The organism is Streptomyces sp. NBC_00440, assembly GCF_036014215.1.
Lineage (GTDB): Bacteria > Actinomycetota > Actinomycetes > Streptomycetales > Streptomycetaceae > Streptomyces.
Genome location: NZ_CP107921.1, coordinates 798,674 through 855,500, shown reverse-complemented (window position 1 = coordinate 855,500; position 56,827 = coordinate 798,674). Strand labels below are relative to the sequence as shown.

Sequence of the window (56,827 nt, the reverse complement as noted above, 5' to 3'; positions counted from 1 at the left end):
TCGACTACAAGAAGCTCGCCATGGGTGACGTCACGGCTACCGCCACGCTGGGCCGCCCGGTGGCCGATGTGGTGGCGGAGCTGGACGCGGGGGAGCGCCCCGAGTTCCCGGTCCACATAGCGATCCGGCGTGCGGACGAGGCGGTCACCGGTGAGATGACGGTGGTCTGGACGCTGCGTCCGAACTCCTGATGCGTGACTGCTGACCGCTGACTCCTGAGTCATGACTTCAGGAGCCGGGCCCTGGTTCCCGGCTCCTGAACCCCGGCTCCTGGTGGACAAGGGCGCCTCCCGCGTGGGGGCGCCTTCTGCTGTCCGCCACCGCCGCCGGGCGAGCGGGTAGGCTTCCCCCAGGCGGCGCGGGGGGCGCGGGGGGCGCGCTTCCCGGCAGAGACGGGTACTTCGAAGGGCAGGGGCCGGCGGTGCACATCCAGGCGTGGCTGGAGACGATTCCGGCGGTAAGCATCTATCTGCTGGTCGCGGTGGTCATCGGGGTGGAGAGCCTCGGGATTCCGCTGCCGGGCGAGATCGTGCTGGTGAGCGCCGCCCTGCTGGCCTCGCAGCAGGGCCATATCGACCCGCTCGTACTGGGCATCTGCGCCTCGGCGGGCGCGATTGTCGGTGACTCGATCGGGTACGCCATCGGGCGCAAGGGCGGACGTCCGCTGATCGCCTGGCTCGGCCGCAGATTCCCCGGACACTTCAGCGGGGCCAACATCGCCATGGCGGAGCGGTCCTTCGAGAAGTGGGGCATGTGGGCGGTGTTCTTCGGCCGTTTCATCGCCCTGCTCCGGATCTTCGCCGGGCCGCTGGCCGGCGTACTGCACATGCCGTACTGGAAGTTCCTCACCGCCAACGCACTCGGCGGCATCCTGTGGGCCGGCGGCACGACCGTCGCCGTGTACTACGTGGGCATCGTCGCCGAGTCGTGGTTCAAGAACTTCTCGTACGCGGGCCTGGCCGTGGCCGCAGTGCTCGGCGTGGCCTCGATGCTCATCATCAAGAACCGGGCGAAGAAGGCGCACGCCAAGGCGCAGGCGGCTGCCGAGACGCCGGAATCCGTACCTGCCGACTGAACCCACCTGCCCGCGCCGCCCGCCCGCACGCCGTCATGTACGGCAGCGGCCCGGCATCCAGCGGCTCAGCGGCCCGATATCTCAGCGGCCCAGCGCCTCAGCGGTCCGGCTGCCGGTCCGGGAAATGGATGACCTCGCAGTCGTCGAGAGCCACCATGCCCTCGGTGATCAGCTCGTCCAGCTGGGGCAGGAACGCCCGGACCTTTTCGGCGGCGTCCACGATCACCACGGCCACCGGCAGATCCTCACTCAGCGACAGCAGCCGCTGGGTGTGGATCAGCGACGAGGCGCCGAAGCCCTCGATGCCGCGGAAGACACTCGCCCCTGCCAGACCGGCTCGGTGGGCCCGGTGCACGATCTCCGAGTACACCGGCTTGTGGTGCCAGAGGTCGGATTCCCCGACGAAGATGGTCGCCCGCAGGGCGGCCGTACCGCTGGGCACGGTCATGTCTGCCTCCACGCCACTGCGCGGCGTGACACCCACACCGCGCTCCACACCGCTGCGAGAGCCGCGAGCAGCGTCAGTCCGAGATATGCCAGGCCGGTACTGGCGTGGCCGCCGTGCACCAACCGCTGGATGTCCACCGCGTAGGTGGAGAACGTGGTGAATCCGCCGAGCACCCCGGTGCCGAAGAACGGGCGCACCAGCCGGTGCGCCGCCCACACATCGGTGATCACCACCATGAACACCCCGATCACGGCGCACCCCACGACGTTCACCAGCAGGGTCGTCCAGGGGAAACCGCCGGCCTCGGTGGGCCAGAGCAGTCCGGCGCCGTAACGGGCCGACGCTCCGGCGACGCCACCGAGGGACACCACGGCCAGAACCGGCCACGGGCCGAACAGCGGACCGTGGCGCCGTGCACGCCGTGCTGCGGGCAGCGGCGGCGTACCGCCCGGGCCCTGCCCGGGCGGCTGATCCACTGTGCGGTCCGCACCCATGGACTCCGTCTCCTGGTCGCAGGGCTCCGTGCACGGCACGGCTGCGCTTTCAGGCTAGCGTCGGGCTGCCCGGCCCCGCCATCCGGAGGCGGCGCGCTCAGCCCACGTCGCGGTGGCCCTTGGCCAGCTCCAGATACATCGCCGCGTTGAGCTTGATGCCCTCGCGCTCCTCGTCGGTCAGCTCGCGCTTGACCTTCGCCGGGACCCCCGCGACCAGTGAGCCCGGCGGGACCCGCATCCCCTGCGGGACGAGCGCCTGAGCGGCGATCAGCGAACCGGTACCGATATGTGCGCCGTTGAGGACCGTGGCGCCCATCCCGACGAGTACGTCGTCCTCGACCGTGCACCCGTGCAGCACCGCGTTGTGCCCCACGGACACCCGCTCGCCGACCGTGACCGGGAACCCCGGATCGACATGCACCGTGCAGTTGTCCTGGATGTTGCTGTCGGCGCCGACCACGATCGGCCCGCAGTCGGCCCGCAGCACCGTGTGGTACCAGACGCTGGAACCGGCGGCCAGCGTCACATCGCCGATGACGACGGACGTGGGCGCCGTGAACGACTGCGGGTCGACCACCGGCTCCCGGCCGCCGACACCGCTGATCAAGGACTGCTCCGCCACTGCTGTCTCCTTGCTTCCCGCATCGCTTCCCGCGTTACCGGGACCCGTATGGTGCGCGCCCGCGCCTTCCGGCACCGTAAGCGACGCTGGGTCGAAGATCACAGCCCGCCCCTCTGATCGCCGCCCGGCCCGCTGAGTACGGTGTGGGGGTGGCCCGGAACAGAAACACGTTCTCATCGCTGACATCCCGTGCGCTGCACGCCGGATGGCAGTGGATGCAGCGGGCGGGCGCGGTGACGGCGGAGCGGCCGGGGAAGCTGCGCTTCCGCCGGATCGGCACCGGAACGCGGCTCGCCTTCCCGCAGGGCGCCGTCTTCGGCGAACCCTGGATCGAGCTGGGCAACCACTGCATCATCGGTGAACAGGTCACGCTCACCGCCGGGATGATGCCCGATCTGGACCTCGGCCCCGATCCCATCCTGACGCTGGGCGACGGTGTCGTGCTCGGGCGCGGCAGCCATGTGATCGCCGATACCAGGGTCACCGTCGGATCGGACACCTACTGCGGCCCGTACGTCTACATCACGTCCACGAACCACAGTTACGACGATCCGCACGAGCCCGTCGGCAAGCAGTGGCCGCGGACCGCGCCTGTCGTGATCGGGCCGGGATGCTGGCTCGGGACCGGCGCGGTCATCCTGCCGGGCGCCCGGCTCGGCCGCAATGTCGTGGTCGCCGCGGGCGCGGTGGTACGCGGCGAGGTGCCCGACCATGCGGTGGTCGCCGGGGCGCCCGCGCGAATCGTACGGAGCTGGGACGCGGAGAACGGGTGGCAGCCCCCGCTGCGTACACCGGCCCCCGTGCCGATCCCGGAGGGCGTCACGCCGGAGCAGCTGCTCGCCCTCGGCAGCCTGGAACCCGACGCTTCCTGACCTGACTGCTCGCACTGCCCGACCGCTCGGGCTCCCGCACGTCGTCCCGCACTGCCCGACCGCCCGGGCTTGCCGCCGGTCTCTCCCGTCAGCCGTGGCCCTCGCCCGTCAGCCGGTCGCGAGCAGTACCGTCCCCACCAGCGCGAGCCCCGCACCCGCGGCCTGTATCGCGCGCAGCCGCTCCTTGAGGAATCCGCGCGCGGCCAGCGCCGTGATCACCGGGTAGAGGGAGGCCAGGACCGCGGCGACGGTGACCGGCCCCGAGTGGGCGGCGAGCGAGTAGGTGCCGTTGGCCGTCACATCGGCGAGGCCGACGAAGGCGAGCGCCGGCAGCGACCGCAGGATCAGCCCCGCCCCGCCGCCCTCGGGCAGTGCCCGCGCCCCGCGTCGCACCGAGACGTACAGGGCCGTCCCGCCGACCGCCACATTGGCGACGCGCTGGACGAACAGCGCGAGGAAGAGACCGGTGACGGTGGTGGAGGCCTCGGAGATCAGGGACATCACCGTGCCGAAGCCCACCGCGGCGATCAGCGTCAGCGCGACCGCCTGCCGCTGTACCGGCGCTCCCCGCAGCTCGGGCCCGCCCGCGAGCACCACGCCTGCGACGGCCACGGCGATTCCGGCGAACTGCGGTACGCCGGGCCGTTCACCGAGTACCAGCCCGACGCCGACCGGGACGACGACACCGAGTGAGCCGAGCGGCGACACCACGCCCATCGGGCCGAGTGCGAGAGCCTTGTAGAAGCTGAGCATCGCCACCGGCCCCACCACACCGGCTGCCACGGCGAACCAGAGCTGCGGCCCGAATTCGCTCCAGCCGCCGGTGGCCACCACGATCGAGCCGAGCACCACCACGGCCACCGCCTGCGAGACGACGACCACCGTCAGCGCGGGTATCCGCCGGGTGAGGAGCCCGCCGCCGAAGTCGGCCAGCCCCCAGAGCAGGCTGGTGGCCAGGGCGAAGAGGGCAGTCATCGGGGCCTCGCAGTACAGTGCGGTGAATCGTTGGGTGCACCACACCGTAGTGCAAGATATTGAACCCTGTCATCCAGAATAATGGACGGAATGTGTCGGACTTCGACCAGCTCACCCAGTCGCTTGCCCGGAACCTCAAGCGCTGGCGCGGCGAGCGGGGCTTCACACTCGACGCGCTGGCGGCCCGGGCGGGTGTCAGCCGAGGCATGATCATCCAGATCGAGCAGGCCCGCACGAACCCCAGTGTCGGCACCACGGTGAAGCTCGCGGACGCCCTTGGCGTCAGCATCACCACGCTCCTCGACTACGAGCAGGGGCCGCAGGTCAGGATCGTCCCGGCCGAGCAGGCGGTCCGTATGTGGGGGACGGACGCGGGCAGCCACACGGTCCTGCTCGTCGGCAACGAGACGCGCGGGCCGCTGGAGATGTGGGCCTGGCGGCTGATGCCCGGCGACAGCAGCACATCGGACGCACACCCGCCGGGGACGGTGGAACTGCTCCATGTCACCGCCGGTGAACTCACGTTGGTCGCCGACGGGGTGGCGCACTCGGTACCGGCCGGGACCTCGGCGACGTTCGAGGCCAATGTGGGGCACGCCTACCGCAACGAGGGCACGGAGACGGTCGAGATGACGATGGCCGTGTCCATCCCGCCGGTCGGCCGGCAGCGCCCGTAATCCGCCCGTCCGTAGTCCGGCCGCCCGCAGTCCCCACCGGTGGCCCGAGCCTGCTGTTCCCGCTCGCCGTACCGGGCGGGACAGGCCTGCGGCAGCACCGAACCGGGGTACGGGCGGCGGCTGTTAGCGTGAGCCGTATGCGCGCTCCCATCGGAACCTTCGACGATGTCCGCCACGCCCAGGACTGCCTGGACCTGCTGACCGCACCGGTCGCCGACGCGGTGCGGCACTGGCAGGGAGACGTCCCCGCCCAGGACCTGATCTACGTGGACAGTGACCCGGAGATCGCCGACACCGCCGCCTTCGTGGCGCACTACGGGCCGGAACTGCTCGATGTCTCGGCGAACTGTGTCGTCGTCGCGGGCAAGCACGGCGGAGAGACCTCGCTCGCCGCCTGTCTGGTGCTGTCCCGTACCCGTCTCGACGTGAACGGCGCCGTCCGCAAGCAACTCGGCGCGCGCAAGGCGTCCTTCGCGCCCATGGACACCGCCACCGGCGAGACCGGCATGGAGTACGGCGGGGTCACCCCGGTCGGACTGCCCGCCGGCTGGCCGCTGCTCGTGGACTCCGCCGTCGTTGACCTGGAGTGGGTGCTCGTCGGCAGCGGCAGTCGCAGGGGCAAGCTGATCGTTCCCGGCAAGGCGTTCGCCGGGCTGCCGGGCGCGATCGTCATCGAGGGGCTTGGCGGCTGAGGCAGCCGGGACCGCTCCCGGTCCCGGCTCGGCCGGGTCAGCCCAGAGCAGGAATCTCTATGGCCGGGCAGCGGTCCATGACCATGTCACGCCCGGCCTCCCGCACCCGCCCGTACGCGGCCTCGTCGATCACGCCGAGCTGGAACCAGACCGCCTTGGCGCCGATGGTCACCGCCTCGTCGGCGACGGCACCCGCCAGGTCGCTGTTGACGAAGACATCGACGACATCGACGGGGAAAGGGATGTCGGAGAGCGATGCGTACCCCTGCTCGCCGTGGACCGTCTCCGCCTTGGGATGGACCGGCACGATGCGCTTGCCATAGCGCTGGAGCACCCCGGCCACGCCGAACGCCGACCGCCCTCTGTTGCTCGACAGTCCCACGATCGCCCAGGTGTCGCCGGTCGTGGTGAGGATCTTGCGGATGGTGTCCGTGTCTGCGTGCATGACTGGACAACGGCGTACCCGCCAGGACTGTTCCCGCAGGGCCGCATAGGCTGGTCCGATGCAGGAGCAGTACCGGACAGTCGCCCGCGAGGGTGTGCACGAGACCGAGGTCAACAGATCGCGCTTCATCTGCGCACTGGCCCCCGCCGCGACCGAGGAGGAGGCACAGGCCTTCCTCGCACGCATCCGCAGGGAGCACCCCGGCGCGTCCCACCACTGCTTCGCGTACGTCATCGGTGCCGACGCCTCCGTACAGAAAGCCGGCGACGACGGTGAGCCCGGCGGGACCGCCGGTGTGCCGATGCTCCAGATGCTGCTGCGACGCGAGGTCCGGTACGCCGTCGCCGTTGTCACCCGCTACTTCGGCGGGGTGAAGCTGGGGGCGGGCGGGCTGATCCGGGCCTACGGCGGAGCTGTCGGAGAGGCCCTCGACGAGCTGGGCACCATCGTCAGGCAGCGCTACCGGCTGGCCACGGTCACCGTCGACCACCAGCGCGCGGGCAAGCTGGAGAACGACCTGCGGGCCACCGGTCGCGTCGTGCGCGAGGTCCGCTACGCGGAGGCGGTGACGATCGACATCGCACTGCCGGACGCGGATGTCGGGAGCTTCCGGGCCTGGCTCGCCGACAGCACGGCCGGGGCCGCGTCGCTGGAACTCGGCAGCGAGGCGTACGGCGACATCTGAAACCCCGGCCACGTCCCGCCGGTGTCGTCCCCGTGTGCCGCCCCGCGACGGTGGCCAGGTCACCGGAGCGCGCCTCAGCAGTGTGTCCTGAATACCTATGAGCTACCAGGCAGTACCCCGCACCGTTGAGGAACGGCGTTCACACACGGTTGTCCCGTGCGGGAGACGAGATGAGGTAGATCAATGTCCGGTGTTGCCCTGTGCGCGCAAGACGTGCAGAGAGAGGCGTACGCATCCATCCACGCCGGAGCCCAGGAGGAAGTGCTCACCGAACTGTGCTCGGTGCTCTTCGCGTCCCTGCCGCGGCGGGACCAGCGCAGGCGGGGTGTGGAGTACGTACGCGGTCTCCTGGCAGCCGAGGGACGCAAATCGATCCGGAACATGGCCGCGCTGACCGGTGGGGCGACCACCGAACAGGGATTGCACCACTTCATCAGCAGTTCCACCTGGGACTGGGCGGAGGTCCGCGGGCAGCTCGCCCGGTATCTGGCGCGCGCCGCGCTCCCCAGTGCGTGGGTGGTACGACCGATGATCATTCCGAAGGCCGGTGAGCACTCCGTCGGTGTCGACCGGCGGTACTTCCCCGCCTTCGGCCAGGTACTCAACGCCCAGCAGGCTTTCGGGGTCTGGGCGGCGTCCGACCGGATGAGCAGTCCGGTCAACTGGCGGCTGCACCTGTCCGGTACGTGGCTCGACGACGGGCAACGCAGGGTCCGGGCTTCGATTCCCGAATCGCTGAGTCCGGAGGAGACGCTGGGCGAGTGCGCGATCGAAGTGTGCCGGGAACTGGTCGTGGAACACGGGCTGCCCCTACTCCCGGTGGTGCTGGACTCGCGCGAGACGGACGCCGCCACCACGGTGCGCCAACTGCGTGCCGCGGGACTGCCGTTCCTGATCAGGGTGAGTGGCACTCAGCTGCTGGCGGCAGCGGAGGCGACGGCGCAGGCCCGGCGCAGCGAGCTCCCCGCGTACCAGATCATGGGCGCGGCGAAGGAGTTGCGGCGTCAGGCCGTCTGGACCGACCACGGCCCGGCGGCGGCGTCCCGGACCAGTCTGGTGGCGGCCCTGCGCGTCGCGCTGCCCGCCCGCGCGTCCCGCTCAGCGGCTCCTGAGCGAGCCGGCGACCGGCGTGGTCTGTTGCTGCTCGGTGAGTGGAGGGACAGCGGGCGCTGGCCCACCGGGCTCTGGCTCACGGACCTGACCCATGTGCAGCCCGGCGCCCTGCTGCGGCTGAGCAAGCTGATCGCCCGGGTCGACCGCGACTGCGCCGAGATCGCCGATCATGTGGGGGTCCGGGACTACGCGGGCCGCTCCTTCGGAGGCTGGCACCGGCACATCACCCTGGCCTCGGCCGCCCACGCGATCACCGCCGTGGCCGGCGCGGCAGAACGGCAGTGCCGGGCTTCGTGACGTCGCGCGGGCGACGCCGCGGGGGGCGCCAGACGTCCGGGCCCGCGGGAACGGTGGCGGCGGACGACAGCCCGCCACCCCGCAGGGCATGGCGGATACGGGAGAGGCGAAGGGCGAGTTGTACCTCGAACGCCCGCTCCGGCTGCTGCCAGCCGGGACCCAGCAACTCGCCTATGCGCTCCAGCCGCCGGGTCACCGTATTGGGGTGCACATGCAGTCGCTCGGCTGCATACGTCGGGCTGGAGCCCGTCTCGAAGTACGCCTCCAGGGTGGGGACGAGCGCGGTGAGGCGCTGCCGGTCGTAGTCGGCGACCGGTCCTATCGTGGCGTCGATGAACGCGCCGACGTCATGACTGCCCGACAGGAGTACGCCGAGGCCGCCCAGTTCGCGTGGGGAGGCGGCACGGCCGACGGCTCCGAGAGAGATCATCGCGTCGAGGCAGCGCTTGGCCTCCTGGTGGGCACCGGTGACCGACAGGGCTTCGGCCACCGGTCCTGCCGCCGCCACCGTCACACGCTGGTCGAGCAGCGGGGACAGCTCGGTATGGACGGCCCGGGCGGTGGCTCCCGCTTCGTTGCCCGCGAGAAGGAGCACGACGGAGTCCTTGCGCATGCTCATGAGCCCGTTCACGCGCTGCGTGTACGAGAGCGCCCAGGCGCTCAACTCGCCCCCGAACGCCTTCTCGGGGCGGGCGATGACCACGATGTGCGGCTTGTCCAGGTCGACACCGCAGCGACGGGCGCGCGCCTCCAGGAGCGGGGGCGGGCCCCCGGCGAGCGCCAGCAGGTCGTCCAGGAGACTGTGCCGGACCCGGCCGTGGGCGCCGGCGCTCCGGCCTGCCTCCAGGAGCAGCGCGATGGCGGTGAACCGCGCGCCAAGCCCCAGTAACCGCTCGTCGAACGCGGTGAGCCGGTGCCCCGGGAACATGAGAAGGGTGCCGAGGTGCTCCTCGCCCGCGACGATCGGTGCGGCCCAGGAACCGTCGGCCATCGCGACGGGTTCACCGGCGGCCCGCGCCTGTGAAGTAGCCGGATCGGAGGCGGCAGGAGGGTCCGTGGTCTCACCGATGTCCGGCGGCTCACCGGCCGTGGCGAGGAAAGTGCCGTCCAGGGCGTGGACCCGCACAGCTCCGTCCAGCCGGCGGGCCAGCTCTGCGAGGAGGGGCTGCGGGCCTCCGCCGTTCAGTACCAGCCCGGTGAACAGGCCCTGCATCTCGCTCAGTTCGCGTTCCTGGCGCAGGGCGGGCCCCTCCAGCGCCGCGACCGTGGCCGCGTCGAGCAGGCGTGCTCGCTCGATGGCCGCGCCCGCGAGCTCTCCCAGGGAGCTCATGAGCGAGATTTCGTCGGCGCTGAAGTGACGCACGTTCCGGTCGGCGGCACAGAGGACGCCGACCGGCCGCGTGCCGTGACTCAGCGGCACCGCCACGATCGCGCGCAGCGCCTCGGCCCCGGCCATCTCGTCGAAGGCGGGGTGGTGGTGGAACCGCTTGTCGGCGGGGTAGTCGGGCGTCCAGAACGGGGCGGAGTTGAAGAGCACCTCCCCGATCGGCCCCGCGTTGGCCGGCAGCCGCAGGCCCACCGTGCCGGTCGATGTGTGACCGTCGGAGCTGCGGACGTGTACGAACCCCTGCTCCTCGGCAGGGAAGCAGACGAAGGCCAGGTCGAGGCCGAGCAGTAGTCGGGCCCGGCGCGTGACGACATTGAGGACGGCGTCCAGTTCCTGTGACATGGCGAGCTCACGTGCGGTGTCGACGAGGGCGGACAGTCCCATCTCCCGCTGCTGACGCCGGCCCGACTGTGCGTGGATCCGCAGAGCCAGCCCCCCGGCCCGCTTCAGCACATCCCGCTCCGCGTCGGCGACACCCCCCTCAAGGGCTTGCGCCACCAGTGCTTCCACCTGCTCCACCGGTGCTTCTTCGGCCAGTAACTCCAGCACGGCGAGCGCGCCGGACCCCACACTGATCTGCGACAAGATGCTCCCTTTGTCATGCTCTCGCAGCTGCGTTCCCCTTTGCGCAGCCCCTCGGAACCTACGCAGCCGACCTGACAGAGTCAACAGTTTGTTGAATGGCGGACGGTGGGGTGAACCGGGTACGGCCCGGCCTGCGCCCGGCCCCCGGTGACCGCGCCGTTCGCGCCGGAAACCTGATGGAGTAGCCGCCACTTGACGGATTGCGCCGACCGGCCTTGGCGGGTGCTCCGTCCACGTCACAGGATCGGGGCAATGCGAAGCGGGCCCGCCCTCCCGGCCGGCCGGGCCCCCGTGCGCCTTGTCCATCCACTGAGGGGGAGCGCCATGTTGAACGTCGCCGTGGTCTATTACTCGTCAACCGGGAACGTGCACCGGCTGGCCGACGCCGCAGCAGTCTCCGCGAGGAAGACGGGCGCCGAAGTGCGCCTGCGCCGGGTGGCGGAAGTGTTTCCGCAGTCGCAGGTGGAGGCCGGGAACGACGCCTGGGCCGCACATCTGGAAGCCACCCGCGATGTACCCCTGGCCGCACTGGACGACCTGGAGTGGGCGGACGCGATCCTGTTCGGCACGCCGACCCGTTTCGGTCTCCCCGCCGCGCAGCTCAAGCAGTTCCTCGACACCACGGTGGGGCTGTCGCTCCAGGGCAGGCTGGTGAACAAGGTCGTCTCCTCGTTCACCTCCACGGCCGCCGCGCACAGCGGGCAGGAGAGCACCATCCTCGCGCTGAACAACACCTACTACCACTGGGGCGCGATCATCGTCCCGACCGGCGCCACGGACCCGGTCCTGACCACACCGGGCAACGGCAACCCGTACGGGGTCAGCAGCGTCTCCGGCAACCAGCCCGGCAACGTCAGCGAGGAGAACCTCGCGGCCATGGAGTTCCAGGCCCGCCGGGTCGCCGGGATCGCAGCCGCCCTCAAGCGGGGCTTCCAGGCCGCCTGACGTCTCCGCCGCCGTACAGACCGCGTCAGCACGCAGCGCAGACCGCGTCGGCACGCAGTGCAGGCCGCGTCAGCGCGCACACCATCACAGGAGGTCCGAGGCATGGAGAGCAGGATCGCCCTCGTCACGGGGGCAGCCGGCGGAATCGGTGAAGCAGTGGTCCGGGCACTGGGGGAGCGCGGTGTGCGGATCGCCGCCGTCGACCAGGACGGCGACCGCCTCCGGCGCACGGTGGGCGGTCTCGTCGCCGAAGGGCATCAGGTCGCCGGATTCGTCTGCGACGTGACGAGCGGCCCGGACGTCGAATCGACGGTCGAGAGCGTCGAGTCGGAGCTGGGGCCCGTGGACTATCTCGTCAATGCGGCCGGTGTGCTGCGCCTGGGGGAGGCCCGGAGCCTCACCGACGAGGACTGGCTGTCGACGTTCGCGGTCAACACCACCGGCGTCTTCCATATGTGCCGGGCGGTCGCCAACCGGATGGTCCCCCGCTCGCGCGGCGGCATCGTCACCGTCGCGTCGAACGCCGCCGGCACCCCCCGCACGGACATGGCCGCATACGCCGCGTCGAAGGCGGCGGCGTCCATGTTCACCAAGAGCCTCGGCCTGGAACTGGCACGGCACGGCATCCGCTGCAACGTGGTCGCACCCGGCTCGACCGAGACTCCGATGCTCACCTCGATGTGGCAGGACGAGAGCGGGCCCAAGGGCACCATCGAAGGCCGGCCCGAAGCTTTCCGGGTGGGCATCCCGCTCGGCAGGTTGGCCCGCCCGTCGAACATCGCCGACGCCGTCGTCTTCCTCCTCTCGGACCAGTCCTCGCACATCACCCTGCACGACCTGACGGTCGACGGGGGTGCCGCACTCGGTGTCTGACCGACCGACTGACCCCAACCAGCGGAGAAGGACCTTGCCCGGCATACCCCGTATTGAGCCGTACCCGATGCCGACGTCGGCCGATCTCCCCGCCAATGTCGCAGGGTGGACCGCCGACCCGGAGCGGGCCGTACTGCTCGTTCACGACATGCAGCGTTACTTCCTGAAGCCCCTGCCCGACGCCCTGCGCGACGAACTCGTCCGCAACGCGGCGGAGTTACGGGACCGCTGTGCGGCGCTCGGCGTCCCCGTGGCGTACACGGCGCAGCCCGGCGGGATGACCGAGCAACAGCGCGGCCTGCTCGCCGACTTCTGGGGACCGGGCATGCGTACCGCCCCCGCCGACCGGGAGGTCGTCGAGCCGCTGGCCCCGGTCCCCGGCGACTGGGTGTTCACCAAGTGGCGCTACAGCGCCTTCTTCCGCTCCGACCTGCTGAAACACATGCGTCAGGCCGGCCGTGACCAACTGATCATCTGTGGCGTGTACGCACACGTCGGAGTGCTCATGAGCGCCGTCGACGCGTTCACCAACGACATCCAGGCATTCCTGGTCGCGGACGCCGTCGCCGACTTCTCCGCGGACCAGCACCGACAGGCCGTCGAGTACGCGGCGAGACGCTGTGCGATGGCGGTCACGACCAAGGAAGTCCTGCTGTGACCGGAACCCGAGAGCGCGCCCCCCTTCCCCCGGGCGGCCCCGACCTGCTCGGACAGGTACTCAGTGACCGGCCGCCGCCGTTCGCGCTGCTCCACCGTCCCGAGGCGTCCGGCCGGGGAACGCTGGACGTCCTGCTCGGCGAGGTCTCGACACCCGCCACGCTCGCCGAGATCCCGCTGCCGGACGCGGCCGGCCGGCCGGGTGCTCCCCGGCACGAGATGCTGGTCCTCGTCCCCTACCGCCAGATCGCCGAGCGCGGCTTCGTCTGCACCGACGACGGCGCACCGCTGATCGCCATGACCGTCGTCGACCAGACGACCACTCCGGTCACCGAAGCGCTGTCCCGGATCCCGGACGCGCCCATCGAGCTGGCGGGCGGGCACTTCGACATCGACGACGACACCTACGCCGACACCGTCCGCCGGGTGATCGCTGACGAGATCGGCCAGGGCGCCGGGGCCAACTTCGTCCTCAAGCGCACGTTCGTGGCCGATATCACCGGTTACACGCCGCACAGTGCGCTCACCCTCTTCCGGAGGTTGCTGGTGGGGGAGTCGGGCGCGTACTGGACGTTCATCGTGCACACCGGGACGCGGACGTTCGTCGGTGCCACACCGGAGTGTCACGTCAGCCTGCGCGACGGAACCGCCGTGATGAACCCCGTCAGCGGCACCTACCGCTACCCGCCTTCGGGGCCCACCCTGCCCGGCGTGATGGAGTTCCTCGCCGACCGCAAGGAGGCCGACGAGCTCTACATGGTCGTCGACGAGGAACTGAAGATGATGGCCCGGATCTGCGAGAAGGGCGGCCGGGTGACCGGGCCCTATCTCAAGGAGATGGCGCGCCTCGCGCACACCGAATACGTCATCGAGGGCCACAGCACCAGGGATCCGCGCGAGATCCTGCGCGAGACGATGTTCGCGCCCACCGTCACCGGCAGCCCGCTGGAGAACGCCTGCCGGGTGATTCACACGTACGAGCCGCAGGGCCGCGGCTACTACAGCGGGGTCGTCGCGCTCATCGGGCAGGACGGGGCCGGTGCCCGCGCCCTCGACTCCGCGATCCTCATCCGTACCGCCGACATCGGCGGGGGCGGACGGCTGAACATCAGCGTCGGCGCGACGCTCGTACGCCACTCCGACCCCGCTTCCGAAGTGGCGGAGACCCGGGCCAAGGCCGCAGGACTGCTCGCGGCGCTGCAGGCCGACGCCCCGGCGACGCTGGCGTCGCACCCCGAGGTCAGGGCTGCGCTGGAACAGCGCAACGACACCATCGCCGGCTTCTGGCTCGCCGGCGGGCAGCCCGGCCGGGCCGGCGGACCTGCCCCGGACGGACAGAACGACGCGCTGTCCGGCAGCGACCGCAAGGTGCTCGTCATCGACGCGGAGGACACCTTCACCGCGATGCTCGCCCACCAACTCCGGTCGGTGGGGCTCTCCGTGACGGTACGTCGCTTCGACGAGCCGTACGGCTTCGACGGCTGGGACCTCGTCATCATGGGGCCGGGCCCCGGTTCCCCGCACGACGGCGGCCATCCCAAGATCGCACACCTGCGGGCAGCGATACGGACCCTGCTCGCCGAGCGGCGGCCCTTCCTCGCCGTCTGCCTCAGCCATCAACTCCTCAGCCGCGAGACCGGCTTCGAGGTGGTCCGCCGGGCCACCCCGAACCAGGGCGTGCAGCGCGAGATCGACTTCTTCGGCCTCCGGGAGCGGGTCGGCTTCTACAACACCTTCGCCGCGGTCTCCTCCCACGACAAGGTCGACTGCGGTGCGGCCGGGATCGTGGAGGTGAGCCGCGACGCCCGTACGGGCGAGGTGTACGGCCTGCGTGGCAGCCACTTCGCCTCGATGCAGTTCCACCCCGAGTCCCTGCTCACCCAGGACGGCGTACGCATCCTGGAACGGCTCATGGCGGAGGTGCTGAGCACATGAGGGATGAGCGCATGACCGCTGAGCCCATGACTGCTGAGCTCATGGGGGCCGTGGATCCGGCCCCGCCCGGGCCGAACACACCACCCGTACCCACCCAGATGACGGACTCCGCACCGGTTTCTGTACCCAGGACCGCGCCGGCGGTGTCATTTTCTCCAGACCTCCACCCACCTGTGCAGCCGCAGTCGAAGCCGAGGAAATCCTGATGTTCCGGATACCTTCCAGCAACAACGGCCTCTATCTCGGATCGGTGCCCGAGTCGGCCGCCGCGAAGAATGGCGGCACACTGATCACGCTCGACCACGACATGGTCACCCTGCCCGGTGTCGGGCGCACCCTGACCGTCGCCGAACTCGCCGAGCACGTGGACGACATGGCGGGCCGCCTGTGGGCCGCCGGGGTCCGGCCGAGCGAGCACGTCGCGGTCCACCTGAGCCCCGGGTTCGACATCTATGTGCTGGCAACCGCGGCGGCCCGTATCGGCGCCGTGCCGGTCATGCTGTCACCGGCTCTGGAGGGGGAGAGTGTCGCCGCACTGCTCGAACGGCTGGACAGGCCGCATCTGCTCACGGACGGAACGAAGCTGGACGGGACGCTGTCCGCCTTCCCGATCGGCGACCTCACCGACCGCGTCATCGTCACCACCGGCTCCCGGCCGGACGCCGTGACCCTGGCCGGACTTGCCGGGTCGCCGCGGCAGCAGCCGGTCATGCTCCACCCCGACCAGCCCGCGCTGATGACGCACACCTCCGGCACCACAGGGCTGCCGAAGCTCGTCGTGCACTCCGCGCGCAGCCTGCGCGGCCGGTACCGCCCGCAGGAACGGCTCGCCTCCCTGGTCCGCCGGCGCGAGACCGTGGCCATCCATGTGTCGTACGTGCATTCGCGGATGTATCTGGCGCTCGCCGTACTGCTGCCACGGGCCATGCCGCTGGTCATCATGAACGAATCGGCGCCCGCCGGAGTCGCGGAGCTCTTCGCCGAGACACGGCCCGGGTTCATCGAGACCCACCCGAACTCCTTCATGGAGTGGGAAGAACTCGTCGACCACCCGCGCAAACCGCTCGCCAGCGTCCGCTACTTCAGCAGCACGTTCGACGCGATCCACCCGAGCACCATGGACCGGCTGCTGGGGGCGTCGGAACGCCGCTCGCCGCTGTTCTTCCAGATCTACGGCCAGAGCGAGTGCGGCCCGCTGGTGGGCCGTGGCTACACCCGGAAGAACGCGCACAAGGCCGACGGCCGGTGCCTGGGGTTCGCCATGCCGGGCGTGACGAACTTCCGGCTGGTGAGCCGCAACGGCGCCCGGCCGTCCCGGGAGACCCCGGGCTACATCGAGGTGAGTACCGGCGGCCGCGCCCTGACCTACTTCGGGGAGAGGGAGCGCTTCGACCAGCAGGTGCACGGCAGTTGGTGGCGCGGCGGCGATGTCGGATACCGCTCCAGGTTCGGCTGCCTCCATCTGCTGGACCGTGAGGTCGACGTCATCCCGACCATCCACAGCACCCTGGAGGTCGAGGACACCCTGCTCGGCCGGCTGGAGGAGCTGACCGAACTCGTCGTGGTGGCGGGCCCGCACCAGGAGCCTGTCCCGGTCGTATGCACCAAGGACGACCGGCCGTTGCAAGCCGAGCGGTGGCGGTCCGCGGTGGCCGATCTCGCGCCGATGGCAGCTCCGGTCCAGATGCCGCTGACCGAGCTGCCCCGTACGGCCACCATGAAGATCAAGCGCATCGAACTGTCCCAGTGGCTGCGGACGCAGGAGGGCCCGGAATCGTGACACGGCAAGTGACCGGGGGCGACGTCCGGCCCCCCGCGGCGGACTTCGACGTACTCGTGGTCGGCGCCGGACCGAGCGGGCTGATGGCGGCCTGCGAGCTGCTGCGGCGCGGGGTCCGGGTGCGCGTCATCGACCGGGCGCCGGAGCCCGTGCGCGCTCCGAAGGCCCTGTCGCTGTGGCCGCGTGCGCTCGACATCCTGGAGGACGTGGGGCTGTACGAGGAGATCCGGCGGAACTCCAACCGGATCGACGCCTTCAGCTACTTCTCCGACCGCAGGCTGCTCGCCTCCTTCGGCTTCTCCGAGGACCTGGCGTCCCGGATCCTCCCGCAGTACGAGACCGAACAGGCGCTCACCGGACAGCTGGAGCGCCTCGGCGGCAAGCCCGAGCGCGGCGTCCGGCTCCTGGCCCTGGACGATGTCGACCACTCCGGGGACATCGAGGCCACCGACGGTGTCACCGCCGTACTGGAGCATTCCGACGGGGGAGTGGAACGCGTCAGGGCGCCGTTCGTCATCGGCGCCGACGGAGCGAGCAGCTCCGTGCGCGGCCAGATCGGCGTCGGCTTCGACGGCAGCACGTACGAGATGGCCTTCGCGCTGGTCGACACCCGGATCGAGGGCCACCTTCCGCCGGACGAGATCAGCTACTACCAGTCCCCGGCGGGGACGCTGGTGATCGTGCCGATGCCGGACGGTGTCTTCCGCTTCCTGTCCGTCATGGCCGGCGGCCGTGAGGTGAGCGTGCCCATGATGCAGGCCGTTCTCGACGAACGGGGGCCACGCGGGGTGCGGATCACGGAACCGGTGTGGCAGACGGTCTTCCGGGTCCATGCCCGGCACGCCACCGACTTCCGGCGCGGACGTGTCTTCCTCATGGGAGACGCGGCACATGTGCACAGCCCGGCGGGCGGACAGGGCATGAACAACGGTCTCCAGGACGCCAACAACCTCGGCTGGAAACTGGCTTCGGTGATCCAGGGCCGGGCGCCGGGCTCGCTGCTGGGGACGTACGGCCCGGAACGCTCCGAGGCGACCCGCCGCATCGTCCGTGACACCGATCTGCAGACCCGGGCCTGGATGGTCGACAGCCAGGTGCGCATCCGGGCCCGCGACGCGGCCTTCCGGCTGCTCGACAGGTCCGGCGCGGTGTCCCGGCTCTACGCACCGGTGATGGCCGGCCGGCGCCTGGCCTATACGCCGGCCCGCGCCACCCAGTACCCGGCCCGCCGGTCGGGCTGCCCGCCGCGTACCCGGCTGCCCGGCGGTCTGAAGGTCGGCGCCGTCTTCCCCCGGGAGCGGGCGGTGCCCCTCGGTATCTCGGGCCCGGACGTGGACCCGTCGGCCTGGACGGTCGCCGTGATCGCGCCCCGGGACGGTTCCGCCTGGCTGACCGAGGTCGGGCACCTGGTCGACCGGTGGCCGCCGCTGCGCGTGGTGCGGCTGGCGCGCGCGGATGTCGCGCCGTACGGCGGCTGTGGGCGGCCGGGCTACTACCTCGTCCGCCCGGACGGACACATTGCCGCGCACGGCCACGCGCGGGACCTGAACCGGCTGGAGGCCGAACTGGGTTCGGCGCTGCTGCCGCGCACCTGATCATCTCCCCTTGAACGTACGGCCGTTGGGGTTGCGTCCTCGTATCCTCGACAATTAATATCCAGGATGTGAGGATGCATGAGGGCGTCGAATGGGCGCTGCACAGTTGCCTCAACCTGGCGTGGGCCGGGGACGAGCGGGCGATCACCGCTGCCCGGCTCGCGGCGTACCACGACCTGCCGGCGGCCTACCTCAACAAGCAGCTTCAAGCGCTGGCCCGGGCGGGCATCGTGTCGTCCGCTCCGGGCCCGCGGGGCGGGTTCCGGCTGGCCCGCAGGCCCGAGGACGTCACCCTGATGGATGTGGTGGCGGCGATCGAGGGGCCGGACCAGGCCTTCCGCTGCACCGAGATCCGGCAGCAGGGGCCGGGTGCGGGGATGCCGGACAACTACGGCGGTCCGTGCACCGTTTCGCGGGCCATGCGCAAGGCCGAGGTCGCCTGGCGCCGGGAACTCGCGGGCCAGACCCTCGCGGACATCAAGGCCACGGCGGAGCGCACCGCCCCCGGGGTGCCCGGCCGTGTGCGCCGCTGGTTCGCCGACTCCCGCGCCTGAACCCCCGCCGGCCCCCGGGCAGCGGCGGGAAATACCCGCACAGCAATTCTGGACATTTTTTATCCTGATACCAAGGGGTTCAACCATGAGTGCTCAGCCTGAACGCATCTGTGTCTGCGAGGTGTTGCCCTGGTGGACGGCGGATCCGCAACCACTGCGGCAGGGGATCGGGGGCACTCCGTGACGGATCTCGAATCCCCGGTGGCCACCACCACCGGTACGGACAGGTCGCCGTTAAGGGGGTGGCTCGCGGTCGCCGCCGTCACCCTGGGAATCTTCTCCCTGATGACATCGGAACTGCTGCCGGTCGGCCTGCTCACGCCGGTCGGTTCCGAGCTGAATGTGTCCGAGGGCACGGCCGGGCTGATGGTGACGGTGCCCGGTCTGGTGGCCGCGGTGTCGGCGCCACTGATCACCGTGGCCGCCGGCCGGCTGGACCGCAGGTGGGTGCTGGCCGTACTGGTCGGCCTGGTCGGTGTGGCCAATCTGGCGGGCGCCCTGGCGCCGAACTTCGCCACCCTGCTCATCGCCCGCCTCTTCATCGGCGTGAGCGTCGGCGGCTTCTGGGCGATCGCGGGCGGCCTCGCCCTGCGGCTGGTGCCCGAGAAGCATGTCCCCCGGGCCATGTCGATCATCTTCGGCGGTGTGTCGACCGCATCGGTGCTCGGTGTGCCCACCGGCACCCTGCTCGGCGACATGAGCGGCTGGCGCACCGCTTTCGCCTCGGTCGGGCTGCTCGGCCTGGCGGCTCTGGTCTGCCTGGTGCTGATGGTCCCGCCGCTGCCGGCCACCCGGACGATCACCATGGCCGAACTGCCCCGGCTCCTCCGCGCCAACACGGCCATCCGGATCGGCGTACTGGCCACTTTCCTGCTCATCACCGGTCACTTCATCGCGTACACATTCGTCCGCCCGGTCCTCCAGGACATCTCCGGCTTCGACGGCGACATGACCAGCTCACTGCTGCTCATCTACGGAGTGGCGGGCATCCTCGGTAATTTCGTGGCCGGTTCCCGGGCCGCGAAGCACGTCCGGGGGACGCTGTTCGTCATCGCCCTCGTACTGACGGCTGCCATGGTCCTCATCCCCGTCCTCGGAACGGGACACGTCGGAGGGCTTCTCCTCCTGGTGGTCTGGGGCCTCGGGTACGGAGGAGTCTCGGTGAGCCTGCAGACCTGGATGCTCAAGGCCGCACCGGAAGCGAACGAGGCCGCCTCGTCCCTCTTCGTCATGATGTTCAATCTGTCGATCGCCCTCGGCGCACTCATCGGCGGCCGCGTCGTGGACGGCTCAACGGCCGGTGTGCTGTGGCTCGGAGGCGCACTTGTCCTCCTGACCGCGGTGGCGGTGGGCGCGTCCAGGAAGGCGCAACTCGCCTGAGGGTGTGCGCCGTCGGGGCCCGAGCGGGGTCCCGGTCCGGCACCCGCACCCCTCCATGAACCGCCGCGTTGCGCCGACCGTCCTCGGCACAACGCGGCCCTGCCACAGCGCAACACCGCCCCCGCGCGGTTCCTGGGAGCAGCGCGGGGGCGGTCGGGCAGTCCTGCCGCAGCAAGGCTCCGGCGGGCCGTCTCTCAGGTCCCCGTCTGCCGCAGTGCGCGGTCCGCCAGCGCAGCCGCGGCGCCCGTGTAGCGCGCCGGATCGCACAGCTCGGCCAGTTCGGCCGCGCTCAGCCGGCCGTGCAGTTCCGGGGCTCCGGCCAGCACGTCGTGCAGCGGCCGGGCGGTCCGCGCCGCGACCGTGGACGCCTCACTCAGTACCCGCTGAGCCGTGGCCTTGCCGATCCGGGGCGCCAGCACCGCCGCGATCCGCTCCGAGACGATCCCGCCCCCGGTGAGTTCCAGATTCGCCCTCATCCGCTCAGGGCGCACCTCAAGGCCCTCGGCCAGTTCCGCCGCCGTGTGGGCGGCTCCGCCGGCCAGCCGCAGGCACTCCCGCAACAACTGCCACTCGGCCTGCCAGACACCGCCGGACCGCTCGTCCTCCGAGACCAGGCACTGGGTCAGGCCCGCGGCCAGGACGGGAACCTGCAGCGCGGCACTGCGCACCAGGGTGGCCAGAACGGGGTTGCGCTTGTGGGGCATGGCCGATGAACCTCCCCGCCCGGCGGCAGTCGGCTCGGCGACTTCGCCGACCTCCGTCCGGGACAGCGTCTGCACGTCGACAGCCATCTTGGCCAGCGCCCCGGTGGTGAAGGCCAGGGCCGCCGCCAGGTCGGCGACCGGGGTACGCAGGACATGCCAGGGCAGCACGGGCCGTGCGAGACCCGTCTCCGACGCGAACGCGTCGAGCAGCCGGTCGAGGTAGTCGTCCGGGTCGGGCTGCCCGTCGGTTCCGGCCGTTCCATCGCCGTCGATCCGGGCGTACTCCAGGTACCCGGCGAGCGTTCCCGCGGCCCCGCCCAGCGAGACGGGCAGCCCGTGGTCGAGAAGCCGGCCGAGCCGTGCGTCCGCCTCCAGGACGAGCTGCCGCCAGCCGGCCGCCTTCAGGCCGAAGGTCGTGGGCACGGCGTGCAGGGCCAGGGTACGGCCCGCCATCACGGTGTCGCGGTGCCGGCGGGCCAGCTCTCCCAGGGCCGTGGCCACCCGGGTGAGATCGGCCCGTACGATCCGCAGCGCCCGCCCGGCGACCAGCATGGCACCGGTGTCGAAGATGTCCTGGCTGGTGGAGCCGCGGTGTACGTACTCGGCGGCGGCCGGGTCGTCGGCGGCCACCGCCCGGCTGAGCGCCCGCACGAGCCCGACGACCGGGTTGGCGGTCTCCCGGGACTCGACGGCCAGCGCACGCAGGTCGAGACGGTCCGCCCGCGCCGCCCGGGTGATGGCGTCCGCGGCCGCGTTCGGCAGGGTCCCCAGTCCGGCCTGCGCACGGGCCAGAGCCGCTTCCGCGTCCAGCATCGCCTGGAGCCAGGCGCGGTCGCAGACAGCCGCTTCGACAGGGGTGCCGGCCCGCACGGGAGACAGCAGCCCGGCGTCGGTCAGCACATCGGGCTGCTCGGTCATACGACCACCCCCACGAGGTCGGAGTCGGCGGTGAACGGGCGTACCCCGGCCGGGACATGAGCGACCGGGGGCAGGGCGAGCACGGCGCGGGCGATCTCGTCGGAGTCGCCCAGCGTCACCGAGTCCACTCCGGGCCGTATCCCGGCCGCGGTCACCCAGTGCACGGACTCGGTGGGAACCCCGTAGGCGAACCGGCGCGGGTGGGCGGTGCCCTGTGGCCCGAGGACGTGGTAGGGCCGCGGGGTCACGGCGAGGCCCCCGGTCTCGTATCCGCCCTCCTGGCCGCCCGGGATGCGGTACGTGGTGCACTGGCCGGTGTTGAGCAGATGCCGCAGCAGCGGGTCGGCCGTGCGGCGCAGATCGGGCTCCGGCAGCCGGGCCTCTATCAGCGTCTGCGCCCGCACCGGAGGGCCGGGTATGACAGTGGAGTCGGCGACGAATGCCGGGTTGCCCGTGTCGATGCGAATACGGGTGCCCGGTCCGGTGACCTCCAGGATGCCCGCTTCCATGAGCGCGCCCATCTCCTCGATACGGGAGGCCGGCGGGCCGATGGAGAGGTAGGCGTTCAGAGGTGTGTACCAGCCTTCGAGGTCGTCCCGGTGCGAGCCGCCGTCCAGGCCCCCGTGGTCGACCGCGAGCCGGACTTCGTTCCGCAGGTCCCGCAGGACGTCGAGCGCGGCCTTGAGCGGGCCGCTGAGGTTGCCCGCTCGTGCCTGCCGCACGTCCCTGGCCAGGTAGTCCAGCAGCCAGGACCGGAATGCGTCGCGATCGGTGAAGACCCGGTCCCCGTAGGGCTTGGTGAGCCGTTCCCAGCTCCAGCGGTCATCGGTCCCGATACGCCAGGCGTCCAGCAGCGCCGCCGGGTCCTGTCCCGGCGGCAGCGCCAGATACTGGTCGGTGAAGGGCTCACGGTCCGCGCCCCGCCCCCGGGCCGCCAGCAGGGTGCCGTAGTAGACGCTCTCCACTTCCCGGGAGATGAGCGGCCACAGCTCCGTGGCGAAGCGGACCCCGCCGGCCTCCGCCGGCCTGCTGCGCAGTCCGTCGATCAGCGCCGGGGTCAGGAGCCGGGGGAAGTACCGTCCGGAGGCGCCCTTCTCGTTCTCCCCGCGGGCCTGGTACGGAACACCGCGACGCGAACTCGCGTACAGCTGCGGTTCGTTCCCCGAAGGCCGGTAGACCAGGCGCTCGCCCTCCCGGTCGAAGGTCCCTCCGCGCCCGACGGTGAACAGTGCCATGTGGTCGAAGAAGTTGAGTCCCAGCCCCCGGAGCAGCACCGGGCTGCCCGGCTGGATCGCGCTGAGGTCGAGGTCCGCCGGGTTGGCGGGGGTGATGTACGTGAGGTGGTGGATACGGGCGAGACTCGCTGTCCGCTCCTCCTGCGGGGTGAGGCGGGCCGCGACATGGCCGAGTGCGAGAACGATGGCGTCCAGGTGGTCGAGTCTCGTACCGTCTTCGAGCCGGACGCCCTGCGGCCCGCCGGGTACGCCGTGGGTGTCGGCCATGGCGACCGCACGCGACCGGTGCACCCGGACCGTCACATGGGCCGGCGCGTGGGCGACCATGTGACGGAACCGGTCGGCCAGATAGCTGCCGTAGAAGGCGCGGGTCGGATAGGAGTCGGGGCCCAGCCCCCGGGCCTCGGCGAGGGTCGCCGCGTCGACGGCTTCCGGCCCGTCCCCGCCGCTTCCGCCGGCCGGTGTCCCGACCAGCTCCTGGGCCCAGTCGTAGAGGCTCGGTCCCGGCTCGACCGGCCCGTCGATCTGTGAACTCTCGTCCGTGTAGACAGTGATCTGTGAGGCCACGGTGTTCATCAGGAGGTGGCGGGACTGTTCGGTACGCCATACGGCGCCGGCGCCCGGAGTGGCCGGGTCGATGACGTGCACGGTCACCGACGGGTGCGAGGGGGAGCGCCGTTCGTTGGCGCACAGCCGCTCCAGCACGGACAGACCGCGGGGGCCGGCGCCGACGACGCAGACTTCGATACGGCCGCTGCTCATGACGGGCACTCCGCTCTCGGATGGCTGACAACGATCACTGGGGTGGACCGCGGGGCGGTCATGTTTCCGCCCGGCGGGGGGCGCGTACGGCCGTGTCCTGGCCAGGGACGGGCAGTGTATCCGGGCCGGGTACGGGCAGCGCGTCCGCGGAATCGAAGGACCGGGCGCCGTGCATCCAGGCCACCTGGTCGTGCAGCTCGGCCGCCGACAGCGAGGACAGCAGCGCGTTCCTGTCACGGGCCGCCTGCCCCGCCGGATGCCACAACTGCGTGCTGCGGCGGGCGAGCAGCTGGATCTGCGCGGTCCGGTCGCGCCGTTCGGCGTTGTACTTCTCGAACCGCGCGGGAAGTTCGTCGGCGCGAGCACCGAGCATCCCGCCGAGCAGCACGGCGTCCTCCAGCGCCTGGCAGGCGCCCTGGGCCGCGTAGTGCAGCATCGGATGTGCGGCGTCGCCCAGCAGGACCACCCGCCCGTCCGTCCAGTCGCGCACCGGTTCGCGGTCCACGAGCACCCAGGACCGCCAGTCCTCGCCCAGATCGAGCAGCCGGTGCGGAACTTCACCCAGGTCCGTGAACTCGCGGCGGACGCGCTCCCGTGTCACGGAAACACCGGCGAACGCCTCCGTGGCGCCGTCGTCACGGCTGGCGGCGAGGTTGAGGTACTTCCCGCCGGCGATGGGATAGTGCACGAAGTGACAGCCGGGGCCCGCCCACCAGGTCACGGTGGGGGAGCGGAGCTCCTCGGGCACCCGGGTCATCTCGATGACGGCCCGGTAGACCGTGAGTCCGGAGACGACCGGCGGCCCGTCGCCCACCAGTTGCCCGCGCAGCGCCGAGTGAATGCCGTCGGCGCCGATCAGACCGTCGCCGCTGATCCGCTGCCCGTCGTCGAGGACGACCGTCGCGCTCGCCGCGTCCTGTTCATAACCCACGACGCCGCTGCCGCTGCGCAGTTCGACCCCGTCGTGGCGGCGGCAGGCGTCCAGCAGCAGGCCGTGCAGTTCGGCCCGGTGCACCACGACGTACGGATTGCCGAAGCGGCGCCGGTACTCGCCGGTGAGCGGCATGCTCGCCACATGCTCACCGGTGACCCCGTCCATGAACCGCAGAGCTTCCATCCGTACGGCGGTTTCCCGGACCGCGTCCCCCACACCGAGGCGGTCGAGGGCGTGCAGGCCGTTCGGCGCCAGCTGGATACCGGCGCCGATCTCGGCGAAGCGATCGGCCCGTTCGAGGACCAGCACCTGATGTCCCTGCCCGGCGACGGCGAGGGCCGAGGCCAGTCCGCCGATGCCGCCGCCGACCACGACTGTCTTCATCGTCCTGCTCCCTCCGTGCTCCCTCACGGGCGACGGCCCTCCGCTGCGAGGAGCCGCGCGAGCTCAAGCCTCTTGATCTTGGTGGTGGCCGTCTGCGGCAGATCGCCCAGACGCTGGTGCACGGGCGCGGCCATCGGCGGCAGGTCCGCGGCCGCGGCTTCCCACGCCGCCGCGTCCAGCGGTTTGTCGTTCTTGGTGCAGACGACGGGCACCGCAGTGCCGTCCGCGCCGCGCACGATGACGACCTCGTTCAGCTCCGTCAGCCTGCCGAGCAGGGTGTCCTCGGCGGCCAGCGTGCTGCCGAAACCCTCGATCAGATCCACCTCCCGGTCGAGGAGATGGACGCACCCCCACTTCGTGCGGTATCCGACGTCGCCCATCCGCCACCAACCGCCTTCGGACACCTGCTGTTCGTAGCGGTCGTGCTCGCCGAGATAGGTCGCGATGCGGCCGTGGCTGCGTACCTCGATATATCCGGGATTGGACTCCGACGGCGCCCTGCCGTCGCGGCTGACGACACGGGCCTCCGTCATACCGGGGAACGGCATTCCGACGCAGCGGCCGTCCGCCTCCGGGTGCCGCCGCCGGGTGAACGCGCGCACCACGGCCGGACCCACCTCGCTCTGCCCGTAGAGCTGGCCGAAGACCGGGGCCCTGCGCCGTGTCGCCCGCAGCAGCCGGTGCACCGTCCGGGGGTGAATGGCGTCGAAGGTGCTGCTGAAGAGTTTGACGTTCGACAGTGGCTCACGGGGGTCGTCGGCCAACTCCTCCCACTCCATGAAGGAGTTGGGGTGGGCCTCCAGGACGCCGGGGCGGATACGGGCGAAGAGATCGCCCACCCGCCGCACATCGGAGTCGGCCAGGACGGCGATCGGGAATCCGCGCATCAGCGAGATGGCGAGCGCGGTGAAGAGCCGGGAGTGCACGAACGACACATGCAGGGCGATGGTCTCGCGCCTGACCAGGATGGGGGCGACGGCCAGCAACTGGGGACGGTACCTGGCCTGGAGGCTGTGGCCCGTATGGACGGCGAGTTTCGGTGTACCGGTGGTCCCCGATGTGTGGGTGATGAGCGCCGGGCGCTCAGGAGGCAGAGTCACCGGGGTGACGCGACCGGCTCCCGCCGGCGAGGTCAGGGAGACGGCGCGTTCGTGGTCCCCGGTGGTGAGCAGTACCCGCTCCGCCAGCTCGAAGACCGTGTCCGGCAGCTCCTTCGCGAGCTTGTCCGGGTCGGTCACCAGGAAGGGCCTGCCCACCCGCCGGACCAGTTCCGCGACCGTCGTGCCGTCCAGCGCCGGGGACAGCAGCACGGGTACGGCACCGATGCGCGCCACCGCACAGGCGAGAAGGATGATGTCGAACCCGTCGGACTTGTGGACGACCACTTTCTGACCGGGGCGTACTCGGGCGGCCCACAGCCGGGAGGCGAAGTCGTCGACGATGTCCGCCACTTCGGCGACGGTCATCCGCAGCCCTGCGGAAGGCGCGATGCCGAGCTGGTGGTCGAGAATCAGGATATTCGCCGGATGCCGGGCCGCTGCCCGCTCGAAAAGCGTCCCCAGCCGGAATCCGCGATTTCCTATGCGTTGTAGAAGCATGCCGCCAAGCTCTCGTTGGTGGACGTGAGAATCCGGTCGCCGCATGCTGGTCACTGCTTCGGCCGGAGAGTTCAGGAGGTGGGGGCGTACTGCTCAGCCCCTGTCGACAACGGCCTTGACGCGGTCGAGGGTGGCCGCCAGATCCCCCTTCACCTTGGCGCCCCATTCGGTGAAGAACCGCCGCTTCTCCTGCTCGTCCATGTCCGCGACAATGCCGCGGATTCCCTCGGTCGCCCGGTCCATACGGAAATGGTGGGTGAGGGTGCAACCCCCCTCCGCAGGCTCGATATCGAAACCCCAGACGCTCTGCTGCCTGTTCCCGGAGGTGTCGCGCATGGCCCAGCGGAACGTCACACCGGGATCGGCGGCGACGACCTCGGACTGAGTGATCCACTTTCCCCGGACGACCGGCGCCCAGGAGACAACGCTCTCGTCGCGCAGATTCTCTCCGCGGAAAACAGCTCCGACCGTGGCCGGTTCACCGGAAACCCATTCGCCTCCCAGGCATTCGGGGCTCCATTCGCCACTGCGCGGAAGATCGCTGACGATTGCGTACACGTCCTCCGGTGCTGCGGAAACGACGGTGCGGGCGCCGAGTTCGAAGAGCGGCGATTCTTCACTGATGTTTCGGTCCATGCCCGGAAGCTTGCAGATGCCCTGTGTCGTGGGTCAAAGCCCGGGGTGCGGGTCCGTCAAGTCGTCCCTTCGGGTGCCATGTTGCACGCTCATTCCGGACCGATGTCCCGGCCGAAGTGGTGGGCCGCGATCACCATGCGGTGGGCGTGGTAGAAGCGGTGGGCTCCGTGATTGGCGACCCCCGAGTCGAGTTCGATCCGAGTGCAGCCGGCGCGCCTGGCCCGCGCCTCCAGCTCCTCCATCAGCAGACTTCCGACGCCACCCGACCGCACCCCCGGGTCGGTGACCAGATCGTCGACGAACAGCAGCCGGCCCCGGCTCGTCACCAGCGTCCGGTGAGTCGCCACGCCCACGCACGGCCCGTCCGGGACGTAGGCAGCGGTGAAGACGAGACCCTGCCGGTGGGCCTCAGAGGCGAAGGACATGAACGCCGCTTCGCTGAGGCCGGGCCGCAATGTCCGCAGGAGCGGGCCTATGTCGGTGCGCATGGCTGCCTGTCCGGGCACAATGTCAGCTGTTGTCAGGTCCACACCGGCAGCCTAAGTGGTCTGGTCCGTAAGCCCTTCGGGGGTTGATCATGTTGCCAGTGCGACGGAGGATTCTTCCTGGTGGTCTGCGGTGCGCCGGTCGAGCCTGGTCAGCAGATCGTCCAGGTCGGAGGTGGTGAACTTCCACTGGAATGGCTGTGCCGTGGCGTTGTAGCGGTCTTCGAAGGCTCGGAGTCGGTCCCCGACCTGGGCCAGGTCGGGGAAGTCGTTGGGTGACACAACTTTGCGCTGCACGACGGAGAAGTAGATCTCCACCTGGTTCAACCAGGAGGCGTGCACGGGGGTGTGCACCATGACCGCATTCGGGAACGCCGCAGTCAGCCGGCCAGCAGCCTTGTGCCCGCGATGGGAGGAGCCGTTGTCGACGATCCAGAAGACGCGTTTGGCGCTGGCGTAGGGCTCTTGGGTCATGACCTGTTCGACCAGGTTCATGAACGGCACGATTCCGGTGGTGGGTTCACAGCGGCCGAAGACTCGGGCGTGGTGGACGTCGTAGGCCGCCAGGTAGGCCAAGGCGCCGCCGCGGCCGTAGGTGTGGTTCACGCGCATGGCGCGGGCCTGCCCGGGGGCGAGCGTGGGGTGGCAGCGGCAGCGGGCCTGGATGGAGGTCTTCTCGTCCGCGCTGATGACGTACTCGTCATCTCCGAGCCGTTTGCCCTGCCAGGTGCGGGCGTACAGGTCCAGGACGCGTTCGGCCTTGGGGCGGAAGTCCGGGTCGGTGATGAAGATCCAGGAGCGGTACTGCCAGGGCTTGAGCGCGTCCTGGCCAAGCCAACGGCGCACGGTTGAGGCCGACACGAAGGTGGCGATGCCCGTTGCATGGCCTCGCGGGCGAGTTCTGGGCAAGACCAGCGGGGCAGGGGTGCTCCGGTCTCGGCAGGCAACTGGCAGGCCATCGCCTTGACCTGCGCGGCCTGTAACGCGGTGAATGCGGGCGGGCGCCCGGAGCGCTTGCGGTCGGCGAGGTCGGCAAGGCCGCCCTCGGCGAACCGGTCCCGCCAGGTGCGCACGGTGTCCAGGTGCAGACCCGTCTCGCGGGCGATGCACGCATTGGAGCGTCCCCGCACCGCGTGCAGCACGACCTGTGCGCGCATCCGCAGCCGGTGCTCGGTCTTGTGGCCGTAGGCCATCTTCTTCAGCCGCTTACGCTCGGCGGCGGTCGGAGCTATAGGGAGTGCGGTGGCAACGGGCATGAGGCGAGGGTCGATCGACAGAAGCGGATCACAACAGGCCGAAGCCTGCCGTGTCCGCTCCCCGGCCCCTCGGGCAGGATGGCCGTCATGCCCACGCCCCCGGAGCCCACCAGGCTCTCGCTCGAGCAACGCCTTGGCGAACACGCGCTTCGCACCACCTGGCCACAGCTGACGAGGCTGCACGTCCGCCACAGCGGGGCGTTCGCCCAACGACCCGCCCGACCCGCTGATGTGCCGCAGGCCGCCGCCACAATAAAGGCAACGGTTCGCTGAGCTGGAACTGCTGTATTCCGCAGATCAGTGCTGTCCCGCCGTACGGAGCACGTGGTCGACGGGGCTGAGTATCACCGTGGCCGGTGGGTGGCTCGTCCCAGCGCACTGTTCAGGTGCTCGCGCCGGAATCTGGCCGGTGGTCCGCCGCACTCGTTGGAGAAGGCGCTGTAGAACCGGCTGACCGATCCGAAACCGGATGCCGAGGCCACATGGCCGATCGGTAGATCGGTGGTGACGAGCAGCCGTCGGGCTTCGGCCAGACGGCAGCGCATGACGTAGTCGCCCACTGTGGTGCGCACGACCTTACGGAACTGAGTCATCGCGTAGGTCGGGTGCAGCCCTGCTGCCGCGGCGATTTCGGCAACAGGGAGTGGTTCACGGAAGTGTTCGGCGATGTGCTGCACCATGGCGACGACCTGGCGCAGCGCAGGGTCGCCTCCGGTGAACTGGCGTACCGGTTCCCCGAGGGTGGCCAAGGCAAGGCGGCGAACCCGGGCTTCGAGTTCGAGCATGGCGATCCGGTGTTGTTCGGCCTGGCCGCTGGCCAGGTCGATGGCCCACTGGGCGAAGGTCGCCGGATCGGTCGCCACTGCAGCCGATGGCGAGGAGACCATTGGTGTGCCGGACAGTAGACGGCTGACCAGCGAGTCAGGCAGTCCCCAGCGCAGGAAAGCCGCAAATGGCACGTGGACCCAGTGGACACGGGTTGCCGAGTTCGCGACGAGCTGGTGGGGCACGGCGGCCCAGAACGCGGCCACGCTGCCGGGGCCGACTTCGACTGGCACGCCGCCGAACAGATAGAGCATGGTGCCGCCCTCGGCCACGAGGTTGATCTCCACGTCGTCGTGCTGATGGGCGGCGTCCATCAGCAGGGGTTGGCCCATCCAGCCGATGGGTCCTGACGGTTCGACCTGAGGATCCAAGAAATTCCTGCTCTCATCAATGAAGACTTCACGGTTCCTAGGCTCCTATCGTCGCATTCTGTGTCGCACCGGCAGCCGTCGGGTTCCGGTTCAATCTGTGATGCCGCGCGAGTAGTCCGCGGGTAAGGAGTCTTTTGTGTTTTCTCTGGGTATCGTCGGAGCAGGCCAGTTCGCCGGGTCATTCGCCAAACTCTGGCGACTGCACCCTGGCGTGGGCGACATCGTGGCAACCGACCTGTTGCCGCAGCGAGCCGCACGCCTGGCCGCCGACTACGACCTCGCCGGGACCCTTCCGTCGTACGAGGCAATGCTCGACTCGGACATCGACGCAGTCGCGATCTTCACCCAGCGCTGGACGCACGGATCGCTCGCCGTCCAGGCACTACGCGCAGGCAAGCACGTGTACTCGGCCGTGCCGATGGCCGTGTCCGAACAGGAGATCGCGGCCATCATGGAAACGGTCCGGGAGACCGGGCTGACGTACATGATGGGCGAGACCAGCCACTACAACCCGGCAACCGTCTACGCCCGCGAGCAGGTCGCCAAGGGCGCCTTCGGCCGGCTGTTCCACGCTGAGGGCGACTACATCCACGACATGGACCTCGGCTTCTACGACGCATACCAATACAGTGGCGGCGAGAACTGGAAGGCCACCGCGAGCTATCCGCCGCTGCTGTACCCGACCCACTCCATCGGCGGGATCCTGGGAGCCTGGCAGACCCACGCCACGAGCGTCAGCGCGATCGGTGTCGTCGACGACCGCGAGGACGGAGTGTTCGACCGCGAGGTCAGCCAGTTCGACAACGACATCTCCAACGCCACCGCACTGTTCGAAGTAGCCGGCGGCGGCTCGTTCCGGATCAACGAGTTCCGCAGGGTCGGATACCCCTCCCACATCCGGGAATCCAGGTTCCGCTTCTTCGGAACCGAAGGCAGCTTCGAACAGCTCGCGACCGTCAGCCTCTGGCAGGACAAGAAAGGCGTCGAAGACGTCACCGACCACCTGCACCCGAGGCCCACGCTGGCCCCGGACGACCCCTCACTGGCCCATCTCGCCCCCGCCTTGCGCGACGCCTTCGCCTCCGGCACGGCACCGGTCCACGACCGCTCCCGGCTCCCCAGCCAGTTCGCCCACGCCCCTAACGGCCACGAGGGCAGCCACCAGTTCCTTGCCGACGACTTCGTGACGGCCGTTACTACCGGGACACTGCCCCCGGTCAATGCCTGGACCGCGGCCCGCTACACCCTGCCCGGGATCATCGCTCACCAATCCGCCCTGCAAGGAGGCAACCGACTGGAGATACCCAACTTCGGTAATGCTCCGGGCGCAGGCCGGCTGGATGATTGATCTTGCAGGCGCATGGCCGATTGGCGATGCCGAGGTCCGTCCGGGCAGGCCCGCTGAGCTGAGATCAACGAGGCAGATACCCAGGTCAGAAGACCTCCCGTGCGTGAGCGATGCGTGAGCGGACGTGCTGGCACGAGGCACCTCGGCCTGGACCGGTCGTCAAGAGGTCGACCTCTGACCAGGTTTTTCTGGATGGGCGGCTCAGTCAACGGAAGTCCCGGCAGGATCCGGCCGGGACCTTTCCGTTGGTTTGGGTTCGAGTCCCACACGGCCCACTGCTGGCAGGCAGGGGATCCCCATCTGACCTGCTACGGAGCGCCTCGACCGGATTCATCCGGTCGGGGCGCTCCATCGTTCCCGGCCTCGTGCGTGAGCGGACGGTCCGGCAGCAGCCGCTACGGAGGGCGGCCTTACGGACACGTGGCACCAGGTTGGCGGCAACTTCAGCTGCGGCTTTGTCGACCTCAGGCTGCAGGCTCGTGTACGTGTACGTGTCCGACGTCAGCGTGATCGTGGAGTGCCGCAGCGTCTCCTTGATCGTGGGGAGGCCGCCACCACTGCCGTGGGGTGAGGGTCGCGGAGACGTGCCGCAGGTCCCGCAGGGTGATGGGCGGAAGGTCGGTCCGCGCGAGGATGCAGCGGAAGGTCTCCGATACGGTCTCGGGGTGGAGCCGGAATCCGTCCTCCCGTGTGAACACGTTGCAGGTGTCCTGCCAGGCCCGGGGCCCCACTTTTCCTTCTCCCTGAGCTGACGCTCGCGGTGCTCGCGGAGCACGACCACGTTCTGGCTGTCGAGTGCATGCGCCTGCCGGCCCGATACGAAGACACCCTGCTGCCCACCGGTGGCTTCACTGGCACCCCCGTAGACGCCCTCGACTGCGCGTGCCAGCTCCACCTCGCCGGCTCCGAGATCTGAGAAACCACCACGCACAACGCCGGATCCGAAGTCAACCCCCGAAGGACTTCGGGAACGGACCACTAAGACCCGGACGCCGGACCGTCGGAGGGTGCGCCCGAGCCGGCGACCCGGCCGCAGGCCCAGCGGTCTGCGGGGTGTCCGACAACCGCCTCACCGGCCGGGCCGAGTTGACGGACATCGGTTCCGTTCCTGGCGGCCCGTGCCGGCCGTGTCAGGATGCTGAACCATGCGCGCCGCCTACATAGAACAGCTCGGCACCCCGGACGTCATACGCTACGGCGAGCTGCCGCCACCCCTGCCGGGCCCCGCCGACGTACTCGTCGATGTGCTCGCCACCACGGTCAATCCGGTGGACACCTTCGTCCGCTCGGGAATCTTCCCCACACCCGTCGACTTCCCGTTCGTGATCGGCCGGGATCTGGTCGGCAGGGTCTCCGCTCTCTCCACGGCAGGTCCGGAAGCACCGGGCTTCGCGGTGGGCGACCTGGTGTGGAGCAACAGCCTCGGCCACGGAGGCCGGCAGGGGGCCGCCGCAGAGCAGGCCGTGGTGGCGGCCGACCGGCTCTACCGTCTTCCCGACGGGGTCGACCCGTACGAGGCGGTTGCCCTGGTCCACCCCGCCGCTACGGCCTGTCTCGCCCTGTTCACCCACGGCAGGATCCGCGCCGGTGAGACGGTCCTCGTCGCCGGCGCCGCCGGGAACGTCGGGAGCGCGCTGGTCGTCCTGGCCGTCCGGGCGGGCGCCCGGGTCGTCGCCACCGCCGGCGCCCGGGACGCCGAGTACTGCCGCTCCCTCGGCGCCTCGGAGGTCCTGGACTACCGGGACCCCGACCTCTTCCGGCACATCCGGGCCGCCACGCCGCAGGGCGTGGACCTCTACCTCGACACCGCGGGTGAGAACGATCTGGCGAACGCCGTCGGCCTCCTGGCCCGCCGCGGCAGGATCGTGCTGCTGGCCGGGGCCAGGTCCCGTCCTGTTCTGCCGGCCGGACCGCTCTACATGAACGACTGCTCGGTCGTCGGATTCGTCATCTCCCACGCGACCGCGGCGGAGCTGGCCGAGGTCGCCGTCACTGTCAACAGCTTCCTGAGCGATGCCCGCCTGCGCCCCCGCGCCATCGAGACGCTTCCGCTGAGCTCCGCCGCGGAGACCCACCGCCGGATGGAGGACGGCCGGCTCCACGGCAGAAGGGTCGTTCTCCGCCCGGACCACTGACAGCCTCCATAGCCGCGCCGCCCCCGGCACGGGTGACAGACTGAGGTGCGTGATGGACGGGGTGGCGGGGCGGAGTGAGGAAAAAATGCAGGTCGGAGCGGCACCTTGAGGATTCTGCACACATCGGACTGGCACCTCGGCCGCTCCTTCCACCGCGTCGGACTCCTCGACGCCCAGGCCGCGTACCTCGACCACCTGGTGGCGACCGTACGGGCCCACGAGGTGGACGCGGTCCTGGTGGCCGGAGACGTCTACGACAGGGCGGTGCCCCCGCTCGCCGCGGTGGAGCTCTTCGACCGTGCGCTGCACCGGCTCGCCGAAGCGGGCGTCGCGACGGTGATGATCTCGGGCAACCACGACTCGGCCCGCAGGCTCGGAGTGGGCGCGGGTCTCATCCGGCTGGCCGGAATACATCTGCGGACCGATCCGGCGGGCTGTGCCACTCCGGTGCTCCTCTCCGACCAGTACGGCGATGTGGCGCTCTACGGGCTGCCCTATCTGGAACCGGCCCTGGTCCGCGACGAGTTGAAGGCGGCCAGGGCGGGGCACGAAGCCGTACTGACCGCCGCGATGGACCGGGTGCGCGCGGACCTCGCAGGACGGGTCCCCGGCACCCGCTCCGTGGTCCTCGCCCATGCCTTCGTCGCCGGCGGAGAGCCCAGCGACAGCGAGCGCGACATCACCGTCGGCGGGGTGGCCGCCGTACCGGCCGGAGTCTTCTCCGGCGTCGACTATGTCGCCCTCGGCCATCTGCACGGCAGCCAGACGCTCACCGAGCGGGTCCGCTACTCGGGCTCCCCGCTCGCCTACTCCTTCTCCGAGGCCGCCCACCGCAAGACGATGTGGCTGATCGACCTCGGCCCCGCCGGAGAGATCGCAGCCGAGCGGATCGACTGCCCCGTCCCCCGGCGGCTCGCCAGGATCCGGGGCCGTCTCGACGCACTGCTGGAGGATCCGGCGCTGGAGCGGTACGAGGAGTCCTGGGTGGAGGCCACACTCACCGACCCGGTACGGCCCACCGAGCCGATGGCCAGGCTCGGCGCGCGCTTCCCGCACACGCTCAGCCTGGTCTTCGAGCCGGACCGGACCACCGGGGACCCGCTCGCCTCCTACGCCCAGCGCCTCAAGGGGCGCACCGACCAGCAGATCGCGGAGGACTTCGTGGCGCACGTACGGGGCGGCGCGGGGCCCGACGCGGCGGAGCGGGGCGTACTCTCCGGCGCCATCGACGACGTCCGGGTGGACGACGGGGCGAACGAGGTGGCGCGATGAGGCTGCACACCTTGCGCATCGCCGCCTTCGGCCCCTTCGCCGCACGCCAGGAAGTCGACTTCGACTCGCTCTCCGAAGCCGGGCTCTTCCTCCTCCACGGGCCGACCGGCGCCGGCAAGACGTCGGTCCTCGATGCCGTGTGTTACGCGCTCTACGGAGCGGTACCCGGCGCGAGGCAGGGGCCCGGGACCACCCTGCGCAGCGACCACGCCCCGGTCGACGAGCCCACCGAGATCTCGCTGGAACTGAGTGTCGGCGACCGCCGCCTGGAGGTCACCCGGCTGCCGGCGCAGCCGCGCCCCAAGAAGCGCGGCGAGGGCTTCGTCACGGAGAAGGCGCAGAGCAGACTGCGCGAGTACGACTCGCAGACCGGCAGCTGGCGGTCGCTGAGCAAGTCCCACCAGGAGATCGGCGAGGAGATCACCCAGCTCATCGGGATGAGCAGGGAACAGTTCTGCCAGGTGGTGCTGCTGCCCCAGGGCGACTTCGCCCGTTTCCTGCGGGCGGACGCCGAGGCGCGCGGAAAGCTGCTGGGCCGCCTCTTCGACACCCGGCGCTTCGCCGCCGTCGAGGAGCGCCTCGCCGTGCTGCGACGGGCGGCCGAGACACAGGTGCTCGCCGGTGACGAGCGGCTGCTGACCCTCGCGCACCGGATGGCCGAGGCCGCGGGCCCGGCCGCGGACGACTGGTCGCTGCCCGTCGACCGGCCGGGCGATCCCGGTCTCGCCGAGGCCGTACTGCAGTGGGCCGCGGTGGCCCGCTGCGGAGCCGGCGAACGGCTCGACATCGCGCGGGCGGCCCTGTCCGCAGCGGAGAGCCGGCAGGCCGCGGCCCGGACAAACCTGGAGGACCAGCGCGAACTGGCCAGGCTCCAGGAGCGGTTCGAGCAGACGCGACGCCGGACCGAAGAGCTGGCGAACCGCCGCGGCGAGCGCGAGGAGGTGCGCGCCAGGCTGGACCGGGCGCGCCGGGCCGAACGGGTCGGCGACGCGCTGACCCAGCGCGACGAAGCGGCCCAGGAGCACCGCGACGCGGCAGGTGCCCGGGAGCGCGCCCGGCGCGAACTGCCCGCCGAGCTGGCCGACGCGGGCGCCGACCAGCTCTCCGCGCTGGAGCGCAGGCTCCGCCAGGACCTCGGGGCGCTGGACGCGGCGCGGCGGGCCGAGCGGCGCAGCGCGGAGATCACCGCCGAGCGTGCGGGCCTGGACCGGCAGGCGCACGCCGACGACGAGCTGATCCGCGAGGCGGCCGGCTGGCTGACCGACTGGGACACCGTCCTGCGCCGCTGCCAGGACCGGATCGAGGCCGCACAGGAGGCCGCGACCCGTGCCGAGCAGCTGGCGGGACAGCTCGAACCGGCCCGCCGCCGGCTGGAGGCGGCACGCGCCCGCGACCGGCTCGCCACCGACGCGGCGGCAGCGGAGGGGCGGCTGAGCGCGGCGCGCGAGCGGGCGAACGCGGCGCACGAGACCTGGCTCGACCTGCGGGAGCGCCGGCTGCGCGGGGTCGCGGCCGAGCTGGCCGCCGGGCTGCGGGACGGCGAGCCCTGCGCGGTGTGCGGCGCGGCCGACCACCCGGCGCCCGCCATGCCCGGGGCCGGCCATGTGGACCACGCCGCGGAGGAGGCGGCGTACGAGACGCACACCCGCGCCGACGAGGACCGTGCCGAAGCGGAGCGCGCCCTCGGCGCCGTCCGCGAGGCGGTCGCTGAAGCGCGCGCGGGGGCGGGCAGCGCCACCACGGGTGAACTCGCCGAACTGGTCGGCCAGTTGCAGCGCGACCATGCCGAGGCCCACGGTACGGCCGCCGGGATGCACGCCGCCCGGGAGGAGCGCGCCCGCGCCGAGCGCGAACACGCCGGGCGGACCGCCGCCCAGCAGCAGGCCGAACGCCGCTCCGCCGCCCGGACCTCGCAGCGCGAGGCACTGGAGCGGGAGCAGTCCGCGATCGAGGAGGAGCTGGTGGGGGCGCGCGGCGGCGCGTGCAGCGTCGCCGAACACGCAACGCGGCTCGAACACCGGATGCGGTACCTGGACCGGGCGGCCGACGCGGTACACGCGGTCGACACCACCGCCCAGCGCCTCAAGGAGGCCGACGACCGGCTCGCCGACGCCGCCTTCCGGGCCGGCTTCGACACCCCGCAGGAGGCCGCCGCCGAACTGACCGACGACAGCGAACAGCGCCGCCTGCAGCAGCGCCTCGACGCCTGGCAGGCTGAGGAGGCCGCACTGGCCGAGCGCCTCGCCGAGCAGGACGCGGCCGACGCCGCCGGTCGCCCGCCGGCCGATCCCGGCGCGGCCCGGGCGGAGTTCGACACCGCGGAGCGCGCGTTCCTGGAGGCATCGTCCGTACTGGACGCCGCTGCCGAGCGCCGCATCGCGCTCCGGCGCCTCTCCGCGCAGGCCGCCGACGAGCTCGCCGGCCTCGGTCCGCTGCGCGCCGAGTACGACAGGGTGGCCCGCCTCGCCACGCTCACCGCGGGGACATCGGCCGACAACGAACGGAAGATGCGCCTGGAGTCGTACGTCCTGGCCGCCCGTCTGGAACAGGTCGCCGCGGCGGCCACCGTCCGGCTGCAGACCATGTCGGCCGGGCGCTACACCCTGGTCCACTCCGATGCCAGAGCGGGCGGCCGGGGCCGCTCCGGGCTCGGGCTGCACGTCCTGGACTCCTGGACGGGGCGGGAGCGCGACACCGCGACGCTGTCCGGAGGCGAGACGTTCTTCGCGTCACTGGCCCTCGCGCTGGGCCTGGCCGACGTGGTCACCGACGAAGCGGGCGGCATACGGCTGGACACGCTCTTCATCGATGAGGGCTTCGGAAGTCTGGACGACCAGACGCTGGACGATGTGCTCGACGTCCTGGACTCCCTGCGCGAACGGGACCGCAGCGTCGGCATCGTCAGCCATGTCGGCGACCTGCGCCGCCGGATCCCGGCCCAGCTGGAGGTCGTCAAGGAGCAGAGCGGATCGGCGGTCAGGCACCACGCGGCGGGCTCCTCCCGCTGAGCGGTGCCGGACCCGGCCGCCGGGCCCGCGCACCCGCGGGCCCGGCCACCGCCGTACCGCGCGGGGAGCACCCGCGCCGGCACCTGCCTCCCTACAGCTTCGAGATCTCGTCCACCAGATCGTCAAGACCCAGCGACCCCTGCGACAGCGCGGCCATGTGCCAGGCCTTCGCGTCGAAGGAGTCACCGTGCGCCTTGCGGGCGTTCTCCCGGCCCAGCAGCCAGGCGCGCTCGCCCAGCTTGTACCCGATGGCCTGGCCCGGCATCGACAGATAGCGGATGAGCTCGCTCTCCACGAAGTCCGCGGGCCGCCCGCTGTGGTTCCCGAAGAACTCCTGGGCCAGCTCCGGCGTCCAGCGCTCGCCCGGGTGGAACGGCGAATCGGCCGGAATCTCCAGTTCCAGGTGCATGCCGATGTCCACGATCACCCGGCAGGCACGCATCATCTGCGCGTCCAGATACCCGAGCCTGCGCTCCGCGTCCGGCAGGAAGCCCAGCTCGTCCATGAGGCGCTCGGCGTAGAGCGCCCAGCCCTCCGCGTTGGCGCTGACCATCCCGACACTCGCCTGGTAGCGGGAGAGCTGGTCCGAGACGTGCACCCACTGCGCCAACTGGAGATGGTGCCCGGGCACCCCCTCGTGGTACCAGGTGGAGACCAGGTCGTACACCGGGAAGCGGGTCTCGCCCATGGTCGGCAGCCAGGTACATCCGGGCCGCGAGAAGTCCTCGGACGGCGGTGTGTAGTACGGAGCGGCGGCGCCGCCGGGCGGTGCGATCCGGGACTCGACCTTCCGTACCCGCTCGGCGAGTTCGAAGTGGGTGCCGTCGAGCGAGTCCATCGCCTCCGACATCAGCCCCTGGAGCCACTTCTGGACCTCGTCCACGCCCTCGATGTGGGTGCCGTGCTCATCCAGGTGCGCCAGCGCCTCCCAGGGACTCGCCCCCGGCAGGATCTTCGCGGCCTCGGTCCTCATCTCGGCCAGCAGGCGGTGGTATTCGGACCAGCCGTACGCGTACGCCTCGTCCAGATCAAGGTCGGTGCCGTTGAAGTAGCGCGACCAGCGGGCGTACCGCTCGCGGCCGACCGTGTCCGGTGCGTCCTCGACCGCCGGCGCGTAGACATCGCGCATCCAGTCGCGCAGCGCGGCCACCGCACCGGTCGCGGAACGGGCCGCGGAGTCCAGCTCCTTGCGCAGAGAATCCGGGCCCGCGGCGGCGAACTCCTCGAACCAGCCGGTGCCTTCCCCGCCGGTACCGGCCCACTCCGTGAGCTGGCCGATGAACGTCTCGGTGGGGCGCGGGCCGCCGAGCAGCCCCCGTTCGAGCCCGAGGGCCAGGGACTCGCGGTACCCGTCGAGCGCGGCGGGCACGCCGCCGAGGCGCTCGGCCACGGCCGCCCAGTCCTCGTCGGTCTCGGTGGGCGTCACGGTGAACACCTCACGCACGGCATGAGCCGGGGAGTGGATGTTGCTGACGGCGCGCAGCGCCTCATCGGCCTCGTGCACGGCCAGTTCGGCGTTGAGCCGCTCGCGCAGCAGCCTGCCGCAGCGCCGCTCGGCATCGCTGTCCCCGCCCGGCCGGCGCTCCGCGGCGTCGAGTTCGGCCAGGGTCGTCCGCGCGAGCGCGGCGAGGGCGGCCTGCCCGGCGGGGGAGAAGTCGGGAAGGCCGCTGGAGCTCTCGCGCACTCCGAGATAGGTGCCGGTGATCGGGTCGAGAGCGATCAGGGAGTCGACATAGGCGTCGGCGACCTGACGGGGCAGTGGGCTGCTGAGAGTCTGTGACATGCGGACATCTTCGTACGGCGGGGAGTTCCGCGCCATCACTCTCCGCGTCATCACCCTCCGGGCCGTCTCTCTCTGGGCCCGTGCTCCCCGGGGCGCTCACCCCGGCGGCAGCAGCGGCCCGCAGTCCCACTGCTGGAAGATCAGCCGGGTCTCCACCCGGGCCACTTCGCGGTGGGCCGTGAACTCGTCCAGAACCAGCCGCTGCAGGTCCGCGGTGTCCGCCACCGCCACATGCACCAGGTAGTCGTCAGGACCCGCCAGATGGAAGAGGGCCCGTGACTCGGGCAGTCCGCGGATCCGCTCCACGAACGGGCCGACCAGCTCCCGGCGGTGCGGCCGTACCTGCACCGAGAGCAGCGCTTCGAGGCCCCGCCCCAGCTTCGCCGGGTCGAGCCGCAGCTGATGGCCCAGGACCACTCCGGAGCGGCGCAGCCGGGCCACCCGGTCGAGGCAGGTCGATGCGGCGACCCCGACCTCGGCAGCCAGCTCCCGGTAGGTCGTCCGGGCATCGTTCTGCAGGAGGCGGAGCAGATGCAGATCGACCGGGTCGAGTACGACAGATTCGGCCATCGGCCGAACGTAACACGGGCCATGGCCCCAACTGCCCGGCGGCTGTTCAGGATTTCCTCATGACATCCGATCCCCCGACCACATCCAGGGCCCTGGCCACCGAAGCGGTGCACGCCGGACGCGAAGACCTCGCCGGTCTCGGTCTGCACGCCGTCCCGATCGACCTGTCGACGACGTACCCCTCGTACGACAGCAGGCAGGAGGCGGCCAGGATCGACGAGTTCGCCGCCACCGGGGCCCGTCCGCAGGGGCCGCCGGTCTACGCCAGGCTCGACAACCCCACCACCGCGCGCTTCGAGACGGCGCTCGCCCGGCTGGAGGGGGCCGCGAGCGCGGTGGCCTTCGCCAGCGGAATGGCCGCGCTCACCGCGGTGCTGCTCGCCCGTTCGAGCCAGGGGCTGCGCCATGTCGTCGCGGTCCGCCCGCTGTACGGATGCAGCGATCATCTGCTCACCGCCGGGCTGCTCGGTACCGAGGTGACCTGGACCGACCCGGCGGGCGTCGCCGACGCGATCCGTCCGGAGACCGGCCTGGTGATGGTGGAGACCCCCGCCAACCCGACCCTCGCCGAGACCGACACCCGGGCGCTGGCGCACTCCTGCGGCTCGGTGCCGCTGCTCGTCGACAGCACCTTCGCGACCCCGGTCCTCCAGCGGCCGCTGGAGCACGGGGCGCGGATCGTCCTGCACAGTGCGACGAAGTATCTGGGCGGGCACGGCGATGTGCTGGCCGGTGTGGTGGCCTGCGACGAGGAGTTCGCACGGGTGCTGCGCCAGCTGCGGTTCGCGACCGGCGGCGTCCTGCACCCGCTGTCCGGATATCTGCTGCTGCGCGGGCTCTCGACCCTGCCGGTCAGGATGCGGGCCGCCGCAGGGACGGCCGCCGAGCTGGCCCGCAGACTGGCCGCCGACCCGAGGGTCGCGGCGGTCCACTATCCGAAGCTGGGCGGCGCCATGGTGGCCTTCGAGGTGCACGGCGATCCGCACCGGGTGATCGCGGACGTACGGCTGATCACCCCGGCCGTCAGCCTCGGCAGCGTCGACACCCTCATCCAGCACCCTGCCTCCATCAGCCACCGCATCGTGGCCGAGGGAGACCGGCGGTCCGCAGGTGTGAGCGAGCAGTTGCTGCGGATGTCGGTGGGGCTGGAGGACGTGGACGATCTCTGGGCGGACCTGGACGGGGCGCTCAGTGGCCGCTCTGCTCGCTCGGCCCGTACGGCAGTTCACGCGGGAGGCCGTACGGCAGATCGGGCGCCGGACGGGAGTGCGCGGGCGTCGTCGCCAGCCGTGCGGTGATGACCAGAGTGCCTTCCTCGATCTGGTAGTCGAGGGGCAGCCCGAGGCCGCGCATCGCCGCCACCATCCCGGTGTTGGACGCCTGCGTCACCGCGTACACGCTCTCGCACCCGGTCTCCTCGGCCAGCGCCAGCAGCCGGCCGAGCAGTTCGGAGCCGATGCCGCGGCGCTGCCAGGCATCCTCGACGAGCAGTGCGACCTCGGTCTCGTCACCGTCCCACAGGAGGTGGCCGAGGCCGACGATGCGCCCCGAAGCGGTCTGCACGGCGAGGGTGCGGCCGAAGCGGGGGCTCAGCAGATGGCCGAGATAGCGGTCAGCGTCGCCGACGGGGCCGTGGTACCGCAGGCCGAGGGTCCGGTCGGTGCACCGGTCGTGCATCGCCCTGGCCGCCTGCGCGTCGTCGGGACCGGCCCTGCGCACGGTGATCTCGTTGCCCTCGGGGAGGGTGAAGACTTCCCGGCGGCGGGGCATCCGCGGGCCGAGGCGCGCGTCGAGTTCGATGAGGGCCCTGGCGCGGGCGAACTCCGTCGGGGTGAACGGCAGATGGGGCCGCTCGACCGTGATCGTGCCGCCGGACGGGTCGCGCAGCCGCATCACCCGCTCCTCAAGAACGCCGTCCGCGGGCGTCGGCTCATCGGCGGATGCGCCCCCGACCGACACGGCGGGGAGCGAGTGAATGGTGCAGCGGCCGAGCAACTGGCGCAGTGCCAACGGGAGTTCGGCGGCGTCCAGGGCGGTGCGGGTGGCGAGGCCCAGCACCCGGGTCGGTGCGTCGACCAGGTCGTGGGCATCCGCGCGCTCGATCCATGTGTCGTGCCCGCCTGCCGCCGACACCTCGTGGCCGAGCTGCCGGGACTGGAAGGCGGCCGGGGCGCGGAGCAGGAACTCGTCGACCGTGCCGTCGGCGAGCGGGTGGGTCTGGAGCGTCAGGATGTCGACCTGGTGACGGGCCAGCGCCGTGCACAGCGCGGCCAGGCTGCCGGGCTCGTCCCGTACGGTCGTACGCATCCGCCACAGCACGGTCTCGGACCGCGCCACCCCGTCCGTGTCGCTGTTTTCGCTGCTGTGATCGCTGCCTGTGCCGCCGTGCACATGCTCGTCGTGGGGCGCGGCCGACGTGGCTGCTGTGCCGCGCGCGCCGGACTGTCCGGACGACTGCCCGGACGGTGGTGCGTGGCTGTGGCGCTGGGCCCACCAGAGGTGGAACGCCGCCGTGCCGCTGAGCGCCACGGCGGCGGCGACCAGGAGGAAGGGCCCGTCGGGCCCGTGCGCGACGAGATCGGCGACGGCGTCGGCGAGGGCGACGGCGGTGAACAGGGCGGCCAGTTCGATGAGGTCCCGGCGCCAGTGGTGCGGGCGACGGGCGCTCTTCGCGGGATTCACATCGGTCATGCCCTCACTGTGACCGAGCGGTGTTGCCTGATCACGAACACCCTGTGACTGATGGGTTAAGTGTGATTTTGGTTGATTGATAACTTTTTCCCGCCGGAAAAGACGCGAAGCGTCCCGCCCGGTGCCCCATGGTGATGCAGTTGCCATTGAACGTACCCCCTCACCCCAAGTGAACCGCCACGGGCCTCAATTGGTTCCTGCCAGCAGCCGGATACCGCGCTCGATCTCCGGCGGTGTCAGATGCGCGTATCCGAGCACCAGCCGTACGACGCCGTCCGGGGGGTGGGCGGTTCCGTAGTCGGACAGCGGACGCACCGCGGCACCCGCCCGGGCCGCCCGCTCCAGAAAGCGGTCCTGCGGGCCGTGAGACTCCGGCAGCCGCGCGATGACATGGAGTCCGGCGGCGATCCCGCTGACCGTGGCCCCCGGGATGTGCTCGTCGAGAGCCCGGACCAGGGCGTCCCGCCGCTCCCGGTAGACGCGCTGGCAGCGCCGCAACTGGCGGTCGTAGCCGCCGCCCCTGATGAATTCGGCCAGCAGCGCCTGGTCGATGGCGGGATTGCCGAGATCCATGGTGCGTTTACGCGCGACGATCTCGCCGGTCAGCCACTCCGGAGCGACCAGCCAGCCCAGTCGCAGGCCGGGCGCGAGGGACTTGCTCACCGAGCCGGTGTACGCGACACGTCCGGGATCGAGCCCCTGGAGCGCCCCGACCGGCGCGCGGTCGTAACGGAAGTCCCCGTCGTAGTCGTCCTCGACGACCAGCCCGTCCACCGAGCGTGCCCAGTCGAGGAGTTGGGAGCGCCGGGCCGGGGAGCAGGCGATACCGGTGGGGAACTGGTGCGCCGGGGTGGTGACCACGGCGCGCACTCCGCTCGCGGCGAGCGGGCCCGGAGCCGGCCCCTCCGCGTCGAGCGGCAGCGCCGCGGTGCGCAGCCCGGCCGCGGCGAAGAGGGTCGTGTGCTCGGGACTGCCGGGATCCTCGACACCGACGGTGCGCAGGCCGCGCGCGTGGAGCACCAGGCCGAGCAGGGTGGTCGCCTGCGCGACACCGGAACAGACCACGAGGCGCTCCGGATCCGCCACCACTCCGCGACGCCGGGTGAGCAGCTCCGCCAGCGCCCCGCGCAGCTCGGGAAGGCCACGCGGATCCGGGTAGCCGAGCGCGTGGTGCGGCAGCCTCGTCAGTACGGAGCGGTGGGCGGCGCTCCAGGCGGCGCGCGGGAAGAGCGAGAGATCGGGTGTCCCCGGGCGGAAGTCGACCTGTACGCCGGGCGCGCGCGGCGCCGGACCCCGTACACCGCCCGCCGACGGGCGAACGGCGCCGCCCACCCAGGTGCCCGCACCCCGGCCGGTGCGCAGATAGCCCTCAGCGGTCAGCTGCTCGTACGCCTCGGTGACCAGACCGCGCGACACACCGAGGTCGGCCGCGAGCGCACGGCTGGACGGCAGCCGGGTCCCGGCCGGCAGCCGCCCGGCCCGTACCGCGGCGCGCAGCGCCTCCTGCAACTCCCGGCCGCGGCGGCGGGGCAGCGCGGCCGCGACAGGCAGCAGCAGCTCCCAGGCCGGTGACCCGGCGGGACGCGCGGCCGTACCGGGCGGGGCGGAGTCCGGCGGATTGGTCCCCGATAGCGTCATACGAGTGGACCCTAATACGGGCCACCGGCCCCTCTAGCGTCGTCCGTATGACCTCAACTCCCGTACGGGGGGCGCTCCTCGCGGCGCTCGCCTGTGTCCTCGTCGGTGGCTCGTTCACGGCCAACAGTGTGCTCGGCGACTACCCGTACGCGGGCGGCCAGGCCCTGCGGTACGCGCTGGCCGCCCTGTTGCTCCTGCCGATGCTGGGGCGGGGCGGCGCGGTGCGGCTGCGCGCACTCGGCGCCGGACAGTGGGGGCGTCTCGCGCTGCTCGCCGCCGTCGGGATGGTCGGATTCAACCTGGCGGTGCTGGCCGCGGAACGGACCGCGGAGCCCGCCGTCCCCGGTGTCTTCGTCGGCTGCGCGCCGGTCGTCGTCGCGGTGCTCGTGCCGCTGGCCGGCGGGCGGCGGCCGGCCCGGCCGGTTCTCCTGGGCGCGCTGCTGGTGGCCGCGGGTGCCTTCGCGGTCCAGGGCTGGGGCCGCACCGACGCCATGGGGATCGGCTGCTCGGCGGGCGCACTCGCGGGCGAGGTGGGCTTCGCCGTCCTTGCCCCTCCGGTGCTGCGGCCCCTCGGCCCGAAGCTGCTGTCCGCCACGGTGTGCGCGGTGGCGGCCCTCGAATCGGCCGTGATCGGCATCGCCGTGGACGGACCCCGTTTCCTCCGGGCGCCGGACACCGCGGAGGCGCTGGCACTCGGCTGGCAGGCCGTCGTGGTCACCGTCATCGGGTTCGTCTGCTGGTACAGCGGGATGCAGCGGATCGGCGCCGAGCGGGCCACGCTGTTCTCTGGCCTGATCCCCGTGGCTGCCGCGCTGACCGCGCCTCTGGTCGGCGCCGGGGGCTACGGCGCGCCGCAGGCCGCGGGCAGCGCTCTGGTCGCGGTGGGGGTGACACTCGGGTCCCGGGCGGCCGGACGCCGCTCAGCGGCTGGTGTCGAGGATGACGCGGGCCACCAGGGCGGGGTCGTCACTCATCGGGACATGGCCGCAGCCGGGCAGTCGGACCAGCCGGGCGCCGGGGATGGTGTGCTTGGCGCGGATGCCCTGGCGCCGCAGCAGGATGCGGTCCTTCGTGCCCCACGCGACGGTGACGGGTACGGCGCTCACCTCGGAGGTGAAGAGTACGTCCCGGCCGGCGGCGAGGGTTTCGCCGAAGCCGGTCGCACCGCGCAGCGCCCGGGTCTCCGCGACGACGGCCTCCGGTGAACGGCGCCCCGGCCGGGCGTAGATGGTGCCGGTGAGGGCCGCCCGTCCGGCCGCCGAGCGCGACAGCCGCTCGACCACCGGGGGCGGCAGCAGCCGTGCACCGTGCCGCATCGCCGTCAGCGTCGAGAACGCGTAGCGCCGCTCGCCCGGCGTCCAGAACCCGGCCGGGGAGAGGGCGGTGACCGACCGTACGAGCTTCCTGCTGCCCAGCTCCAGCGCGAGCAGGCCGCCGAGCGAGTTCCCCGCCACATGGGGCCGTCCGGCGCCGAGCGCCTCGCACATCGCGCCGAGCAGCGGCACGACGGACGCGAGGTCGTACGGCACGCCGTCGGGCAGTGCGGGCGAGGCGCCGAACCCGGGCAGGTCCACGGCGATCACCTCACGCTCGGCGGCCAGGATGTGCACCACGGGATCCCACGCCTGCCGGTGGTGGCCGATACCGTGCAGCAGCAGGAGCGGGGCGCCGGATCCGGTGCGCTCGTACGCCACGTGGACCGGTTTCTGCCCCGTCGGAGTGTCGATCGTGAAGGAGACCTGGGCGGTCATGCTGCTGCTCCCTGGGGGCGGGGGTCCCTGAGGGCAGGAACCGGCTCTTGGACCGCCCGGCAATCGGAGGCAGTCTTAGACATTGCGTCAGTAACAATTACCCTTCAGTAGCTTGTACTTCAAGGGTCGGCGCGAAGTGGATCCGGCCCCTTCCGGCGATTCTTTCTGGACAGCGGAGGGCCGGTCGGCTGGGATGGGGGAGTGGCGACCGACACAGTGACCGACCTCTTCGAAGAACACCGCTCCGTGCTGACGGGTGTGGCGTACCGGATGCTCGGCCGGGTGGCCGATGCCGAGGACGTCGTGCAGGAGGCGTGGTTCCGGTGGTCGGCGGCCGACCGCGGGGATGTCCGCGAGCCACGTGCTTTCCTCGTCCGCATCACCACCCGGCTGGCGCTCGACCGGCTCAGGCACGTGCAGTCGAGGCGCGAGGCGTACGTGGGGCCGTGGCTGCCCGAGCCGCTCGCCACGGACTTCGGCGCGGCCGTTCCCGACACCGCGGAGCAGGCGCTGCTCGCCGAGTCCGTTTCGTTCGCCGTTCTGGTGGTGCTGGAATCGCTCTCCCCGCTGGAGCGTGCGGTGTTCGTACTGCGGGAGGCCTTCGGATTCCCGTACTCGGAGATCGCCGTCGTACTCGATCGCGGCGAGGCCGCCGTGCGCCAGCTCGCCGGGCGCGCCAGGCGCCATGTGGAGGAGCGCAAGCCGCGCTACGACGTCGATCCGGCCGAACGCCGCGATCTGACCGAACGGTTCCTGGCCGCGGCCTCGGGCGGGAACCTGGACGAGCTGCTGGCCCTGCTCACCCCCGGAGTGCGCCTGGTGGGGGACAGCGGCGGCAAGTCCAAGGCGCCGCTGCGCGTCATCGAGAGCGCGGACAAGGTGGGCCGCTTCCTGTTCGGGGTCGCGGAGAAGGGCATCGAGGGCGGCGAGTTCCGCATCAGGGAGCTCAACGGCGCCCCGGCGATCGTCGTCCTCGCGGGCGGCACGGTGGACACCGTGGTGCAGGCGGAGATCAAGGACGGCCGGATCGCCGAGATCTACATCGTGCGCAATCCTGACAAACTCCTCCTGCTCTCCGCGGAGTAGAGCCCGCCGGCCCCTCCGATCCGGGTGAGCCTGCCATGCGTGGCTGCCCGGTTGCCGCTGCTCGATAACTTTTCGTGAACGCTCAGCGTCATGGCGCGACTCCGCTCCGCTATCGGGCGAGGATTGGTCTTGACCAAGAAGGGGTGCCGTCCTACTCTCGCAGAGTTAGTGCAGGAACCTTTAATAAATAAGGGCACAGAAAAGCCGCCGGGGACACGGCGATTGCGGAGGATCAGGGTGGGGACCACGCAGCTGGAATCGGTGCCGGAGCCGAAGTACTGGCACCTCAAGAACGTGCTCACCGAGGCGCTGGACTCGGAATTCGCGGTCGGGGAGATCCTCCCCAACGAGCGTGAACTGGCCGCGCGCTTCGGTGTCGCGCGCGCCACGCTGCGTCAGGCGCTGGAACAGCTGGAGCTGGAAGGGCGTCTGCAGCGCCGCCGGGGGGTGGGCACCACGGTGGCCCCGCCGCGCGTCGGTGTCGATGTGTCGACTTCCCAGCAGACCTGGCCCGGTGCGTCGGACGACGCCTGGCAGCCCGTCGAGTGCGGCAGCGCCACCCCGCCGGCCGCCGTGGCCCGGCTGCTCGACGCGGACGGCGACGACGCGGTGCACACCGTACGCAGGATCCGGATGACGCAGGGGCAGTCCGTCGCCACGGAGCTGGTGTACGTACCGGTTGCCTCTGTGCCCGAACTGTCCGCCATAGAAGCCCCGTCGGGCCCGGCGCGTGCGCGCGCCGTCCTCCGTGAGCTCCAGCATCTCGACCTCGACGGCCAGGACCGCGCGGTCGAGCTCGGTTCGGCCCGCGCCGATGACGCCAGGGAACTCGACCGGCTGCCCGGTGCTCCGGTGCTCGTCGTCACCACCCGGTACATCGCGGGCGGCAGGACGGTCGCGGTGTCGGTGGCCACCTACCGGGCGGACACCTGCCGGCTCACCTTCGGCGACTCGGGCGACGTGGAGATCAGCGACCAGCTGCCGGGCGGCAAGAAGGCCTCCTGACACCCGGACGTCCACGGGTTGTTCAACACCACGGTGTGACGGCCCGCCGCTGCACCCGGCGCTCAGCGGCGGGCCGTCACCGTGCCCTCCACGGCGAAGAGCTCCTCCTCCACGTGGTCGAGCGCCAGCCGCAGTGCACCGGTCGCCACCGCGGCCTCACCGAGCACCGACAGCGCGACCCGGGGCGGGCGCAGGCAGTAGCGCGCCAACTCGCCCCGCAGCGGCTCCAGTACGCCGTCCAGTCCGGCCGCCCAGCCGCCGATCACCACCAGCTCCGGGTCGAGTGCCAGCACCAGCGCTGCGACGTCGTGCACCAGCCGCTGAATGAACCGCTCCACGGCGGCCCGGGCCCGGGTGTCGCCCTCCTTGGCATGGGAGAAGACCTCGGCGACCGCGTGCTCGTCCAGCGGATGGAGCGGCTCGTCGGTCGTGGAGAGCAGCTTCTCGGGTGTGACTCCACGGCCCAGCAGATGCAGCGCGCCGATCTCGCCCGCCGCGCCGCCGAAACCGCGGTGCAGCCGCCCGCCGATCAGCGATCCGGCACCGGGGCTCAGGCCGGCGAGCACGAAGACGATGTCGTCGGAATCGGTCGCGGCGCCCTTCCAGTGCTCGGCCACGGCTGCCGCGTTGGCGTCGTTCTCGACCAGGACCGGGCAGCGGAACGACCGCCGCAGCCGCTCGCCCAGTGCGAGCCCGGTCCACTCGGGAAGCGCGGTGCCCAGCCGGACCGTGCCGTCGGCCTCCACGATTCCGGGGCTGCCGACCCCGACCGCCCGCAGCGTGCTGCGCGCGACTCCGGCCCGCCGCAGCACATCGGCCACCGTGCTCCGGACCCGCTCCAGCCGCTCGTCCGCGGACGCCGCCTCCGGCACGTCGCGGGAACCGGAGCCGATGATCTCTCCGTCGAGGCCGGAGAGCAGGGCGGCGACCCGGTGCGGCCCGATCTCGATCCCCAGCAGATGCCCGGCCTCCGCACGGAAACGGAACCGCCGCGCCGGCCGCCCCTGGCGCCGGGTCCCGCCCTCCGCCTCGGGTGCGTCCTCGACGACGAGCCCGGCCGCCATCAGGCCTTCGATCACGCCTTCGACCGTCGGCCGCGAAAGGCCGGTGATACGGGTGAGATCCGTCAGGGTCGGGAACACCTCGCCGCGCAGTGCGTGCAGCACCACTGAGGAGTTGATCCGTCGCAGCAACGAGGGATCCCCGCCGGTCAGCTGCCCCAACGTCTGTCCTCCCAGCTCAGCTCATGCGTGTGTGCCCGGATGGTACCGGGTGACAGGTCGGGCGGCGAGTGGCTGCCGGAACGACTGCGGGTCAGGCGGGCGCGACGAACCCCGACTCGTACGCGGCAATCACCGCTTGCGTACGGTCCCGGGCCCCCAACTTCGCCAGCACAGCGCTGACGTGGGACTTCACCGTTTCGATCCCGATGACGAGCCGGCCCGCGATCTCCGCGTTCGACAGACCGCGCGCCATCAGCCGGAGCACTGCGGCTTCCCGTTCGGTCAGAGCCGCCCGGTCCAGTGCTTCTCGCGCCGCGCTGTTGCCGTACTCGGCCGCGAGGGCTCGGACCGCGGCCGGGAACAGCAGAGACTCGCCCTCGGCGATCAGCCGTACCGCGTGGACGATCTCGGCGGGCCGGGCCCGCTTCAGCAGAAACCCGTCCGCACCCGCGCGCAGTGCCTGATAGACGTACTCGTCGTTCTCGAAGGTCGTCACGACCAGGATCTTCGGCGGCGGCTGAAAGGCCCGCAGCACTGCCCGGGTGGCCGCGATGCCGTCGAGCAGGGGCATCCGCACATCCATGGCCACCACGTCAGGGCGCAACTGGCGTACCAGCGGGACCACGGCCGCACCGTCAGCGGCCTCGCCCACCACCTGAATGTCGCCCTGGGCCTCAAGTACGGCGCGCAGGCCGGCACGTACGAGAGGTTCGTCGTCGACAAGCAGCACAGAGATCGGCACCCCGTCAGCCTAGGCCGTCGAGCGGCAACCGCGCATATACTCTCCAATCACCCCGGTGCGGACCCGTCTCCGCCGTACCACCGAGCAGCGCCGCGCGCTCCCGTATGCCACGCAACCCGCTCCCGCCACTGGACCGACCGGTCGAACCGTTCAGCGGATTGGTCACCTCCAGGCTGAGCTGCCCGGCAACGACAGAGATCCGTACCCGCACCGGCACGGGTCCGGAGTGGCGCAGCACGTTGGTCAACGCCTCCTGCAGCATGCGATATCCCTCGCGTGAGATCGGACCGGGTACCAGCTCCACCGGACCACTCACCTCGGCATCCACTTTCGCGCCCGAACTGCGCGCCGACTCCAGAAGCCGGTCGGCCTCGCTGAGCGACGGGCGCTGCCCCAGTGGGGTCGCCGACTCGCGCAGGATGAGCAGCACCCGCTCCAGATCTTCCAGTGCCTCCCGTCCCGTCTCCTCGATGGCGGCCAGTGCCCGGTCGGTGAAGGCGGGGTCGTTCGCGGCCCGCGCCGCACCCGCCTGCACCACGGCCACGGTGAGGGCGTGACCGATGGAGTCGTGCAACTCCCTTGCGATGCGGTTGCGTTCGAGGAGTTGCTCCGTACGCTCCTCCAGCGCGGTCAGCCGCTGCCCCTGAGAAGGGCCGAGCAGCAGACGGGCGACGATTGTGGTCAGTGTGCCGGAGGCGACCACGCAGACCGGTATCGCCACGATCGGCAGTGGTGCGAGAACGGAGGACCACCAGGGCGCGGCATCGAAGAGCCTGCGGGCGAGGAAGAGCAACTGCACGGGAGCAATCGCGCCCAGGACGCTGGAGGCCAGCCGCGCTTCGAGCCACAGCACGGTACGCCAGCGGTCCGCCCAGGTCAGAGACGGGGCAACCGAGATGGATGCTTCGGGCCGCCCCCGTTCGTCAGGCGTGAGCAGCAACTGGGCCTGGAGCGCCTCCTCCAGCCGGACGCCAGGGATCAGCCCGAGCGGAATGACCAGGAATACCGGCAGGTAGAAGTCCTTGATGTCGATGAACAGCCACACGGCGACGAACGCGAGTGGGACGCAGGCATGCAGCCACCGCGTGTAGGTGACTGGGCGCAGCAGCGGTCGAATGAGGCGGAACATGCCGTAATCGTGCCAGCCGGTCACGCCCCGGGGGCTCCCCCGCACGGGGGATCCGGTCCCCCCGGACGGGGGAAGTCACGGACGGTGGGTCACCGGCACGGTGGAGGCATGACCAGTATCGAAGTCTGCGAACTCACCAAGGATTACGGTGCGAACAGGGCAGTGGACAGGCTCTCGTTCACCGTCCTGCCCGGCAGGGTCACCGGCTTCCTGGGGCCCAACGGCGCGGGCAAGTCCACAACCATGCGGCTCGTCCTCGGCCTCGACCGCCCTACCTCAGGCACTGCCACCATCGGTGGCCGGCGCTATGCGGAAACCGCAGAGCCGCTGCGGCTGGCGGGCGCGCTCCTCGATGCGAATGCCGCGCACGGCGCGCGCACCGCACGCGATCACCTGCTGACTCTGGCCGCCGCCCACCGCATGGGGCGAAGGCGGGTGGACGAAGCGCTGGAGGAGGTGGGTATCGCGAACGTCGCTGTGCAGCGGATCAGGACGTTCTCGCTGGGCATGCGGCAGCGGTTGGGCATAGCCGCTGCTCTGCTGGGGGACCCGTCCGTACTGATGCTGGACGAACCGTCGAACGGCCTGGATCCCGAGGGGATCATCTGGATACGGGAGCTGATGCGCCGCCTCGCCGCGGAGGGCAGGACTGTGCTGGTGTCCAGCCATCTCATGAACGAGACAGCTTCGTTCGCGGACCATCTCGTGGTCCTGGGCAAGGGCCGGCTTCTCGCGGACACCCCGATGCAGGAATTCATCGACTCGCGGATCCGGCCACGGGTTCGGCTGCGGAGCACCAGTGCCGAGCGACTGCGATCCCTGCTGCTCCGCAAGGGCCTCACCCCGGCAGAACGTGATGACGGCAGCTGGGTCGTCGAGGGTGTGAGTGCCGGGGACATCGGTCGTGTCGCGGCCGAGGAGGGCATCACGATTCTTGAACTCGCCGCAGAGCAAGCCACGTTGGAGGAGGCATATCTCGACCTCACCGTCGGCGAGACGCAATTCCCGGCTCGCCCCGCGTCTCTCACTCCGGGGGTATGAGTCATGACCTTCTCCGCCGTGCTCCACGCGGAATGGATCAAGATCCGCTCGGTGCGCGCCCTGGGAGGTGCGATACTGGCCGTCTTCTTCGCCACGGTAGCCTTCTCGCTCCTCGGTAGTGCCACCATCGGGCACGAGGACGCGGGCAAGCCTGGCTTCGATCCCGTCCTCACCTTGTTCTTCGGCCTCAACTTCGGTCAGATCGCCGCCATCTGCTTCGGGGCTACAGCTGTCACCAGTGAGTACGGAAGCGGCGCCATCCGTACCTCGCTCATCGCCGTGCCCCGCAGAGGCCTCTTCTACGCGGCGAAACTCTCCGTCATCGGCGGACTTGCCTGTGCGGTCGGCCTGATGACCGGCCTTGCCTGCTTCCTCGGAGGACAGGCTCTCATCGGTGCTCCCGGTGGCGGAATCGGTGAGCCCGGGGGGCTGCGCGCCGCAGTGGGCTGTGCCCTGTATCTGACACTGATCACGCTGTTCGCCGCAGGCCTGGCGGCGGTGCTTCGGAGCGGCCCCGCCGTCATGGGGATCCTCATACCCTTTCTGCTTCTGGTGTCGTTCGTGATCGGTGACGTGAATCACGGCGCGGGTCTCGCCGACTTCCTGCCGGACCGGGCCGGGCAGCAGGTCCTGCTCCAGCACTCGACCGGATCGCTGGGGCCGTGGAGCGGACTCGCTGTCACCGCGGGCTGGGCGGCTGCCGCGGTGGGTGCAGGCTGGGCGGCGTTGTGCCGGCGTGACGTCTGACGGCCCCGGCGGTCAACTGTCAGTGGTGGAAGGTTTACTGAGGGGATGACCACCGCTCAGTACGTCGCCACCATCGACCGGCTGCGGACCCGTGCGTTCCCCGCCCGGCGCGGGTGGTCGGACACCGGACCGGGCGGGCCCGGGTACCACCTCGCGGCTCTGATCACCCGCGACACGCTCCTGGGCGCCGAGGACGACGCCGCTCCGACGGGGGAGGCCGAAGACCAGCTCGGGGCCGAGTACGAGGCCCTGGTGGCCGTGCTCGACGCGCGGTGGGGCGAGGCGCAGACGTTCAGCCTCTGGAGCATGCTGACCCGGCGTATGGAGGGGGAGGAGATACCGGAGCCCTGGGACGAGTTGTGCACCACCGCACCGTCCCTCCACCTCTGGAGGGCTGAGGGGCGCTGGATCGCCATCGGGGCCGTACGGGAGAGCCAGGAGCAGGGCGCACGGTTGATGGTGGCGGTTACCGACGTGGATCCGCCGTAGCCTGCGGCCCCAGCTGCGGGGTTCTGCCGGTGGGGGACCGCCGGTGAGCCGGCTGCTCCGGTGTGCTGGGTCGCTGCCCGGTCAGGGTGCGGACCGGGGTGTCGTCCGGACTGCTTCGCGCAGTCTGCCGTACTCCTCGGCCATCGTTGCCGCGGTCCAGTGGGCGTTGAGACCGCTCGGGTTGGGCAGTGCCCAGATCCGGGTGGAGCCGATGGTCCGGGTCTGCGGACCTATCCGGGCCTTGGGCTCGTGGAACGCCGTGCGGTAGGCGGTGACTCCCACGACGGCGAGCCAACGCGGCTTGAGCTTCTCCACCTTGGCCGTCAGGATGCGTCCGCCCTCGCGGTACTCCTCGGCGCTCAGCTCATCGGCGCGGGCCGAGGCCCGTGCCACCACATTGGTGATGCCGAGGCCGAGGCCGAGCAGGTCGTCCTGTTCCGAAGGGGCCAGCCTGCGGGGCGTGAATCCTGACAGGTGGAGCACCGGCCAGAAACGGTTGCCCGGCCGGGCGAAGTGGTGGCCGGTCGCGGCCGTCATCAGGCCGGGGTTGATCCCGCAGAACAGGACGCTCAAGCCCTCCGCGACCACATCGGGGACGATGCGGTCGCGGGCGGCTTCGAGCTCTTCGGGCTTCATCAGCGGACCAGCGCGCGGATCAGAGGATCGAGCCGGGGGCGTAGGCGGCGGCCTCCGGGTGCTGCTTGGAGACCTCCTCGATCCGCGAGACCACCGCGGCCACCTGGGCGCCCGCGGCGCCGGTGAAGGAGAGCTTGTCCGCCATCAGCGAGTCCAGCTGCGCCCGGTCGAGAGGCATCCGCTCGTCGGCCGCCAGCTTGTCCAGCAGCTCGTTGCGCTCAGCGCCCTGCTCGCGCATGGCGAGCGCGGACGCGACCGCGTGCTCCTTGATGACCTCGTGCGCCACCTCACGGCCGACACCCGCCCGTACGGCGCCCATCAGCACCTTGGTGGTGGCAAGGAACGGCAGATAGCGGTCCAGCTCCCGGGCGACCACCGCCGGGAACGCGCCGAACTCGTCGAGCACCGTCAGGAAGGTCTCCAGCAGCCCGTCGAAGGCGAAGAACGCGTCGGGCAGGGCGACGCGGCGGACGACCGAGCACGACACGTCGCCCTCGTTCCACTGGTCACCGGCCAGTTCGCCGGTCATCGACGCGTAACCGCGCAGGATCACCATCAGACCGTTGACGCGCTCGCAGGAACGGGTGTTCATCTTGTGCGGCATCGCGGACGAGCCGACCTGCCCCGGCTTGAACCCCTCCGTCACCAGCTCGTGCCCGGCCATCAGCCGGATCGTCTTGGCCAGCGACGAGGGCGCGCCCGCCAGCTGCACGAGCGCGGTCACCACCTCGTAGTCGATCGAGCGGGGGTACACCTGGCCGACCGATGTGAAGGCGTGCGCGAAGCCGAGGTGCCCCGCGATCCGCTGCTCCAGCTCGGCCAGCTTCGATTCGTCACCGCCCAGCAGGTCGAGCATGTCCTGTGCGGTACCGACCGGGCCCTTGATCCCGCGCAGCGGGTAACGCCCCAGCAGGTCCTCAAGACGTCCGTACGCCGCCAGCAGTTCGTCGGCGGTCGTCGCGAAGCGCTTGCCGAGCGTCGTCGCCTGCGCGGCCACATTGTGCGAACGCCCGGCCATCACCAGCTCGGCGTGCTCACCGGCCAGCCTGCCGAGGCGCGCGAGCACGGCGACGGTGCGGTCCCGCATCAGTTCGAGCGAGAGCCGGATCTGGAGCTGCTCCACGTTCTCGGTGAGGTCGCGCGAGGTCATGCCCTTGTGGATCTGCTCATGCCCCGCCAGGGCGTTGAACTCCTCGATCCGCGCCTTCACGTCGTGCCGGGTGACTTTCTCCCGCTCGGCGATCGACGCCAGGTCCACCTGGTCGAGCACCCGCTCGTAGTCGGCGACCGCGGTCCCGGGCACCTCGATCCCGAGGTCCTGCTGGGCACGCAGCACGGCCAGCCAGAGCTGGCGCTCCAGCCTGACCTTCTGCTCGGGGGACCAGAGGACAGCGAGCTCCGTGGAGGCGTAGCGGCCGGCCAGAACGTTGGGGATGCGAGGCTTTGCAGTCACGTGAAGTGATTCTACTGGCGGTTCCTGCAGGTCCGTGCCCCGGATCTCTTTGTGGGTTGCTACGGCGTTCGGCTCGGGCTACCGCGTTCGAATATGCGTTCGGGTACGCTCTGCTGTATGGCTGTCCACCTGCAGAGTTCCCTCTTCGACCAGGGTGATGCGACCGGTCTGCGCCCGCTGGCCGGAGTCCACCGCAGCCACCTGGGGCAGGGCGCCTGGATCGATGTGCTGCCGCAGTGGCTCGCCGGGGCGGACGCGCTCTTTGACGTACTGGTGCGGGACGTCCCCTGGCACGCGGAACAGCGCGTCATGTACGAGCGGGTGGTGGAGGTGCCGAGACTGCTGTCGTTCTTCCGCGCGGACGACCCTCTGCCGCACCCGGTGCTCGACGAGGCCCGTGACGCACTCGGGGCGCATTACGCGGAGGAGCTCGGCGAGCCCTTCACGACCGCCGGACTGTGCTTCTACCGCGACGGACGGGACGGCGTCGCCTGGCACGGGGACACCATCGGCCGGGGCAGCAGGGAGGACACGATGGTCGCGATCCTCTCGCTCGGCGCTCCCCGGACCCTGACGCTCCGGCCGCGCGGTGGAGGCGGCACCGTCCGCACCCCGCTCGGGCACGGCGACCTCATCGTGATGGGCGGCAGCTGCCAGCGCACCTGGGAGCACGCCATTCTCAAGACGGCCAGGCCCGTGGGGCCGCGCATCAGCGTCCAGTTCCGCCCGCACGGGGTGCGCTGAGCCGCGCGCCGACGAGCGGACGGAGGCCTCCGCGCCCGCCCGGACCGCGCCCGCCCGGACCGTGCCCGTCCCAGCCCGCGCCCGCCCGGACCGCGCCCGCCCGGACCGTGCCCGTCCCAGCCCGCGCCCGCCCGGACTGTGC

At 71.1% G+C, this 56,827-nt stretch carries 50 protein-coding genes and 2 pseudogenes (1 of these 52 only partly in view); 27 read left to right on the top strand and 25 right to left on the bottom strand.

Translation table 11 applies throughout. From position 1 onward, the window contains the following. Together OHB13_RS03865 and OHB13_RS03860 are read left to right on the top strand one after the other, a co-directional pair. On the top strand, positions 1 to 191 hold the final stretch of the coding sequence (locus OHB13_RS03865; protein WP_266861256.1) for a DUF4442 domain-containing protein. It extends 247 nt beyond the left edge of the window; 191 of the gene's 438 nt are visible here — the last part of the coding sequence; the start codon falls outside the window, past its left edge; the stop codon is at positions 189 to 191. A 230-nt stretch (positions 192 to 421) separates the two neighbouring features. Continuing rightward, positions 422 to 1,075 (top strand): DedA family protein, encoded by a 654-nt coding sequence (locus OHB13_RS03860; protein ID WP_266859301.1) that lies wholly within the window; start codon positions 422 to 424, stop codon positions 1,073 to 1,075. 97 nt (positions 1,076 to 1,172) lie between these two features. On the opposite strand, the gene OHB13_RS03855 is transcribed toward OHB13_RS03860, so the two are convergent. The 3 genes from OHB13_RS03855 to OHB13_RS03845 all read right to left on the bottom strand — a co-directional run bounded on the left by OHB13_RS03855 (position 1,173) and on the right by OHB13_RS03845 (position 2,639). Then, positions 1,173 to 1,523: a DUF190 domain-containing protein gene (locus OHB13_RS03855; protein WP_266859303.1), complete on the bottom strand. Its 351-nt coding sequence runs from the start codon at positions 1,521 to 1,523 to the stop codon at positions 1,173 to 1,175. Further along, positions 1,520 to 2,017: a fluoride efflux transporter FluC gene (locus OHB13_RS03850; protein WP_266859304.1), complete on the bottom strand. Its 498-nt coding sequence runs from the start codon at positions 2,015 to 2,017 to the stop codon at positions 1,520 to 1,522. Before OHB13_RS03850 ends, OHB13_RS03855 begins: the two co-directional genes overlap by 4 nt. A 97-nt stretch (positions 2,018 to 2,114) precedes the next feature. Next, a complete protein-coding gene (locus OHB13_RS03845) occupies positions 2,115 to 2,639 on the bottom strand; it encodes a gamma carbonic anhydrase family protein (RefSeq protein WP_266859306.1) in 525 nt (174 codons plus the stop codon). A gap of 149 nt (positions 2,640 to 2,788) precedes the next feature. Here OHB13_RS03845 and OHB13_RS03840 point away from each other — a divergent pair, with 149 nt between their 5' ends. Next, complete coding sequence (locus OHB13_RS03840) at positions 2,789 to 3,511, top strand: acyltransferase (RefSeq protein WP_401603776.1); 723 nt, start codon at positions 2,789 to 2,791, stop codon at positions 3,509 to 3,511. 108 nt (positions 3,512 to 3,619) lie between these two features. On the opposite strand, the gene OHB13_RS03835 is transcribed toward OHB13_RS03840, so the two are convergent. Then, positions 3,620 to 4,486, bottom strand: coding sequence for a DMT family transporter (locus OHB13_RS03835; protein WP_328375636.1), 867 nt, complete (start codon positions 4,484 to 4,486; stop codon positions 3,620 to 3,622). A gap of 92 nt (positions 4,487 to 4,578) precedes the next feature. Here OHB13_RS03835 and OHB13_RS03830 point away from each other — a divergent pair, with 92 nt between their 5' ends. Together OHB13_RS03830 and OHB13_RS03825 are read left to right on the top strand one after the other, a co-directional pair. Then, positions 4,579 to 5,163 carry a helix-turn-helix domain-containing protein gene (locus tag OHB13_RS03830; protein WP_328375634.1) on the top strand — a complete coding sequence of 195 codons (585 nt, stop codon included), beginning with the start codon at positions 4,579 to 4,581 and terminating at the stop codon, positions 5,161 to 5,163. A gap of 137 nt (positions 5,164 to 5,300) precedes the next feature. After that, positions 5,301 to 5,855 (top strand): YbaK/EbsC family protein, encoded by a 555-nt coding sequence (locus OHB13_RS03825; protein WP_328375632.1) that lies wholly within the window; start codon positions 5,301 to 5,303, stop codon positions 5,853 to 5,855. A gap of 37 nt (positions 5,856 to 5,892) precedes the next feature. Here OHB13_RS03825 and OHB13_RS03820 read toward each other — a convergent pair whose 3' ends face one another. Then, on the bottom strand, positions 5,893 to 6,300 hold the full coding sequence (locus OHB13_RS03820; RefSeq protein WP_328375630.1) for a CoA-binding protein: 408 nt from the start codon (positions 6,298 to 6,300) through the stop codon (positions 5,893 to 5,895). 58 nt (positions 6,301 to 6,358) lie between these two features. On the opposite strand from OHB13_RS03820, the gene OHB13_RS03815 reads away from it, so the two are divergent. After that, positions 6,359 to 6,985 carry a YigZ family protein gene (locus OHB13_RS03815; RefSeq protein ID WP_328375628.1) on the top strand — a complete coding sequence of 209 codons (627 nt, stop codon included), beginning with the start codon at positions 6,359 to 6,361 and terminating at the stop codon, positions 6,983 to 6,985. Between the two features lie 183 nt (positions 6,986 to 7,168). Further along, positions 7,169 to 8,395, top strand: a complete 1,227-nt coding sequence (locus OHB13_RS03810) for an IS701 family transposase (protein ID WP_328375626.1) — start codon at positions 7,169 to 7,171, stop codon at positions 8,393 to 8,395. Here the strand turns inward: OHB13_RS03810 and OHB13_RS03805 are convergent. Beyond that, positions 8,349 to 10,367 carry a helix-turn-helix domain-containing protein gene (locus OHB13_RS03805; protein WP_328375624.1) on the bottom strand — a complete coding sequence of 673 codons (2,019 nt, stop codon included), beginning with the start codon at positions 10,365 to 10,367 and terminating at the stop codon, positions 8,349 to 8,351. The genes OHB13_RS03810 and OHB13_RS03805 overlap by 47 nt on opposite strands. A gap of 324 nt (positions 10,368 to 10,691) precedes the next feature. On the opposite strand from OHB13_RS03805, the gene wrbA reads away from it, so the two are divergent. From wrbA to OHB13_RS03765, 8 genes are all read left to right on the top strand, one after another. Beyond that, entirely contained in the window at positions 10,692 to 11,312 is a 621-nt protein-coding gene (wrbA, locus tag OHB13_RS03800) for an NAD(P)H:quinone oxidoreductase (RefSeq protein WP_328375622.1), read from the top strand. A 102-nt stretch (positions 11,313 to 11,414) separates the two neighbouring features. Further along, the gene (locus OHB13_RS03795; RefSeq protein WP_328375620.1) at positions 11,415 to 12,185 is read left to right on the top strand and encodes a 2,3-dihydro-2,3-dihydroxybenzoate dehydrogenase; all 771 of its coding nucleotides are present in this window, start codon (positions 11,415 to 11,417) and stop codon (positions 12,183 to 12,185) included. A 34-nt stretch (positions 12,186 to 12,219) separates the two neighbouring features. Further along, a complete protein-coding gene (locus OHB13_RS03790; RefSeq protein WP_328375618.1) occupies positions 12,220 to 12,843 on the top strand; it encodes an isochorismatase family protein in 624 nt (207 codons plus the stop codon). Further along, complete coding sequence (locus OHB13_RS03785) at positions 12,840 to 14,777, top strand: anthranilate synthase family protein (RefSeq protein WP_328375616.1); 1,938 nt, start codon at positions 12,840 to 12,842, stop codon at positions 14,775 to 14,777. The genes OHB13_RS03790 and OHB13_RS03785 overlap by 4 nt, the downstream gene beginning before the upstream one ends. Before the next feature lie 205 nt (positions 14,778 to 14,982). Beyond that, positions 14,983 to 16,557, top strand: a complete 1,575-nt coding sequence (locus OHB13_RS03780) for a class I adenylate-forming enzyme family protein (protein ID WP_328375614.1) — start codon at positions 14,983 to 14,985, stop codon at positions 16,555 to 16,557. Beyond that, positions 16,554 to 18,152, top strand: a complete 1,599-nt coding sequence (locus OHB13_RS03775; protein WP_328375612.1) for an FAD-dependent monooxygenase — start codon at positions 16,554 to 16,556, stop codon at positions 18,150 to 18,152. The genes OHB13_RS03780 and OHB13_RS03775 overlap by 4 nt, the downstream gene beginning before the upstream one ends. A gap of 74 nt (positions 18,153 to 18,226) precedes the next feature. Then, complete coding sequence (locus OHB13_RS03770) at positions 18,227 to 18,706, top strand: RrF2 family transcriptional regulator (RefSeq protein ID WP_266861261.1); 480 nt, start codon at positions 18,227 to 18,229, stop codon at positions 18,704 to 18,706. Between the two features lie 180 nt (positions 18,707 to 18,886). Next, the gene (locus OHB13_RS03765) at positions 18,887 to 20,086 is read left to right on the top strand and encodes an MFS transporter (protein WP_328375610.1); all 1,200 of its coding nucleotides are present in this window, start codon (positions 18,887 to 18,889) and stop codon (positions 20,084 to 20,086) included. A gap of 194 nt (positions 20,087 to 20,280) precedes the next feature. Here OHB13_RS03765 and pcaB read toward each other — a convergent pair whose 3' ends face one another. The 9 genes and pseudogenes from pcaB to OHB13_RS03720 all read right to left on the bottom strand — a co-directional run bounded on the left by pcaB (position 20,281) and on the right by OHB13_RS03720 (position 30,155). After that, positions 20,281 to 21,708: a 3-carboxy-cis,cis-muconate cycloisomerase gene (gene pcaB / locus OHB13_RS03760; protein ID WP_328375608.1), complete on the bottom strand. Its 1,428-nt coding sequence runs from the start codon at positions 21,706 to 21,708 to the stop codon at positions 20,281 to 20,283. Continuing rightward, the gene (locus tag OHB13_RS03755) at positions 21,705 to 23,705 is read right to left on the bottom strand and encodes an FAD/NAD(P)-binding protein (protein ID WP_266859333.1); all 2,001 of its coding nucleotides are present in this window, start codon (positions 23,703 to 23,705) and stop codon (positions 21,705 to 21,707) included. Before OHB13_RS03755 ends, pcaB begins: the two co-directional genes overlap by 4 nt. Before the next feature lie 58 nt (positions 23,706 to 23,763). Beyond that, positions 23,764 to 25,023, bottom strand: coding sequence for an FAD-dependent monooxygenase (locus OHB13_RS03750; RefSeq protein ID WP_328375606.1), 1,260 nt, complete (start codon positions 25,021 to 25,023; stop codon positions 23,764 to 23,766). Between the two features lie 23 nt (positions 25,024 to 25,046). Beyond that, a complete protein-coding gene (locus OHB13_RS03745; protein WP_328375604.1) occupies positions 25,047 to 26,621 on the bottom strand; it encodes a class I adenylate-forming enzyme family protein in 1,575 nt (524 codons plus the stop codon). 93 nt (positions 26,622 to 26,714) lie between these two features. Then, a complete protein-coding gene (locus OHB13_RS03740) occupies positions 26,715 to 27,257 on the bottom strand; it encodes an SRPBCC family protein (RefSeq protein ID WP_328375602.1) in 543 nt (180 codons plus the stop codon). 89 nt (positions 27,258 to 27,346) lie between these two features. Beyond that, the gene (locus OHB13_RS03735; RefSeq protein WP_328375600.1) at positions 27,347 to 27,787 is read right to left on the bottom strand and encodes a GNAT family N-acetyltransferase; all 441 of its coding nucleotides are present in this window, start codon (positions 27,785 to 27,787) and stop codon (positions 27,347 to 27,349) included. A 45-nt stretch (positions 27,788 to 27,832) separates the two neighbouring features. Then, entirely contained in the window at positions 27,833 to 28,588 is a 756-nt protein-coding gene (locus OHB13_RS03730) for a transposase (RefSeq protein WP_328375598.1), read from the bottom strand. 50 nt (positions 28,589 to 28,638) lie between these two features. Next, a pseudogene (locus OHB13_RS03725) lies at positions 28,639 to 28,899 on the bottom strand (helix-turn-helix domain-containing protein); the annotation flags it as partial. A 443-nt stretch (positions 28,900 to 29,342) separates the two neighbouring features. Next, positions 29,343 to 30,155: a helix-turn-helix domain-containing protein gene (locus tag OHB13_RS03720; RefSeq protein WP_328375596.1), complete on the bottom strand. Its 813-nt coding sequence runs from the start codon at positions 30,153 to 30,155 to the stop codon at positions 29,343 to 29,345. A gap of 175 nt (positions 30,156 to 30,330) precedes the next feature. Here OHB13_RS03720 and OHB13_RS03715 point away from each other — a divergent pair, with 175 nt between their 5' ends. The 4 genes from OHB13_RS03715 to OHB13_RS03700 all read left to right on the top strand — a co-directional run bounded on the left by OHB13_RS03715 (position 30,331) and on the right by OHB13_RS03700 (position 37,957). Continuing rightward, positions 30,331 to 31,542 carry a Gfo/Idh/MocA family protein gene (locus tag OHB13_RS03715; protein ID WP_328375594.1) on the top strand — a complete coding sequence of 404 codons (1,212 nt, stop codon included), beginning with the start codon at positions 30,331 to 30,333 and terminating at the stop codon, positions 31,540 to 31,542. 1,145 nt (positions 31,543 to 32,687) lie between these two features. Beyond that, complete coding sequence (locus tag OHB13_RS03710) at positions 32,688 to 33,677, top strand: NADPH:quinone reductase (protein ID WP_266859343.1); 990 nt, start codon at positions 32,688 to 32,690, stop codon at positions 33,675 to 33,677. A gap of 105 nt (positions 33,678 to 33,782) precedes the next feature. Then, positions 33,783 to 34,949 (top strand): exonuclease SbcCD subunit D, encoded by a 1,167-nt coding sequence (locus OHB13_RS03705; RefSeq protein WP_328375590.1) that lies wholly within the window; start codon positions 33,783 to 33,785, stop codon positions 34,947 to 34,949. Then, positions 34,946 to 37,957, top strand: coding sequence for an SMC family ATPase (locus tag OHB13_RS03700; RefSeq protein WP_328375588.1), 3,012 nt, complete (start codon positions 34,946 to 34,948; stop codon positions 37,955 to 37,957). Before OHB13_RS03705 ends, OHB13_RS03700 begins: the two co-directional genes overlap by 4 nt. Before the next feature lie 91 nt (positions 37,958 to 38,048). Here the strand turns inward: OHB13_RS03700 and OHB13_RS03695 are convergent, their stop codons facing one another. After that, a complete protein-coding gene (locus OHB13_RS03695; RefSeq protein ID WP_328375586.1) occupies positions 38,049 to 39,740 on the bottom strand; it encodes a DUF885 domain-containing protein in 1,692 nt (563 codons plus the stop codon). 96 nt (positions 39,741 to 39,836) lie between these two features. Continuing rightward, complete coding sequence (locus OHB13_RS03690) at positions 39,837 to 40,310, bottom strand: Lrp/AsnC family transcriptional regulator (protein WP_164265070.1); 474 nt, start codon at positions 40,308 to 40,310, stop codon at positions 39,837 to 39,839. 59 nt (positions 40,311 to 40,369) lie between these two features. Between OHB13_RS03690 and OHB13_RS03685 the strand changes: the two genes are divergently transcribed. Continuing rightward, complete coding sequence (locus OHB13_RS03685; protein ID WP_328375583.1) at positions 40,370 to 41,608, top strand: trans-sulfuration enzyme family protein; 1,239 nt, start codon at positions 40,370 to 40,372, stop codon at positions 41,606 to 41,608. Here the strand turns inward: OHB13_RS03685 and OHB13_RS03680 are convergent. Then, a complete protein-coding gene (locus tag OHB13_RS03680; protein WP_328375581.1) occupies positions 41,499 to 43,001 on the bottom strand; it encodes a GNAT family N-acetyltransferase in 1,503 nt (500 codons plus the stop codon). The genes OHB13_RS03685 and OHB13_RS03680 overlap by 110 nt on opposite strands. A gap of 186 nt (positions 43,002 to 43,187) precedes the next feature. Continuing rightward, on the bottom strand, positions 43,188 to 44,639 hold the full coding sequence (gene pdxR, locus OHB13_RS03675; protein ID WP_328375579.1) for a MocR-like pyridoxine biosynthesis transcription factor PdxR: 1,452 nt from the start codon (positions 44,637 to 44,639) through the stop codon (positions 43,188 to 43,190). A 47-nt stretch (positions 44,640 to 44,686) separates the two neighbouring features. Between pdxR and OHB13_RS03670 the strand changes: the two are divergent. Beyond that, a pseudogene (locus OHB13_RS03670) lies at positions 44,687 to 45,523 on the top strand (EamA family transporter); the annotation flags it as partial. A gap of 36 nt (positions 45,524 to 45,559) precedes the next feature. Here OHB13_RS03670 and OHB13_RS03665 read toward each other — a convergent pair. Further along, on the bottom strand, positions 45,560 to 46,390 hold the full coding sequence (locus tag OHB13_RS03665; RefSeq protein ID WP_328375577.1) for an alpha/beta fold hydrolase: 831 nt from the start codon (positions 46,388 to 46,390) through the stop codon (positions 45,560 to 45,562). Between the two features lie 201 nt (positions 46,391 to 46,591). On the opposite strand from OHB13_RS03665, the gene OHB13_RS03660 reads away from it, so the two are divergent. After that, on the top strand, positions 46,592 to 47,476 hold the full coding sequence (locus OHB13_RS03660) for an RNA polymerase sigma-70 factor (RefSeq protein ID WP_328375576.1): 885 nt from the start codon (positions 46,592 to 46,594) through the stop codon (positions 47,474 to 47,476). 237 nt (positions 47,477 to 47,713) lie between these two features. Further along, the gene (locus OHB13_RS03655; protein WP_266859360.1) at positions 47,714 to 48,481 is read left to right on the top strand and encodes a GntR family transcriptional regulator; all 768 of its coding nucleotides are present in this window, start codon (positions 47,714 to 47,716) and stop codon (positions 48,479 to 48,481) included. A 62-nt stretch (positions 48,482 to 48,543) separates the two neighbouring features. Here the strand turns inward: OHB13_RS03655 and OHB13_RS03650 are convergent, their stop codons facing one another. The 3 genes from OHB13_RS03650 to OHB13_RS03640 form a co-directional block, all read right to left on the bottom strand. Beyond that, positions 48,544 to 49,704 (bottom strand): ROK family protein, encoded by a 1,161-nt coding sequence (locus OHB13_RS03650; RefSeq protein ID WP_266859362.1) that lies wholly within the window; start codon positions 49,702 to 49,704, stop codon positions 48,544 to 48,546. Positions 49,705 to 49,795: 91 nt separating this feature from the next. Next, positions 49,796 to 50,446, bottom strand: coding sequence for a response regulator transcription factor (locus OHB13_RS03645; RefSeq protein WP_328375574.1), 651 nt, complete (start codon positions 50,444 to 50,446; stop codon positions 49,796 to 49,798). 4 nt (positions 50,447 to 50,450) lie between these two features. Continuing rightward, on the bottom strand, positions 50,451 to 51,575 hold the full coding sequence (locus OHB13_RS03640) for a sensor histidine kinase (protein ID WP_328375572.1): 1,125 nt from the start codon (positions 51,573 to 51,575) through the stop codon (positions 50,451 to 50,453). Positions 51,576 to 51,683: 108 nt separating this feature from the next. Between OHB13_RS03640 and OHB13_RS03635 the strand changes: the two genes are divergently transcribed. The 3 genes from OHB13_RS03635 to OHB13_RS03625 are packed head-to-tail and all read left to right on the top strand — an operon-like array spanning position 51,684 to position 53,852. Continuing rightward, complete coding sequence (locus OHB13_RS03635; RefSeq protein ID WP_328375570.1) at positions 51,684 to 52,616, top strand: ATP-binding cassette domain-containing protein; 933 nt, start codon at positions 51,684 to 51,686, stop codon at positions 52,614 to 52,616. A 3-nt stretch (positions 52,617 to 52,619) separates the two neighbouring features. Then, a complete protein-coding gene (locus OHB13_RS03630; RefSeq protein WP_328375568.1) occupies positions 52,620 to 53,363 on the top strand; it encodes an ABC transporter permease in 744 nt (247 codons plus the stop codon). A gap of 45 nt (positions 53,364 to 53,408) precedes the next feature. After that, on the top strand, positions 53,409 to 53,852 hold the full coding sequence (locus OHB13_RS03625; protein ID WP_328375566.1) for a hypothetical protein: 444 nt from the start codon (positions 53,409 to 53,411) through the stop codon (positions 53,850 to 53,852). Positions 53,853 to 53,933: 81 nt separating this feature from the next. Here OHB13_RS03625 and mug read toward each other — a convergent pair whose 3' ends face one another. Both mug and purB read right to left on the bottom strand, forming a co-directional pair. Then, positions 53,934 to 54,488 (bottom strand): G/U mismatch-specific DNA glycosylase, encoded by a 555-nt coding sequence (mug, locus tag OHB13_RS03620; RefSeq protein WP_266859365.1) that lies wholly within the window; start codon positions 54,486 to 54,488, stop codon positions 53,934 to 53,936. Positions 54,489 to 54,507: 19 nt separating this feature from the next. Further along, a complete protein-coding gene (purB, locus tag OHB13_RS03615) occupies positions 54,508 to 55,941 on the bottom strand; it encodes an adenylosuccinate lyase (protein ID WP_266859366.1) in 1,434 nt (477 codons plus the stop codon). Positions 55,942 to 56,058: 117 nt separating this feature from the next. Between purB and OHB13_RS03610 the strand changes: the two genes are divergently transcribed. After that, on the top strand, positions 56,059 to 56,685 hold the full coding sequence (locus OHB13_RS03610) for an alpha-ketoglutarate-dependent dioxygenase AlkB (protein ID WP_328375562.1): 627 nt from the start codon (positions 56,059 to 56,061) through the stop codon (positions 56,683 to 56,685). Positions 56,686 to 56,827: the final 142 nt, after the last annotated feature.

Bases quoted from the DNA above. Each gene is read 5' to 3' on its own strand.
- OHB13_RS03815 (WP_328375628.1), top strand. From the start codon at position 6,359: ATGCAGGAGCAGTACCGGACAGTCGCCCGCGAGGGTGTGCACGAGACC.
- mug (WP_266859365.1), bottom strand. From the start codon at position 54,488: ATGAAGCCCGAAGAGCTCGAAGCCGCCCGCGACCGCATCGTCCCCGAT.
- OHB13_RS03825 (WP_328375632.1), top strand. From the start codon at position 5,301: ATGCGCGCTCCCATCGGAACCTTCGACGATGTCCGCCACGCCCAGGAC.
- OHB13_RS03795 (WP_328375620.1), top strand. From the start codon at position 11,415: ATGGAGAGCAGGATCGCCCTCGTCACGGGGGCAGCCGGCGGAATCGGT.
- OHB13_RS03640 (WP_328375572.1), bottom strand. From the start codon at position 51,575: ATGTTCCGCCTCATTCGACCGCTGCTGCGCCCAGTCACCTACACGCGG.
- OHB13_RS03690 (WP_164265070.1), bottom strand. From the start codon at position 40,310: ATGGCCGAATCTGTCGTACTCGACCCGGTCGATCTGCATCTGCTCCGC.
- OHB13_RS03850 (WP_266859304.1), bottom strand. From the start codon at position 2,017: ATGGGTGCGGACCGCACAGTGGATCAGCCGCCCGGGCAGGGCCCGGGC.
- OHB13_RS03750 (WP_328375606.1), bottom strand. From the start codon at position 25,023: ATGAAGACAGTCGTGGTCGGCGGCGGCATCGGCGGACTGGCCTCGGCC.
- OHB13_RS03680 (WP_328375581.1), bottom strand. From the start codon at position 43,001: ATGACCGATGTGAATCCCGCGAAGAGCGCCCGTCGCCCGCACCACTGG.
- OHB13_RS03780 (WP_328375614.1), top strand. From the start codon at position 14,983: ATGTTCCGGATACCTTCCAGCAACAACGGCCTCTATCTCGGATCGGTG.
- OHB13_RS03630 (WP_328375568.1), top strand. From the start codon at position 52,620: ATGACCTTCTCCGCCGTGCTCCACGCGGAATGGATCAAGATCCGCTCG.
- wrbA (WP_328375622.1), top strand. From the start codon at position 10,692: ATGTTGAACGTCGCCGTGGTCTATTACTCGTCAACCGGGAACGTGCAC.
- OHB13_RS03755 (WP_266859333.1), bottom strand. From the start codon at position 23,705: ATGAGCAGCGGCCGTATCGAAGTCTGCGTCGTCGGCGCCGGCCCCCGC.
- OHB13_RS03635 (WP_328375570.1), top strand. From the start codon at position 51,684: ATGACCAGTATCGAAGTCTGCGAACTCACCAAGGATTACGGTGCGAAC.
- OHB13_RS03835 (WP_328375636.1), bottom strand. From the start codon at position 4,486: ATGACTGCCCTCTTCGCCCTGGCCACCAGCCTGCTCTGGGGGCTGGCC.
- OHB13_RS03665 (WP_328375577.1), bottom strand. From the start codon at position 46,390: ATGACCGCCCAGGTCTCCTTCACGATCGACACTCCGACGGGGCAGAAA.
- OHB13_RS03625 (WP_328375566.1), top strand. From the start codon at position 53,409: ATGACCACCGCTCAGTACGTCGCCACCATCGACCGGCTGCGGACCCGT.
- OHB13_RS03695 (WP_328375586.1), bottom strand. From the start codon at position 39,740: ATGTCACAGACTCTCAGCAGCCCACTGCCCCGTCAGGTCGCCGACGCC.
- pcaB (WP_328375608.1), bottom strand. From the start codon at position 21,708: ATGACCGAGCAGCCCGATGTGCTGACCGACGCCGGGCTGCTGTCTCCC.
- OHB13_RS03810 (WP_328375626.1), top strand. From the start codon at position 7,169: ATGTCCGGTGTTGCCCTGTGCGCGCAAGACGTGCAGAGAGAGGCGTAC.
- OHB13_RS03740 (WP_328375602.1), bottom strand. From the start codon at position 27,257: ATGGACCGAAACATCAGTGAAGAATCGCCGCTCTTCGAACTCGGCGCC.
- OHB13_RS03710 (WP_266859343.1), top strand. From the start codon at position 32,688: ATGCGCGCCGCCTACATAGAACAGCTCGGCACCCCGGACGTCATACGC.
- pdxR (WP_328375579.1), bottom strand. From the start codon at position 44,639: ATGACGCTATCGGGGACCAATCCGCCGGACTCCGCCCCGCCCGGTACG.
- OHB13_RS03610 (WP_328375562.1), top strand. From the start codon at position 56,059: ATGGCTGTCCACCTGCAGAGTTCCCTCTTCGACCAGGGTGATGCGACC.
- OHB13_RS03720 (WP_328375596.1), bottom strand. From the start codon at position 30,155: ATGGGCCAACCCCTGCTGATGGACGCCGCCCATCAGCACGACGACGTG.
- OHB13_RS03855 (WP_266859303.1), bottom strand. From the start codon at position 1,523: ATGACCGTGCCCAGCGGTACGGCCGCCCTGCGGGCGACCATCTTCGTC.
- OHB13_RS03820 (WP_328375630.1), bottom strand. From the start codon at position 6,300: ATGCACGCAGACACGGACACCATCCGCAAGATCCTCACCACGACCGGC.
- OHB13_RS03770 (WP_266861261.1), top strand. From the start codon at position 18,227: ATGCATGAGGGCGTCGAATGGGCGCTGCACAGTTGCCTCAACCTGGCG.
- OHB13_RS03700 (WP_328375588.1), top strand. From the start codon at position 34,946: ATGAGGCTGCACACCTTGCGCATCGCCGCCTTCGGCCCCTTCGCCGCA.
- OHB13_RS03745 (WP_328375604.1), bottom strand. From the start codon at position 26,621: ATGCTTCTACAACGCATAGGAAATCGCGGATTCCGGCTGGGGACGCTT.
- OHB13_RS03685 (WP_328375583.1), top strand. From the start codon at position 40,370: ATGACATCCGATCCCCCGACCACATCCAGGGCCCTGGCCACCGAAGCG.